The 57,671-nt window shown below is 66.3% G+C and carries 47 protein-coding genes (1 of these 47 running past the window's edge); 28 read left to right on the forward strand and 19 right to left on the reverse strand.

Annotation, left to right across the window (positions count from 1 at the left end; genetic code table 11):
* Positions 1 to 126: 126 nt before the first annotated feature.
* Positions 127 to 618 carry a very short patch repair endonuclease gene (locus tag GM676_RS20485; protein WP_155465744.1) on the reverse strand — a complete coding sequence of 164 codons (492 nt, stop codon included), beginning with the start codon at positions 616 to 618 and terminating at the stop codon, positions 127 to 129.
* Between the two features lie 234 nt (positions 619 to 852).
* On the opposite strand from GM676_RS20485, the gene GM676_RS20490 reads away from it, so the two are divergent.
* A complete protein-coding gene (locus GM676_RS20490; RefSeq protein WP_229262792.1) occupies positions 853 to 2,073 on the forward strand; it encodes a DNA cytosine methyltransferase in 1,221 nt (406 codons plus the stop codon).
* On the opposite strand, the gene GM676_RS32815 is transcribed toward GM676_RS20490, so the two are convergent.
* Entirely contained in the window at positions 1,998 to 2,447 is a 450-nt protein-coding gene (locus GM676_RS32815) for a HigA family addiction module antitoxin (RefSeq protein ID WP_155465745.1), read from the reverse strand. The two genes, GM676_RS20490 and GM676_RS32815, sit on opposite strands and share 76 nt — an antisense overlap.
* A gap of 258 nt (positions 2,448 to 2,705) precedes the next feature.
* On the opposite strand from GM676_RS32815, the gene GM676_RS20500 reads away from it, so the two are divergent.
* Entirely contained in the window at positions 2,706 to 2,936 is a 231-nt protein-coding gene (locus tag GM676_RS20500; RefSeq protein WP_155465746.1) for a hypothetical protein, read from the forward strand.
* 76 nt (positions 2,937 to 3,012) lie between these two features.
* On the opposite strand, the gene GM676_RS20505 is transcribed toward GM676_RS20500, so the two are convergent.
* Both GM676_RS20505 and GM676_RS20510 read right to left on the reverse strand, forming a co-directional pair.
* Positions 3,013 to 3,513, reverse strand: coding sequence for a hypothetical protein (locus GM676_RS20505; protein WP_155465747.1), 501 nt, complete (start codon positions 3,511 to 3,513; stop codon positions 3,013 to 3,015).
* 369 nt (positions 3,514 to 3,882) lie between these two features.
* Positions 3,883 to 4,791, reverse strand: coding sequence for a hypothetical protein (locus GM676_RS20510; protein WP_155465748.1), 909 nt, complete (start codon positions 4,789 to 4,791; stop codon positions 3,883 to 3,885).
* 123 nt (positions 4,792 to 4,914) lie between these two features.
* Between GM676_RS20510 and GM676_RS20515 the strand changes: the two genes are divergently transcribed.
* Positions 4,915 to 5,640: a substrate-binding periplasmic protein gene (locus tag GM676_RS20515; protein WP_155465749.1), complete on the forward strand. Its 726-nt coding sequence runs from the start codon at positions 4,915 to 4,917 to the stop codon at positions 5,638 to 5,640.
* Here GM676_RS20515 and GM676_RS20520 read toward each other — a convergent pair.
* Genes GM676_RS20520 through GM676_RS20555 form a run of 8 tightly spaced genes read right to left on the reverse strand, consistent with a single transcriptional unit; the run spans position 5,637 to position 11,900 of the window.
* Positions 5,637 to 6,902, reverse strand: a complete 1,266-nt coding sequence (locus tag GM676_RS20520) for an NAD(P)/FAD-dependent oxidoreductase (protein ID WP_155465750.1) — start codon at positions 6,900 to 6,902, stop codon at positions 5,637 to 5,639. The two genes, GM676_RS20515 and GM676_RS20520, sit on opposite strands and share 4 nt — an antisense overlap.
* A gap of 10 nt (positions 6,903 to 6,912) precedes the next feature.
* On the reverse strand, positions 6,913 to 7,281 hold the full coding sequence (locus tag GM676_RS20525; RefSeq protein ID WP_155465751.1) for a c-type cytochrome: 369 nt from the start codon (positions 7,279 to 7,281) through the stop codon (positions 6,913 to 6,915).
* Positions 7,282 to 7,291: 10 nt separating this feature from the next.
* Positions 7,292 to 8,038, reverse strand: coding sequence for a sulfur oxidation c-type cytochrome SoxA (soxA, locus tag GM676_RS20530; RefSeq protein ID WP_170304331.1), 747 nt, complete (start codon positions 8,036 to 8,038; stop codon positions 7,292 to 7,294).
* A complete protein-coding gene (gene soxZ / locus GM676_RS20535) occupies positions 8,035 to 8,361 on the reverse strand; it encodes a thiosulfate oxidation carrier complex protein SoxZ (RefSeq protein ID WP_155465753.1) in 327 nt (108 codons plus the stop codon). The genes soxA and soxZ overlap by 4 nt, the downstream gene beginning before the upstream one ends.
* Positions 8,361 to 8,792 (reverse strand): SoxY-related AACIE arm protein, encoded by a 432-nt coding sequence (locus tag GM676_RS20540; protein ID WP_155465754.1) that lies wholly within the window; start codon positions 8,790 to 8,792, stop codon positions 8,361 to 8,363. The genes soxZ and GM676_RS20540 overlap by 1 nt, the downstream gene beginning before the upstream one ends.
* On the reverse strand, positions 8,789 to 9,226 hold the full coding sequence (soxX, locus tag GM676_RS20545; RefSeq protein ID WP_155465755.1) for a sulfur oxidation c-type cytochrome SoxX: 438 nt from the start codon (positions 9,224 to 9,226) through the stop codon (positions 8,789 to 8,791). The genes GM676_RS20540 and soxX overlap by 4 nt, the downstream gene beginning before the upstream one ends.
* A gap of 26 nt (positions 9,227 to 9,252) precedes the next feature.
* Positions 9,253 to 11,400: a xanthine dehydrogenase family protein molybdopterin-binding subunit gene (locus GM676_RS20550; protein WP_155465756.1), complete on the reverse strand. Its 2,148-nt coding sequence runs from the start codon at positions 11,398 to 11,400 to the stop codon at positions 9,253 to 9,255.
* Complete coding sequence (locus GM676_RS20555) at positions 11,397 to 11,900, reverse strand: (2Fe-2S)-binding protein (RefSeq protein WP_155465757.1); 504 nt, start codon at positions 11,898 to 11,900, stop codon at positions 11,397 to 11,399. The genes GM676_RS20550 and GM676_RS20555 overlap by 4 nt, the downstream gene beginning before the upstream one ends.
* Positions 11,901 to 12,048: 148 nt before the next feature.
* On the opposite strand from GM676_RS20555, the gene GM676_RS20560 reads away from it, so the two are divergent.
* The 3 genes from GM676_RS20560 (at position 12,049) to GM676_RS20570 (ending at position 14,777) form a co-directional block, all read left to right on the forward strand.
* Complete coding sequence (locus tag GM676_RS20560; protein WP_155465758.1) at positions 12,049 to 12,657, forward strand: OmpW/AlkL family protein; 609 nt, start codon at positions 12,049 to 12,051, stop codon at positions 12,655 to 12,657.
* 95 nt (positions 12,658 to 12,752) lie between these two features.
* Positions 12,753 to 14,333 (forward strand): methyl-accepting chemotaxis protein, encoded by a 1,581-nt coding sequence (locus GM676_RS20565; RefSeq protein ID WP_155465759.1) that lies wholly within the window; start codon positions 12,753 to 12,755, stop codon positions 14,331 to 14,333.
* Between the two features lie 18 nt (positions 14,334 to 14,351).
* Positions 14,352 to 14,777: a hypothetical protein gene (locus GM676_RS20570; RefSeq protein ID WP_155465760.1), complete on the forward strand. Its 426-nt coding sequence runs from the start codon at positions 14,352 to 14,354 to the stop codon at positions 14,775 to 14,777.
* A 95-nt stretch (positions 14,778 to 14,872) separates the two neighbouring features.
* Here GM676_RS20570 and GM676_RS20575 read toward each other — a convergent pair whose 3' ends face one another.
* Positions 14,873 to 16,480 (reverse strand): methyl-accepting chemotaxis protein, encoded by a 1,608-nt coding sequence (locus GM676_RS20575; RefSeq protein ID WP_155465761.1) that lies wholly within the window; start codon positions 16,478 to 16,480, stop codon positions 14,873 to 14,875.
* Positions 16,481 to 16,585: 105 nt separating this feature from the next.
* Positions 16,586 to 16,873, reverse strand: a complete 288-nt coding sequence (locus GM676_RS20580; protein WP_170304332.1) for a DUF4148 domain-containing protein — start codon at positions 16,871 to 16,873, stop codon at positions 16,586 to 16,588.
* Positions 16,874 to 17,116: 243 nt separating this feature from the next.
* Here GM676_RS20580 and GM676_RS20585 point away from each other — a divergent pair, with 243 nt between their 5' ends.
* Entirely contained in the window at positions 17,117 to 18,613 is a 1,497-nt protein-coding gene (locus tag GM676_RS20585; RefSeq protein WP_229262793.1) for a M20/M25/M40 family metallo-hydrolase, read from the forward strand.
* A gap of 64 nt (positions 18,614 to 18,677) precedes the next feature.
* Here GM676_RS20585 and GM676_RS20590 read toward each other — a convergent pair whose 3' ends face one another.
* Genes GM676_RS20590 through nudC form a run of 3 tightly spaced genes read right to left on the reverse strand, consistent with a single transcriptional unit; the run spans position 18,678 to position 21,421 of the window.
* Positions 18,678 to 19,985 carry a thioredoxin family protein gene (locus GM676_RS20590; RefSeq protein ID WP_155465764.1) on the reverse strand — a complete coding sequence of 436 codons (1,308 nt, stop codon included), beginning with the start codon at positions 19,983 to 19,985 and terminating at the stop codon, positions 18,678 to 18,680.
* A 6-nt stretch (positions 19,986 to 19,991) separates the two neighbouring features.
* Complete coding sequence (gene folE / locus GM676_RS20595; RefSeq protein WP_155465765.1) at positions 19,992 to 20,552, reverse strand: GTP cyclohydrolase I FolE; 561 nt, start codon at positions 20,550 to 20,552, stop codon at positions 19,992 to 19,994.
* A gap of 50 nt (positions 20,553 to 20,602) precedes the next feature.
* The gene (nudC, locus tag GM676_RS20600; RefSeq protein ID WP_155465766.1) at positions 20,603 to 21,421 is read right to left on the reverse strand and encodes an NAD(+) diphosphatase; all 819 of its coding nucleotides are present in this window, start codon (positions 21,419 to 21,421) and stop codon (positions 20,603 to 20,605) included.
* 210 nt (positions 21,422 to 21,631) lie between these two features.
* Between nudC and GM676_RS20605 the strand changes: the two genes are divergently transcribed.
* From GM676_RS20605 to GM676_RS20665, 13 genes are all read left to right on the forward strand, one after another.
* Positions 21,632 to 33,619, forward strand: a complete 11,988-nt coding sequence (locus GM676_RS20605; protein WP_229262794.1) for a beta strand repeat-containing protein — start codon at positions 21,632 to 21,634, stop codon at positions 33,617 to 33,619.
* A 210-nt stretch (positions 33,620 to 33,829) separates the two neighbouring features.
* Positions 33,830 to 37,027 (forward strand): O-linked N-acetylglucosamine transferase family protein, encoded by a 3,198-nt coding sequence (locus GM676_RS20610; protein ID WP_155465767.1) that lies wholly within the window; start codon positions 33,830 to 33,832, stop codon positions 37,025 to 37,027.
* 17 nt (positions 37,028 to 37,044) lie between these two features.
* On the forward strand, positions 37,045 to 37,461 hold the full coding sequence (locus GM676_RS20615; protein WP_155465768.1) for a sugar 3,4-ketoisomerase: 417 nt from the start codon (positions 37,045 to 37,047) through the stop codon (positions 37,459 to 37,461).
* Between the two features lie 21 nt (positions 37,462 to 37,482).
* Positions 37,483 to 38,589, forward strand: coding sequence for a DegT/DnrJ/EryC1/StrS family aminotransferase (locus GM676_RS20620; RefSeq protein ID WP_155465769.1), 1,107 nt, complete (start codon positions 37,483 to 37,485; stop codon positions 38,587 to 38,589).
* Between the two features lie 10 nt (positions 38,590 to 38,599).
* Entirely contained in the window at positions 38,600 to 39,334 is a 735-nt protein-coding gene (locus GM676_RS20625; RefSeq protein ID WP_155465770.1) for an N-acetyltransferase, read from the forward strand.
* Positions 39,335 to 39,354: 20 nt separating this feature from the next.
* Complete coding sequence (locus GM676_RS20630; protein WP_155465771.1) at positions 39,355 to 40,317, forward strand: glycosyltransferase; 963 nt, start codon at positions 39,355 to 39,357, stop codon at positions 40,315 to 40,317.
* 143 nt (positions 40,318 to 40,460) lie between these two features.
* Entirely contained in the window at positions 40,461 to 43,658 is a 3,198-nt protein-coding gene (locus tag GM676_RS20635) for an O-linked N-acetylglucosamine transferase family protein (protein ID WP_155465772.1), read from the forward strand.
* A gap of 60 nt (positions 43,659 to 43,718) precedes the next feature.
* The gene (locus GM676_RS20640) at positions 43,719 to 44,354 is read left to right on the forward strand and encodes a PI-PLC domain-containing protein (RefSeq protein WP_155465773.1); all 636 of its coding nucleotides are present in this window, start codon (positions 43,719 to 43,721) and stop codon (positions 44,352 to 44,354) included.
* The gene (locus tag GM676_RS20645) at positions 44,341 to 44,976 is read left to right on the forward strand and encodes an HAD family hydrolase (RefSeq protein ID WP_371866317.1); all 636 of its coding nucleotides are present in this window, start codon (positions 44,341 to 44,343) and stop codon (positions 44,974 to 44,976) included. Before GM676_RS20640 ends, GM676_RS20645 begins: the two co-directional genes overlap by 14 nt.
* Positions 44,969 to 45,712, forward strand: coding sequence for a glycosyltransferase family 2 protein (locus GM676_RS20650; RefSeq protein ID WP_155465774.1), 744 nt, complete (start codon positions 44,969 to 44,971; stop codon positions 45,710 to 45,712). The genes GM676_RS20645 and GM676_RS20650 overlap by 8 nt, the downstream gene beginning before the upstream one ends.
* Positions 45,713 to 45,720: 8 nt before the next feature.
* Entirely contained in the window at positions 45,721 to 46,056 is a 336-nt protein-coding gene (locus GM676_RS20655; protein WP_155465775.1) for a nuclear transport factor 2 family protein, read from the forward strand.
* A 2-nt stretch (positions 46,057 to 46,058) separates the two neighbouring features.
* The gene (locus GM676_RS20660; RefSeq protein WP_155465776.1) at positions 46,059 to 46,388 is read left to right on the forward strand and encodes a hypothetical protein; all 330 of its coding nucleotides are present in this window, start codon (positions 46,059 to 46,061) and stop codon (positions 46,386 to 46,388) included.
* Entirely contained in the window at positions 46,385 to 47,134 is a 750-nt protein-coding gene (locus GM676_RS20665; protein WP_155465777.1) for a glycosyltransferase family 2 protein, read from the forward strand. Before GM676_RS20660 ends, GM676_RS20665 begins: the two co-directional genes overlap by 4 nt.
* Position 47,135: 1 nt before the next feature.
* Here GM676_RS20665 and GM676_RS20670 read toward each other — a convergent pair whose 3' ends face one another.
* Positions 47,136 to 47,990 (reverse strand): hypothetical protein, encoded by an 855-nt coding sequence (locus tag GM676_RS20670; protein WP_155465778.1) that lies wholly within the window; start codon positions 47,988 to 47,990, stop codon positions 47,136 to 47,138.
* 107 nt (positions 47,991 to 48,097) lie between these two features.
* Between GM676_RS20670 and rfbF the strand changes: the two genes are divergently transcribed.
* From rfbF to GM676_RS32820, 8 genes are read left to right on the forward strand one after another with little or no spacing between them, the layout of a single operon-like run.
* Positions 48,098 to 48,871 (forward strand): glucose-1-phosphate cytidylyltransferase, encoded by a 774-nt coding sequence (gene rfbF, locus GM676_RS20675; protein WP_155465779.1) that lies wholly within the window; start codon positions 48,098 to 48,100, stop codon positions 48,869 to 48,871.
* Entirely contained in the window at positions 48,868 to 49,944 is a 1,077-nt protein-coding gene (gene rfbG, locus GM676_RS20680) for a CDP-glucose 4,6-dehydratase (RefSeq protein ID WP_155465796.1), read from the forward strand. Before rfbF ends, rfbG begins: the two co-directional genes overlap by 4 nt.
* A gap of 10 nt (positions 49,945 to 49,954) precedes the next feature.
* Positions 49,955 to 51,280 (forward strand): lipopolysaccharide biosynthesis protein RfbH, encoded by a 1,326-nt coding sequence (rfbH, locus tag GM676_RS20685; protein WP_155465780.1) that lies wholly within the window; start codon positions 49,955 to 49,957, stop codon positions 51,278 to 51,280.
* Positions 51,281 to 51,282: 2 nt separating this feature from the next.
* Positions 51,283 to 52,335, forward strand: coding sequence for an NAD-dependent epimerase/dehydratase family protein (locus tag GM676_RS20690; RefSeq protein WP_155465781.1), 1,053 nt, complete (start codon positions 51,283 to 51,285; stop codon positions 52,333 to 52,335).
* On the forward strand, positions 52,332 to 53,150 hold the full coding sequence (locus GM676_RS20695; protein ID WP_155465782.1) for a transketolase: 819 nt from the start codon (positions 52,332 to 52,334) through the stop codon (positions 53,148 to 53,150). The genes GM676_RS20690 and GM676_RS20695 overlap by 4 nt, the downstream gene beginning before the upstream one ends.
* Positions 53,147 to 54,067, forward strand: coding sequence for a transketolase family protein (locus tag GM676_RS20700; RefSeq protein WP_155465783.1), 921 nt, complete (start codon positions 53,147 to 53,149; stop codon positions 54,065 to 54,067). The genes GM676_RS20695 and GM676_RS20700 overlap by 4 nt, the downstream gene beginning before the upstream one ends.
* Before the next feature lie 21 nt (positions 54,068 to 54,088).
* The gene (locus tag GM676_RS20705; RefSeq protein WP_155465784.1) at positions 54,089 to 55,021 is read left to right on the forward strand and encodes an FkbM family methyltransferase; all 933 of its coding nucleotides are present in this window, start codon (positions 54,089 to 54,091) and stop codon (positions 55,019 to 55,021) included.
* 10 nt (positions 55,022 to 55,031) lie between these two features.
* Positions 55,032 to 56,633, forward strand: coding sequence for a glycosyltransferase (locus tag GM676_RS32820; protein WP_155465785.1), 1,602 nt, complete (start codon positions 55,032 to 55,034; stop codon positions 56,631 to 56,633).
* A 6-nt stretch (positions 56,634 to 56,639) separates the two neighbouring features.
* Here GM676_RS32820 and GM676_RS20715 read toward each other — a convergent pair whose 3' ends face one another.
* Positions 56,640 to 57,671 carry the 3' portion of an HlyD family type I secretion periplasmic adaptor subunit gene (locus tag GM676_RS20715; protein WP_155465786.1) on the reverse strand. Its footprint extends 330 nt past the window's final position, so the window shows 1,032 of its 1,362 coding nt (coding positions 331-1,362); its start codon lies beyond the right edge, outside the window; it ends in the stop codon at positions 56,640 to 56,642.

Genomic DNA, 57,671 nt, shown 5'->3' on the forward strand with positions numbered 1-57,671 from the left:
GTCCCATTCAACCCTCGAAAATTTGCAAGGAATTGCCACCATTTTACCGATACCTTGCAAATCTCAGCAGTGTTTTTCGCGTGTTTCGCCTTTAGAATCAGGCCGTATGGGATTGTTCAGGGGCGACTACTTAGCGATGGTCTTGGTCGCCAGCGTTTCTGCATCAGGTACTCCGTTTTTGTTGAGAATTGATAGGCGAGCCACACCGACAGGGCCGAGGAACGATTGCAGCTTTTGCGCCAACTGTTGGCGTTCACGAAGTTCGCACTCCCAGAGCACAAGCACTTCCCAACCTGCTTGCGCTAACGCCTGGAAGGCACGCTCGTCCCGCGCCCTATTCCCGTTGAGCTTTTCGGTCCAGAACTCGACGCGGGACTTGGGTATGCGCGCCAAGCTGCAATTCTCATGGCGGTGCCAGAAACAGCCATGAACGAAGATGACTTTCCGGCGCGACGGAAAAACCAGATCCGGCGATCCTGGCAGAGTCCGAACATGCAGACGATAGCGGTAGCCGGCGGCGAACACCAGCTTGCGCACGATCATTTCGGGACGGGTGTCTTTCCCCCTCACGCGCGACATCACGGCGCTGCGCGCCGCTGGGTCCAGGGAGTCAACCATTAGCGTATCCTCCAATCCGTCTATCCACCTAGAATCGGAGCGACCACAAATTATTCAAGAGCATTTTGGCAACAGAAAACCAAACTTCATTGGAAGCTGTATAAACCGCAGAAGAATCACATACGATCTGGCGCTTGAGTTGGTTAGAGTGAGGCATTGCTTTATACTGCCGCAAGCCCGCTCAGCGCCTCGCCTGGTTGGTGCCGCATTGATTAAGTCCGATCGTTAAAAACCATGTACAAGTCCCCTCTCACCTCCGCGCTGCACGAAGAACCCGTCGCGGCGGCTTCACGCAGCCTGACGTCCATCGAGCTGTTCGCCGGGGCGGGTGGACTGGCGCTGGGATTTTCGGGCAACGACGTGCAGCACCGTGCCGTGGTCGAGTGGAACTCGCATGCGTGCAACACCATCCGCCACAACAAGCTGAACTTGGTCGATCCGGTCAGCCATTGGCCGGACGTGACGGAGGGCGACGTCAAGCATTTCAAGTACGACGCCTTCGAGGGTGTGGACCTGATCACCGGCGGGCCTCCCTGCCAGCCGTTCTCCATGGGCGGCAAGCACGGCGGCTTCCTGGACGAGCGCGACATGTTCCCGCAGGCGATACGCGCCGTCCGCGAGACCCGTCCGCGCGCCTTCGTCTTCGAGAACGTGCAGGGTTTGACGCGGGCCGCCTTCGCCGACTATTTCGACTATATTTTGTTGCAGCTGGAGTTTCCGTCGCTGGTCGCCAAGCCGAAGGAGCAATGGGGCAATCATCTTGCGCGCTTGCGCAAGTGGAAGCAAAAGCTTGGCACCGTCAGCGAGTACAACGTCACCTTCAAGCTGGTGAACGCGGCGAACTACGGCGTGCCGCAGAAGCGCATGCGCGTGTTCTTTGTGGGCTTCCGCGCGGACCAAGGCAAGGTGTGGGAGGCGCCCGCCGAGACGCATAGCAGCGATGCGCTGCTGCTCTCGCAATGGGGCTCGAACGAGTATTGGGACCGGCACAAGGTGGCGACCCGGCACCGGCCCGCCAAGCCGGCCGGCATCGAGAAGAAGATCGGTGCCTTGATCGACATGGATTACGGTGGCAATCTGCTCGCGTGGCGCACTGTTCGCGATGCGATTTGCGATCTGCCGGACCCGGAGCGCTTCCCCGGCAAGGTGCAGGCGCATCGCTTCCAGCCCGGCGCACGCACCTATCCCGGCCACACCGGCAGTCCCCTGGACGAGCCGGCGAAGGCGTTGAAGGCGGGCGACCACGGTGTGCCTGGCGGCGAGAACATGCTGCGGCGGGTGGATGGATCGGTTCGCTACTTCACGGTGCGCGAGTCGGCCCGCATTCAAACCTTCCCGGACACCTTCCTGTTCGACGGGACGTGGTCGGAAATCATGCGTCAGCTGGGCAACGCGGTGCCGGTGCGCCTGGCGTCGGTGATCGCCAAGAGCGTGTGCGACTTGCTCAGGGAGTAGTGTCTGGCGCTGGAGAGGCGTCGGCCGCCTCCAGCTCGACGACGCCGTGCGTTGATGCCGCTCTCTGCGTTATTGGCTTCTCCCGTAATTTGCACTTTCATCGCTTTTGTCTTACCCACCAAAGTCTCCGCCATGCGAAGGTCATACGCAGTTTGGAGATTTAGCCAGCATTGAGCTTCGTTACCGAAATATCGTTCAAGACGCAGGGCTGTATCTGCGGTCATGCCACGGCGACCTTTAACGATCTCGCTCAGGTGCGAATAAGGAATGTGCAGTACTAGTGCCACGGCGCGTACGCTGGTCCCCGTAGGTTCGATGTAGTCCTCCCAGAGGATCTCTCCGGGATGTATAGGGCGCATGCCGTTCTTGAACATGGTACTCGCGTTATTTTAAAGATTGAGACACCGAACTGCCCGAACTTGATAATGCTTTCATAGCTAACTCTCATCAGTTGGCATCACAACAGCAAGGAGCAAGTAGAGCCAGTTAGAGCACCCGCCCTAGCCAACATCCTCTTCCTCGCGTTCGCAAACACGTCTAAAAATAGTGAACTCAACGGCAGATGAGATGTCCAAAATAGGCGATCAAAATATCGGTTGCGTCAGTTTTCTGTCTTACGATTGGAGGAAATCATGCGCAAAAACCAGCGACGGTATGACACTAAGTCAGAAGCAAAAGTTCAAGAGGTCAGGAATATGATGAAGGCATTCGGCAGTACAGCCGCCAAGTGTTTCGGGGAGCAGGATTTTTTAGATCCAGATCTGGTGAAGATAGCTTTATCCTCACGGCATGAACGACGCCAGCGCTTGCGACGTGCAACGGATCGCTCTACAGGAGCAGAACTGATTCCCCTATACAGATAAAAAAAGCCTCCGTTTGAGCTATAAGAAATCTCGAATAGGAATCAAACCGCCCTGTTGATCAGCCTTCTTATGGATGTCATATTTCTTCGCGCCGGCCACGTGTCGGTGCGAATCTGCTTAATCTCGTCAAGACCGCCAACACTTTTTTCTTACGATCTCTTCCAGTAAGATTTAGCCAACCAGAGAAGGTTGCTGGAATAAGGTCCTTTTCGACGAACTCAATCGGATCGGTGATCTGCCAAGATATCGACACCGTTTCCCCGCAATCGGTACAACAAGGTAAGAGCCCTAATTCAAACGGTTCACCATCAACATCCGGGTCACAGGCAGCAGAACCAAAAATTATTTGAAGCACGTCTGCTCGGGTGATATCGTCTAAAGCTCTGGTGTATTCATTTACCCGCAACTCATCAGCGACCTCCGCATAAGCAGGAGTATTAAGCGCATCCAAATAGCGAAGCGTAGGCGAGTTCCGCTTGCGCAGCAAGAACTCACCATATGCATAGGGATTAATTTGCGGCGCTTTATAAAAATTGCCGCAGCATTTGCATGTGTACTCGAATAGAACAAGCTTCATGTTGAGGCGATCCCTAAAGCTTCACTGGTCTAACCCTCAGGTTCAATATCCGTATGACACCTTGATCCATCGATTATCGAACAACCATAGGTTGGACCGCGCCGTGATACCTAAGTTCACATGAGCCCTGTGATTCCCCAGAAAGCAAAGAGCCCTACCGAAGTAGGGCTCAAAATGTCGTTGCAAGGGATTGCAATCTCCAGATGCAAAGGCCTCTTTCAAGGACTTAAGCCTGATGCCTAGGCAGCGCAGGAGTATTGATGATACTTGAAGAATTTTCTGGTGTCGATACCGTCATGGCCAACACTCCGGCATCAACGACAAATTATCTTTCATCAAAACCGGAAAGCTGTGTGCGACAAAACACAGTTACTTCGTGATGCGCTCCCACCCATGCCGTACCGCTTCCTTGAACTTGTCCCAGCTCGATTGCGGGTGTCGATCCTCCCAGGTCACGCGCAGTTCGGACTCCACTTCGCCGAACGGCTTGTCCTTGTAGCCGGGGTTGCCCGCCATCGATTCGCCGTAGCGGTAGGCCGGGTCGTATTCCTGGTAGGTGCCGCCGGTGTAGGACAGGGTTTTCTCCCAGTGCGTGCGGAAGTATTCGTCGTCGGCGTCGTCGTCGTTCCCGCGCAGGATGTTGAGGGTGTCCTGGTTCGGCTCGTTGCGCGGGTAGATGCGCATGCCGCTGCGCTGGATGGTGCTCTGGATGTCGGCCACCGCGTCCGCCGCCGCCGGCGCCACGGCCTTCAGGTCGCCGCGCTGCTGCGATCCCGGCGTGGCCACCTGTTCGGCGCGCGCGAACACCACCGCGTCCTCGCGCGGACGGATGCCGTGCTGCTCGGGCGCGGTCTGCTGGGCGCCGCTGCTGGTCTGCTGCATGCGCGCCCCGCCCTGTAAGGCTTCCGCGCCCCAGCCGCTGGCGCGCCACATGGTTTCGTGGTCGTCGATGTCGATCGGGTTGAAGTCGTCGATGATGTCCGCCGCGCGCTCGGCCGCTTCCAGCGTGGTGGTGTGCACCGCCAGCACGGTGTGGCCGCGGTTGAGCGCTTCGGCGTAGACGTGGCGGTCGGCGTGGTCCTTGCCGATCAATTGGCTGAACATTTGCTTGACGTTGCCGAGGATGGAGGCATCGTCGTTGATGCGGGCGGTGCCGGCCACGCTGCCGGAATCGTGGATCTCGATGCTATCAGCATCGTAGCCATTGTGGATCAGTTCATCCCTGGCGATGGTGGCCTCGGCGCGGGTTTCAAATACGGCTGCCAGTGTGTGTTTCATGATGGGCTCCTGGATAGAGGTATTTGGGCGCAGTCTAGAATGTTTGCCAAGATGCCAGCGCCCGTTTGCCGAAAAGCAAGCTCACCCGGGCAAGGGCCGTCATGCCACGGGCTATAATGGGGCATGCCGACCCGATTCCGCCCTTTCCCGCTCGCCGCCTGGATGACGTCCGCCTGCGCTTTCGCCGGGACGGGAGAGCTGGTCATGCTGGCGCCGGTCGATCAGGCCATGCCGATCGTGCGCTTCCAGAATGGCGCCATCAGCGGCGGCATCGTCAAGGATATGGGCGATGTGCTGGCCCAGCGCCTGGGCCGGCGCGCGGTGTATCTGAATGCCGATACGCCGGACGTCACGCCGGCGCTGAGCAGCGGCCGCGCCGACGCCATGTGCTATCTGCTGCCGTTCTGGATCGATGGCGATTACAACTGGAGCCCGCCCATGCTGCCGGACGCCGAGATGATCGCCGCCCGCAGCGATATGCCGCATCTGCGCTCGCTCAAGGATTTGAAGGACAAGCCGGTGGGCACGGTGGCCGGCTACCGCTATCCGCGCGTGCAGCAGGTGCTGGGCCATCGCTTCAAGCGCGTGGATGCCGCCAATATGGATCAGAATATCCAGCAGATGGTGGCCGGCAAGGTGCCGTACACGATGATCAGCGAGGCCACGCTGAATTATCAGCACCGCCTTAATCCGGAGTTGAAGGTGCGCGCGGATCTGGTGTTTTCGTCGTACAAGGCGCAATGCGCGTTCTCGCAGAAGTCGGCGATTCCGTTCGATGAGGTGAGCCGCGCGATCGATGCGCTGATCAAGGATGGCGTCATCGATCAGATCATGGCGCGCTACCGCTAGCCCAACGTGTCGGCCCAGATGTTGCGGGCCCAGTTCATCGCATATTCCCCTTCCAGCGCGCTGGCGTTGGCCGACAAGCCGCCGGAGCCTGGCACCACCAGCAGGGTTTTCTTGTCCGCGTCGTAGGCGTGGACGGAGGCGACGTGGATGACGTCGTGGTCGGAGACGAAGCTGTAGCAGGTATTGGTCAGCATGGGGTGCGCGTAGGGCGCGCGGCCGGCCAGCAGGTCTACCACGGCCGCCGCGCACACTTTGGCGTGCTGGTTGGCCATGTGGGCGGACTTGGGCATCAGCGGCGCCACGGCGATGGCGTCGCCAAGGACGTGGATGTTTTTCATCTGCGTCGATTCAAAGCTGAGGAAGTCGACGCCGCACCAGCGGCCGTTGGCGTTGGCCAGGCCCGTTTGCACGGCGATGGCGCCGGCGCGCTGGGGCGGGATGATGTTGAGGACATCGGCTTGCACCTGGTCGCCCAGTTCGGAGATGGCGGTGCGGTTGGCCGCGTCCACGTCGGCGGTGCGGAACGATGGGCGGTATTCGATGATGCCGCTGTAGCGCTCTTTCCAGATTTTCTTGAACAGCGGGCCTTTGGAGACCACGTCGTCGTTGGCGTCCAGGATCAGGACTTTGGATTTCGGTTTGTGGCGGCTGAAGTAGAAGGCGATTTGCGAGGCGCGTTCGTACGGGCCGGGCGGGCAGCGGTATGGCGCCGGCGGGATGGTCATGGCGTAAGTGCCGCCGTCCGGCATGGCTTGCAGTTGCGCGCGCAGGGCGGTGGTTTGCGGGCCGGCTTTCCAGGCGTGCAGGATGTTGTCCTGGGCACCGGGTTTGAGCATGCCGGGCAGCTGGTCCCACATGAAGTCGATGCCGGGGGAGACGATCAGGCGGTCGTAGTTCAGGGTCTGGCCGCCGGCCAGCGCCAGCGTGCGTTTGTTGGCGTCGATGCTGGTGACGGTGTCGCGCAGGATGCGGATGCCGTGTTTTTCGGCCAGCGCGGTGCGCGGCATGGTCAGGTCGGCGATCTGGCGCGAGCCGCCCAGTACGAGGTTGGACAGCGGGCAGGAGATGAAGCTGGCGCTGGGTTCGATCAGGGTGACGTCGATGGCGTTGTCGCTCCACAGGCGCACGTAGCGCGCGGCGGTGGCGCCGCCGTAGCCGCCGCCGATGACGACGACGTGGGTTTTGGCCTGGCCGGTGATGGTGGCGCATCCGGCCAGCAGTGCGCTGGCACCGGCGGCTTGCAGGAATTGACGGCGTTGCATGCTGGCCTCCTTACTTCTGCGCGGCGAAGTACGCCGCCAGTTGTGCGATCTGTTCGTCGGTGTAGCCTTTGGCAATCTGGCTCATGATGGTCGATTCGCGCTTGCCGGTTTTGAAGGCTTGCAGGCTGGCCGTCAGGGCTTGCTGCGATTGGCCGGCAAGGCGGGGCAGCGTGCCGCCGCGCGTGTCGCCTGCCGTGCCGTGGCAGGCGGCGCAGGTGGCGGCGAGGCGCGCGGCGGGGGCGATGACGGGTGTGATAGCGATGGCGGGGGCGATGGCTGACGCGGCGGCGGACGGGATGGCCTGCGCGGCGGCGGCGGTGGGCGCATTGACTGCGGCTAGCAAGGCAAGGGCGATCAACGCGGTGGTATTCGGCGGCATGGCGGCCTCCTCAGGGTCGTACTCCGGGCGTTTCGATTTTCATGCCTTGGTCGCGCACGGCGAGCCAGGCTTCCAGTTCTATCAGTTCCTGTGCGCCGTAGGGCGGCACTTCGGCGCGCACGCCGCTCATGCAGTTGCGCAGGCGGCGTTGCAGTGATCCCATCGCTTGCCATTCGAGCCGGTAGATCGGGTAGGCGCTGGCATGCGCTTGCGGGATGGTGCTGCCGCCAAGGCGCTTGCCCGCTTGCTGGTCATGGCATTGGGCGCAGGAGAGGTTGAGTTGTCCTATGCGCTGGAAGTAGAGTTGCTGGCCGCGTGCGGCGCTGGCGCGGGTGTCTTGGTCTTGCGGCGGTGTTACCGGCATGCCGCGCGATTGCATGGCGACGTAGGCTTCCATGCCGAGCAGTTCTTCGCTTTCGGCGCGCCATGGCGTGGCTTGCTGTTTGCGTTCGCGGCAGATGTTGATGCGTTGGCTGAGGTTGATGGTCCGGTCTCGGTGGAAGGCCGGGAAGCGGGCGGCTACGCCGCGCATGCTGTTCTTGGCGTCGCCGTGGCAGCTGGCGCAGGATTTGCCGCTGCCGCCGGCGGCGGTGTTCCATTGCGCTTCGCCGTTGCTGATCCACAGCATGGCCGGGTTTTGGGTGTCGTCGCGCTGCATCGCTTGCGTGGCGGGGCTCATGAAGTCGGCGCCGGAACGGCGTTCGTCGGCGGCCAGCGCCGATGCGGCGATCATCATGAGGGCCAGCATGGCTTTCATGATGCGCTCACCGTGATGGTCATTTTTTCGGTGTGGGTGAAGCCGTTGTCGCCGTCCCATTTGCATTCCAGTGTGCCGCTTTCGGTCGCCACGGTGAAGAAGGCAATGTAGGGGTTGGCGGAGATGGCTTGGTGCAGTTCGGCGCCGAAGACGGTTTCGCCGTTGTAGCGGCATTCGAATGTGCGGATGATGTCGCGCGCCAGCAGTTTGCCGTCCGCGCCGACACGGTAGCCGGTTTCCATCGGGTGGCCGATCAGGGCGCGGATTTCGATGATGTCGCCGCGCCTGGCGCTGGCGGGCATGTGGATCAGGGCGCGTGCCATCAGGGGGCCTCGCCTTCGATGCACGCGGCCAGTGCGACGATGACGTCGACGCCGTGCGCCCAGTAGCTGCCGTCGCTCATGCGCGCCACGGCCATCAGGCGCTGCGAGGTAGCGAGGCGGATGCGGGTGGAGACTTCGGCTTTGCCGCTGCGTGGGCTGAGTGTGAATACGGCCACTTCGGTTTGCGGGTTGCGCTCGGTGAAGATGGCGATGGCGCGCACCTGCTCGGCCGGGCTGTCGACCGCGATGGTGACGGGGACGGCGTTGCCGTTGTCGATCAGTTGGGCGATGTCGAATTGGACTTTGCCGGTGTGCGGTTTGGCGCCGCCGGTGAAGGTGTTGATGGCGGCCGCCATGTCCGCCGGTGTGGCGGAGGTGGGACGGACCAGCGCCAGCAAGGTGCCCGCTGCGATCAGGTCGCGGCGCTTCATGGTGTGGGCTCCCTGAGGGTTTGCAGCCAGGCCACCACGTCTTCGATTTGCTGGGTGGTGAGGATGGTTTTGTCTTTGTACGTGGCGGCCACGCGGTTCAGGCCTGCGGTTTTGTGGTACGCGGGCATGATGGTGGAGGGGTTGAACTGGCTGGCGTCCATGATGCGCTGGCGTAGTTGGTCGGCGGTCCAGCGTTGGCCGACGCCGCGCAGGTCGGGGGCAAGGTTGCCTTGGAAGCGATCCTCAGGAATGGGGCCGGTGTGGCACAGCAGGCAGAGGCTCAGTTGGCGGTTGGCGACGATGGCGCGGCCGCGCGCGGGGTCGCCCGGGGCTGCGCCGGGCGGGGGTGATGCGGCGCCGTCGGTCGCCAGTACGGGCGTGGCGAGAGCGGTGGCGGCGGGCAGCAGCGCAGCGAGGGCGAGGACCCTTGCCATGCCACTGCGCCGCCGCGGCTTCATTGCTAGGCCTTCTTCACCAAGCTGGTGTTTTTCAACGGCAGATCGCGCACGCGTTTCCCGGTGGCGGCGAAGATGGCGTTCAGCACGGCCGGTGCGGCCACCGCAATCGTCGGCTCGCCCACTCCGCCCCAGAAGCCGCCGGACGGCATGATGATGGACTCCACTTTCGGCATCTCTTCCAGCTTGAGCACCTGGTAGGTGTCGAAGTTCTGCTGCTCCATCTGCCCATCCTTGAGCGTGCATTCGCCGTACAGCGCGGCGGACAGGCCGTACACAAACGATCCCTCCACCTGCGCCTCGATCTGCTGCGGGTTCACGGCGTAACCCGGATCGGTGGCGGCGACGATGCGGTGGATTTTCACCTTGCCGGTCTTGCGGTCCACCGACACTTCGGCACACGCGGCCACGTAGCTGCCGAAGCCCATGGTCTGCGCCAGCCCGCGATACACGCCCTTCGGCGCCGGCTTGCCCCAGCCGGCCTTCTCCGCCACCGCGTTCAGCACCGCCAAGTGTTTCGGATGGTCGGCCATCAGCTTGCGGCGGAAGGCCAGCGGGTCCTGTTTGGTCGCGTGGGCCAGTTCGTCCATGAAGCATTCGAGGTAGATCGTGTTCTGGTTCAGGTTCACGCCGCGCCAGAAGCCCGCAGGCACCGGCGGATTGCGCATCGCATGGTCCACCAGCAGGTTGGGGAAGCTGTAGCCGATGGACGCTTCCGGTCCCGGCGCGTTCAGGCCCTGGAACACCACCGGGTCCTTGCCATCCTTGAGGGTGGAGCCCAGCGACGCCAGGATCGACTGCCCGGCAATGCGCATGTGCAGGCCGGTGACGTTGCCCTTGGCGTCCAGCCCCGCCGTCAGCTTGCACTGGGTGATGGGATGGTAGCGGCCGTGCAGCATGTCTTCTTCGCGCGACCAGATCAGCTTCACCGGCGTGCCGGGCATCTCCCTGGCGATCTTCACCACCTGCGTCACCCAGTCGTGCGTGGCGCCGCGACGGCCAAAGCCGCCGCCCAGATGCAGTTTGTAGACTTCGCACTTGGCCGGCGGCAGGCCCGCCGCTTCGGCGGTGGCGGCCAGCGCGGCCTCGCCGTTCTGCGTCGGCGTCCAGACTTCGCAACGCTCCGGCGTCCAGACTGCGGTGGCATTCATGGTCTCCATGGTGGCGTGGTTCTGCCACGGGAAGGAGTACACCGCCTCGATCTTGCGCGCGGCCGACTGGATGGCGGCCTTGGCGTCGCCGTTGGCGTTGCCCACCACCGCATCCGGCGCGTCCAGCGCGGCCTTCAGGGTGGCGTTGACGTCCTTCTGCGACAGTTTGGCGTTGGCGCCCTTGTCCCATTCGATCGGTAAGGCTTCCAGCGCGGACTTGGCGCGCCACCAGGTATCGGCCACCACCACCACGGCGCTGTCGCCCAGCTTGAAGACTTTCCTGATGCCGGGGCGCTTCTCGATCATCGATGCGTCGAAGCTCTTCACGGTGCCGCCAAATACCGGGCAGTCCTTGATGGCGGCGTTCAGCATGCCGGGCATCTTGAGGTCCATGCCGTAGATTTGCGCGCCGGTGGTTTTGTCGACCGTGTCCAGACGCGCGAGGCGCTTGCCGGCCAGTTTCCAGTCTTTCGGATCTTTCAGCGCCACGTCGGTGGGCGGGGTCAGTTTGGCGGCGGCGGCGGCCACCTTGCCGTAGCTGATGGTGCGGCCGCTCGGCTTGTGTGTGATGACGCTGGCCGATGCCGCGCATTCGGACGCCGGCACCTGCCACGCATCGGCCGCCGCCTGGACCAGCACGGTGCGGGCGATGGCGCCGCCCTTGCGCACGTAGTCGTGCGATTCGCGCACACCGCGGCTACCGCCGGTGGAGAATGAACCCCACACGCGCTTGCGCGCCAGGTTCTGGCCGGGCGTTGGATATTCGGTGGTGACCTTGCTCCAGTCGGCGTCCAGTTCTTCCGCCACCAGCTGCGCCAGGCCGGTCAGCGTGCCCTGCCCCATCTCGGAACGGGCGATGCGGATCACGATGGTGTCGTCCGGCTTCACCACCACCCAGGCGTTGACTTCCGGCGTGGCCTCGGCGGCGGTGGCGTCGAATGGAATGTGGAAGGCGACCACCAGGCCGCCAACGGCTTTAAGGAAGCTGCGGCGCGCGGTCATGCTTTGCTCCCTTCGATGCGTTCAATCGCCAGGCCCGCCGTGGCGGGATCGCCGCCGCGTACCGCCACGTGGATGGCCTTGCGCACGCGGTTGTAGGTGCCGCATCGGCAGATGTTGGTCATGGCCGCGTCGATATCGGCGTCGGTGCATTTGGGCTTTTCGCGGATCAGCGCGGCGGCGGCCATGATCATGCCGGACTGGCAGAAGCCGCACTGCGGCACGTCCAACGCGGCCCAGGCTTTCTGGATGGGATGCGAGCCGTCTTTCGACAAGCCCTCGATGGTGGTGATCTTTTGCGTGGCGGTGACGGCGGACGCGGGATAGACGCAGCTGCGGATCGGCTGGCCATCGATGTGCACGGTGCAGGCGCCGCATTGCGCCACGCCGCAGCCGTACTTGGTGCCGGTGAGTCCCAGCTGCTCGCGGATCACCCACAGCAGCGGCGTATCGTCCTCCGCCTCATATTCCCTCACGACGCCGTTGACGGTCAGCTTGCCCATGCGATCTCCTGTTTGTAGTTTGCCCAAATCGACCGCTGGTCATACTACCACTTTTTAGGTTTTGGAAATTTTTGACTTGGATCAAGGTTTTTGCCGCACCGCATCAATAGACTTTCTCACGTTATTTAACGACGACAAGAGGAAGCAAATGAAGAAGCCTGTAGCAGCAGTATTGGCCGTGCTGGCCCTGATCAGCGGCGCCGCGCAAGCGGAAGACAACCCATGGCTGGTGCGCGTGCGCGCCGTGCATCTCGATCCGGCCGACAAATCCGATCCGGTGGGCGGCGCCGGCGCCTCGGACCGCCTCAGCGTCAGCAGCAAGACCATCCCGGAGCTGGACGTCTCCTATTTCTTCACAAAGCACATCGCGGCGGAGCTGGTGCTGACCTATCCGCAGAAGCATGACGTGTCGCTGGATGGTGCCAAGATCGGCACCGTCAGGCATCTGCCGCCGACGCTGCTGGCGCAGTACCACTTCCTGCCGGACGCGCGGTTCCGTCCGTACGTGGGCGCGGGCCTGAACTACACCACCTTCTCGCAGAACCGGCTGCTGAACGGCGCGGGCAGCCTGGAACACGACAGCTTCGGCCTGGCGCTGCAAACGGGCGCCGACGTGGCGATCGATCAGCACTGGTCGCTCAACTTCGACCTCAAGAAGGTCCAGATCCGCAGCGACGTGCTGATCGGCGGCGCCAAGGCCAGCCGCGTGAAAATCGATCCCCTGATGCTGGCCGTGGGCGTGGGCTACCGCTTCTGACGTTGCTCCACCGCTACAATGGCGGTGTCGCACTGGCACGGATGAGCGGATTCGGGAACAATCGAGGTCCGCTCCACGTGTACAGAAAGGCTGCCATGTCCCTCGCTCATCTTAAAATCGGAACCCGTCTTGGCGTTGGCTTCGGCATCGTGCTGGTGTTGCTGGTCGCAACCGTGATACTGGGCCTCAGCGCCATGCGCCACATCGGCAACCGCACCCACGACATCATCGCCGACAAGAACGTCAAGATGCAGGCGGCGAACAAGATGGTGGACAACGTCCGCAACATCACGCTGTCGCTGACCAACATCGTGGTGGTGCCCGGCACGCCGCAAATGAACGCGGAGCTGGACCGCATCGCCGAGGCGCGCAAGCGTTATGCCGATGCCCGCAAGGTCCTGGCCGACATGGCCACCGCCGACAAGGAAAAAGCCATGCTGGCCAAGCTGGACGACTTGCTCAAGAAAGGCGCGGCCGAAAACAACAAGGTCATCGAACTGCGCAAGGATGGCGAGATCCAGGACGCCACCACCCAGCTGACGCAAGTGGCGGCGCCCAGCCTGAACGGCGTGCTGGCGGTGCTGGACGAGATCCTGGCCTACGAAACCGAACAGGCGCGCCAGGCCGGCGCCGACGCCGAGGCCACGCTGGGCAACGCGCAACTGACCATGACCGTGCTGGGCCTGCTGGCGCTGGCGCTGGGCGGCGGCGTGGCCTGGTACATCACGCGCTCGATCACGGTGCCGCTGAACGAGGCGGTGGCGGTGGCCGAGACGGTGGCGGCCGGCGACCTGTCGTCGCACATCGAGGTGCACTCCGGCGATGAAACCGGGCGCCTGCTGAACGCGCTCAAGGCCATGAACGACAGCCTGCTCAAGGTGGTGGGCCGGGTGCTGCAAGGCACGGACACCATTTCCACCGCGTCGAGCGAGATCGCGGCCGGCAATATGGACCTGTCATCGCGCACCGAGCACCAGGCCAGTTCGCTGGAGCAGACCGCCTCGTCGATGGAGGAGCTGACCTCCACCGTCAAGCAGAACGCCGACAACGCGCGCCAGGCCGACACGCTGGCGCGCACCGCCTCCGAGGTGGCCAGCAAGGGCGGCGTCATCGTCTCGCAGGCGGTGCGGACCATGGGCAGCATCAACGAATCGTCGCGCCGGATCGTCGACATCATCGGCGTGATCGACGGCATCGCGTTCCAGACCAATATCCTGGCGCTGAACGCGGCGGTGGAAGCGGCGCGCGCCGGCGAGCAGGGCCGCGGCTTCGCGGTGGTGGCGTCCGAGGTGCGCAACCTGGCCCAGCGCAGCTCGTCCGCCGCGCGCGAGATCAAGGAGCTGATCGACGCTTCGGTGGCCAATGTGGAGGACGGCTCGCGCCTGGTCAACGAGGCCGGCAGGACCATGGGCGACATCGTCGCCAGCATCCAGCGCGTGACCGACATCATGGGCGAGATCACCTCCGCCAGCAGCGAGCAGACCAGCGGCATCGAGCAGATCAACCAGGCCATCACCCAGATGGACGAGGTGACGCAGCAGAACGCGGCGCTGGTGGAACAGGCGGCGGCGGCCTCGCAAAGCATGCAGGATCAGGCGGCGGCGCTGGCCGAGGTGGTGGGGTTCTTCAAGACGGGCGAGGCGCGCGGGACGGCTATAATGTTACCAAATCGATAGCCCATCCTGGAAAGCCCAATGCGCAACACCCTGATCCTTCTGACGCCCTTGCTGCTGGCCGCGTGCGTGGACGATTCCGCGTCCTACTACGCCGACGGCCCGGTCGGCAACCACGCGCTGACCATCCACCGGGCGCAGAAGCATTTCTGGAGTAGCGAGAGCCGGGTCGAGTTGATCATGCAGCGCCTGCCCGACTGCATCCGCCGCGTCGAGCTGACCGAGATGCCGGCCGAGGACGTGGAGATCGAACTGCTGTCCGGCGGCGACAATGTGTGGACCCTGCGCGCCGGCGCCGAGATGTGGCAGGTCGAAACGCAGACCTGCACCCAATATCCCGATGTGAAAGGCGACGGCGGCGAACTGATGGGCGTGTTCCGCCCGGACGGCAACAAGTTCGTCTACGAGGCCGCCGTGGTCGAAACCGTGCCGGCCGACACCAAATAACACTCCGGGGTCAGGTCCTCCATTTCAACACGACCTCTGCCGTAAGCGCAGCTACGGCAGAGGTCGTGTTGAAATGGAGGACCTGACCCCGGATTTCAGCGCGCCAGCGCCACCTGGCGGCCGCTGGCGCGGGCGCGCGGCGCGGCTGGCGGTTCACTGCCCAGCTTGAAGCGCGCCACCAGCGCCGCCAGCGTGGCCGCCTGTTCCTGCATGCTGCCGGCCGCGGCGGCGGCCTGCTCCACCAGCGCGGCGTTTTGCTGCGTCACCGAATCCATCTCCGTGATCGCCATGTTGACGTGGCCGATGCCCGTGCTCTGCTCGCTCGACGCGTCCGTGATCGACAGCATGATCTGGGTCACGCGCGAGACGCTGGCCACCACTTGGTCCATGGTGGTGCCGGCCTCCGCCACCAGCACGCTGCCGGCGCCGATGCTGTCCACCGAGGCGTTGATCAGTTCCTTGATTTCCTTGGCCGCCGCCGCCGAGCGCTGCGCCAGGTTGCGCACCTCGCTCGCCACTACCGCGAAGCCACGGCCCTGCTCGCCCGCGCGCGCCGCTTCCACCGCCGCGTTCAGCGCCAGGATGTTGGTCTGGAAGGCGATGCCGTCGATCACGCTGATGATGTCGACGATCCGCGTGGCGGAGGCGTTGATGGTCTCCATCGTCTGCACCACCTGCGACACCACCTTGCCGCCGCGCTCGGCCACTTCCGAGGCCGACTGCACCAGCTGGTTGGCCTGCACGGCGTTGTCGGCGTTCTGGGTCACGGTCGAGGTCAGCTGCTCCATCGAGGCGGCCGTCTCTTCCAGCGAGCTGGCCTGCGATTCGGTGCGGGCCGACAAGTCCAGGTTGCCGGTGGCGATTTCGGTCGAGGCGGTGGCGATGGTCTCGGCGCTGTGACGGATTTCGCCGATGGTTTCGGCCAGGCGCTGCTGCATGGTCTTCACCGAGCGCAGGATGCTGCCGGTGTCCGAGGCGTGGGTGCGGATATCGACGCTGAGATCGCCGTCGGCGATCTGCCGCGTGATCTCGCTCACGTATTCCGGATCGCCGCCGATGGTGTGGCGCAGGCTCTTGTTGACGTAGCTGACGATCACCCACAGCAGCGCGCACACGGCCGCCAACCAGCCGGCCGACTTCAGCAGCGCGGCACGGAAGGCGTCGTCGATGTCATCGATGTAGACGCCGGTGGTCAGGGCCCAGTTCCACGGTTCGTAGCGCACCACCCGGCTCAGCTTGGGCACCGGCTCGTTCGAGCCCGGCCGCGACCAGTAATAGCTGACGAAGCCGCCGCCCTCGGGCAAGGCGGCGGTGGCGGCGATCGCGCGGTAGACGTAGGTGCCCTTGGGATCTTTCAGGTCCACCAGATCCTTGCCGTTGTTCTCCGGCTTGATCGGGTGCATCACCGACAGGGTGCCGCTGCTGATGGTGAAGTAGCCGTCCTTGGCGTAGCGCAGGGCGCGGATGGCGTCCATGGCCTGCTTTTGCGCGTCTTCCTTGCTCAGCGTGCCGGCCGCGGCCTTGTCGCCAAATTGCTTGACGATGTTGAGCGCCAGGTCGTCGACGTCGCGCAAATCGTTCTTGCGCTCTTCCAGCCGCACGTTGCGGGTCTGGATGGTCTCGAACACAAAAATCGCGGTGATGCACAGCAGGCTGCAAATCAGGGGTACCCACAGCTTCTGCTGAAAGGACAATTTATTCATGATGCTGGTCTCCGTATTGTCTTTTAGAAACCAGCATACAACCAAAGCGGGCCGCATGGGCGCCGCTGTGGTTTATTTGAAACTAGTAGTAGTACTAGTTGCGGCTCAGCGCGTGGCGCTGTCCTTGTTCTGCCTGGCGGCCAGCTGGGCTTTCACCTCGGCGGTTTTGGCGCGCGGCGCGTTGAAGAACGGGTCCGGATAGGCGTCGTTGATGTCCAGCAGGCCGGCCTTGCGGGCGGCGATGACTTCGGCCTTGACTTGTTCGCGGGTCAGGGTGCTGGTGCTTTTGTTGCTGAGGATGGCCTGGTCGTAGGCGGCTTCATAGCTGTCGGCGGCGAAGCTGCCGCCGGCGGCGGCCAACAGGGCGGCGGCGAGGATGGCTTTGGTGTTCATTTTGATGCTCCTTGAAGAGGAATGCGATGGAGTCATCTTAGTATTAAAAATTCAGATTAAAAAGCGCAATTATCCACTTAAACCCATCCATAAATCCGATCTATTCAGTGAACTCAGCAGTGTCCATAGGAAACAAAATGTGTCAGAATGGTGGCTTATTATTAACAATTCTGTGTCCATATGAAATCGCTCCTGTTGACAGCGCTATTGGCGTCTTGCGCGTGCCCGGCGCAGGCCGCGGCATTGCCGCGGATCGACGGCGCGACGCTGCTGGAGCAGATCGGCACGCTGGCCTCGGACGAGTTCGAGGGCCGCGCGCCGGGCACCCAGGGCGAGGCGCTGACCATCGATTACCTGCAACAGCAGTTCAAAAAGCTGGGGCTGGAGCCGGGCAACCCCGACGGCAGCTATTTACAGGCGGTGCCGCTGGTGGGCATCTCCAGCCATCCCACCCTCAGCTATGGCGGCAAGCAGCTGAAATTCGGCGACGATTACGTGGCCTGGACCGCGCGCGCGCAGCCGACGGTGGAGGTCAACGATTCCGAGCTGGTGTTTGTCGGCTACGGCGTGCAGGCGCCCGAATTCAAGTGGGACGATTACAAGGGCGCCGACCTCAAGGGCAAGACCCTGGTGATGCTGATCAACGATCCGCCGCTGCCCGATCCCAAGGCCTTCGCCGGCCCGGCGGTGAGCTGGTACGGGCGCTGGAACTACAAATTTGAAATCGCCGCCAGGCTGGGCGCGGCGGCGGCGCTGATCGTGCACGAGACCAAGGCGGCCGGCTATCCCTACGAGACCGTGCTCAATGGCTGGGGCCGCGAAAACTTCGCCCTGAAGAGCAAGACGCCCGAGCCCTACCTGCCGGCCATCGCCGGCTGGCTGCAACACGAGCGCGCCTGCGAGCTGTTGCAGGCGGCCGGGCTGGATTTCAAGACCCTGAAACAGCGCGCCGCCTCACGCGACTTCAAGCCCATCCCGCTGGGCATCAAACTCAGCCTGAGCACCGTGAACGCCACGCGCGAGCTGGTGTCGCACAACGTGGTGGGACGCATTCCCGGTTCCGATCCGCAGCTGAAGAACGAGGTGGTGGTGTACAGCGCGCACTGGGACCATTTCGGCATCGACGAAACCCTGCCGGGGCCGCGCACGCAGCAAATCTTCCACGGCGCGGTGGACAACGCCAGCGGTGTGGCGGCCTTGCTGCAAATCGCCAGGGCTTACAAGGAATTGCCGGTGGCGCCCAAGCGCACCATTTTGTTCGTGGCCACCACGGCGGAGGAGCGCGGCCTGCTGGGCGCGCAATATTATGTGCGCCATCCGCTGTATCCGATCGCCAGGACGGTCCTCAACATCAACATCAATGGCTTGAACCTGTGGGGCCGCACGCGCGAGGTCGACCTGAGCGGCATGGGCAAGTCCAGCGCGGACGAGATTGTGACGGCGCTGGCGGCCAGGCAGGGACGCGTGGTCAAGGCCGATAACAACGGCAGCTATTATCGCGGCGACCAGCTGGAGTTCGCGCGCGCCGGCGTGCCGACGATTTATTTGCGCAGCAGCGCCGCCAAGACCATGCATTACATCGCCAACCAGTACCACACCGTGAACGATGTGGTGCAAGCCAACTGGAACACCGGCGGCGCGGTGGAGGACCTCAATCTGCTATTCCAGGCCGGTTATCAGGCCGCGCAGGCCAAGGACACGCCGAAGTGGAAGGATGGCGCCGAGTTCCAGCGCCGCTAATCATGCCGGCGCAGGCCGGTATCCAATCTGAGTTGACGCTGGCGCCGGGACATTGGGTACCGGCCTACGCCGGTACGACAGCGCTCAGCGGCTCAGGCAGGCTGGCGCGTTTCGGCGCGAGTTTTTGCAGCTGGCCGAGGTTGCGCTGCTGGTGCGCATCGTCGCCGGCGGCGCCGATGTCGGCCAGCAGGCCCGCCGCCGCTTGCCCGATGGCGGCGGCGTCTTGCGGCGCCAGGTCGATCAGGCTGTTCAGGTAGGTCACGCCCCACTGGATGCGCGTCGCCGGGCCTGTCGAGGCCTGCCATGCCTTGCCATACCATGCCAGCACACCGGCCACATCGTTGCGGCGCTTGGCCGCCGCGGCCAGGCTCAGCATGAAGTAGTACGGCGAATGCGAACGCGGCAACTCGGCCAGCAGCACCTGCTCGGCCTGCGCCGGCAAGCCAGCATCGTTCAGGGCGCTCACCGCCGTGTTGACCAGCGTGTGGCGTTCATACGGATCGCTGGATGCGGCCAGCGCCTCGTCCACCCGCGCCCGCACCTGTTCCTGCAAGCCCTGCGACGGCGCCAGCAGGCGCGCCATGCGCATTTGCAGGCGCAGGGCCATCAGGCGGTCCGGCGCGCCGAGCCAGAAATCCTCGGCCCACTGCGCCGCCACACCGCCCAGCGCGGCGGCCAGTTCCTCGCGGCGGCTGGCGAGCTTCACCAGTTGCAGGCCGCTGTTGTTGAAGATGTCGAGGTTGGCGCGCGCTGCGCGGGCGTCGGCCAGCACGGCCAGCACGGCGGCGGCATCGCCGGCGCCGCAGGCCAGTTGCGCCAACAGGCCCAGCCGCGCAGCGGCGTCGGCCGGCGCGGCGGCCGCCAGCGCGGACAAGGTCGGCGCCAGCGCGCGCGTGCCCAGCAACTGGCCTTCGTCGGTGTCCCATGAATAGTGGCTCAGCAGCGACCATTCCGCGTCGCTCAGCACGCGCGCGCCGGACAGGGCCGCGTCCAGGGCGGCCGCAGCCGATGAGCCCGCCTGGTGCGCGGCCAGCGCGGTATCGAAGGCGGCAACGAACAGCTCGCCATCGAGCTCGCACGGCAGGCGCGTGATTTCGCCGCCGTCCGGCGCGAACAGCACCAGCGTCGGATAGCTGCGCAGCCGGTACTGTGCCGCCAACGCCTGCGCGCCGGCGCTGTCGCCGTCAAGGTGATAGCACAGCACCGAGGCCGAGCGCGCCACGAACTCGTCGCGCGCGAAGATGTCCGACTTCACGCGATTGCACGGCGGGCACCACGCCGCGCCCCAGTACAGGAACAGCGGACGCTGCCGCGCCCGCGCCAGTGCCTGCGCCTCGGCCAGCGTGCCGTTCAGCCATGCGATCGCCGCCATGGTGGATCAGTCCCGGGCCAGCGCCAGGAACTCGGTGCGCATCGCCAGGTTGGGCTGCAACTCGCCCAGCATGGCCGAGGTCACGGTCTCTTCGCCCGGCGTGCGGATGCCGCGGCTTTCCATGCACAGGTGGCGGCATTTCACCACCACGCCCACCGCTTTCGGCTCCAGCACTTCCATCAGCGCGTTGGCGATCTGCATGGTCATGCGTTCCTGCACTTGCAGGCGCTTGGCGAAGCAGTCCACCAGACGGGTCAGCTTGGACAGGCCGACGATCTTGCCGTTCGGGATGTAGCCGATGGTGGCCTTGCCGAAGAACGGCGCCAGATGGTGTTCGCAATGGCTGTACACCGGAATATTGCGCACGATGATGAATTCGTTGTACTGCTCGGCGCCGTCTTCAAACGCCTTGAGCAGCGCGGCAGGGTCCTGGTCGTAGCCCGAGGTCCAGTGCTTCCACGCCTTGGCCACGCGGGCCGGCGTTTCCAGCAGGCCGGGACGGTCCGGGTCTTCGCCGATGCTGGCGATCAGTCGGCGCCAGTCGTTTTCCGTAAATTCTTGAGACATGATGAAACACCTTTTTTAAATTTGCCCGACAGTATATCGGACTGGCGGTCCTACCGCTTGGGCCGGTGGGCGTCGACCAGGCGCGCGGCGATCGAGACCTTGACCGGCAGATCGGGCCAGTCATCGTCGGCGCCGAACCAGCGGGCATCGGCGATCTCGGCCGGATCGACGCGGATCTCGCCGTCCAGGTAGTCGGCGGTGTAGGCGATCATCAGCGAATGCGGGAACGGCCACGACTGGCTGCCGAAGTACTGCAAGTTGTGCACGCGCAGGCCGACCTCCTCGAACACCTCGCGGTGAATGGCTTCCTCCACCGACTCGCCCGCCTCCAGGAAACCGGCCAGCGCCGTGTAGCGCTTGTAGGGCGAATTGGTGTGCATGGCCAGCAGCACTTGCTCGCCCTTGCGCACCAACACCATCATGGCCGGCGAGATGCGCGGATAGGCGCTGTGGCCGCAGGCCAGGCACTTGTAGCAGCGCTCGCCTTCCAGCAGTTGCAGCGGCGTCGCGCACGCGCCGCAAAAGCGATGGGTGCGCGCCCATTCGCACAGCTGATAGGCGCGGCCGGCCAGGCCGAGGAAGCCGTCGTCCAGCACGCCGAACAGGGCGCGCAGGCCGTGGTAGCCGAAATCCGGCCCCGGCGTCAACGGCGTATCGACCCAGGCGGCCTGGTAGTAACGTCCCTCCCACAAGCCCAGCGGATGGATGCGTTCCGGCGCGAGAGGCAGTCCGGCCAGCGCGCTGGTATCCGGCAAGCCCAACACGGTGTTGCGCAACAGCAACTCCCCGCGATGGAACACGAATGTGAGCGGATCGTCATGTTTTTGCGGACGGATGGTCGGGGTAAACGTGGCGGGAGTTTGCAGCATGGCCGGAAAAATAAAGGATAAATGCGAAACCGCATCTTACAGTGTTTCCTGATTACTTATTTTCCGCTCAAAAATAGTCACCAAAACTCACTTCCGGATCAACGCTAAGTCATTGTTTTCAGGCCAAGATTTGAGGGATTTTTAGGCCTTTCCTCTCTGGATAAGCCCGTTTGGCGGTACTATATATTTCCGTCAGGAGATTATTACACTATGTCACTCATCATATCCGGTTTAAACACCGACCAAATCGCCAGCTTGCAAACCAATCAGGTCGCTCTTTTGACGACCGCCGATATCGGCCAGCTGTCGACTTTGCAGATGACGGCATTCAATACCGACCAGCTGGCCGCGCTGACCAGCAGTCAACTGCGCGCGCTGTCGGTGCAGAACCTGCAAGCGCTCAACACCGACCAGCTCGGCCACGGCTTCACCACGCGCCAGATCCAGGCCCTGACCACCGCCCAGTTCACCAGCCTGACCACGCTCCAGCTCACCGCCGGCCTGATCAGCGACCAGTTTGCCGCCCTGACCACCGCACAACTGAACGCCCTGAACGCCAGCCAGTTCGCCCTGATCGCCAGCGACGACATCGCCGCCCTGCGCAGCGCGCAGGTGGCCGCCATCGGCACCACCCTGCTGCGCACCCTGACCAGCAACCAGATCGTGGCCCTGACGTCCGATCAACTGGTGGCGCTGCAAACCGGCCAGGTGGCGTCGCTGACCACGGCGCAAGTGGCGGCGATTGAAACCGCCGACTTCGGCGCGCTCAGCACGCGCCAGCTGAACGCCCTCGGCGCCAGCCAGCTCAACGCCCTGAGCGCCGGCCAGCTGGCCGCGCTGGGCACCCGCCAGACCGCCAGCCTGGGCACCGCCCAGATCAGCCTGCTCAGCACGGCGCAGCTGGCCGCCATCGGCACCACCGGCCTGTCGACCCTGCAAACGCGCCAGATCGCCGCGCTCAGCACGGCGCAATTCGCCGCCCTCGACAGCGACCAGATCGTGGCGCTGGGCACGGCGCAAGCGCTGGCCCTGAACACCCTGCAACTGGGCCAGATGTCGGCCGCCCAGCTGGCCGCGATGGAAACCCGGGACCTGGCCGTGCTCAAGAGCCAGCAACTGCGCGTGCTGGCCACCAGCGCCATCGCCGCCCTGACCACCGACCAGGTCGCGTCCATGACGACCGCCCAGATCGCCAGCCTGACCAGCGCGCAAGTGCGCAGCCTGGACAGCGACCAGATCATCGCCCTGACCACCGCCCAGGCCGCCGCGCTGAGCACGGCGCAAATGCAAGCCCTGAGCAACAGCCAGCTGGCCGCCCTCGAGACGGCCGACATCGCCGCCCTGAAGAGCACGCAGTTGAACGCGCTCGGCAGCGCCCAGCTGAACGCCCTCGGCAGCGACCAGATCGCCAGCCTGAGCACGCAGCAGGCGGCCAACCTGGCCACCGCCCAGATCGCCGTGCTGAGCACCGCGCAAGTGGCGGCGCTGGCAACCCAGGACCTGGCCGCGCTGCGCACCCAGCAGATCGCCGCCCTCACCACGGCTGGCGTGGCCGCGCTGAGCACCGACCAGGTGGCGGCGCTGAAAACCGCCCAGGCCGCCGCGCTCAGTTCGCAACAACTGGCGGCGCTGGACAGCAATCAGGTGGGCGCGCTGGAAAGCGCCGACTTGGCCGCCATCCGCACCAGCCAGATCAATGGCCTCGGCAGCGCCGGCGTCGCCGTGCTGAGCACCGACCAGGTGGCGGCGCTGGCCACCGCGCAACTCGCCGCGCTGGGCAGCAACCAGCTGTCGGCCCTGAACAGCGACCAGATCGCGGCCCTGCGCACGGCGCAGGCGAGCGCCCTGACCACCCAGCAAATCGCCAGCCTGGGCAGCGCGCAAATCGCCGCGCTGGAAACGCGCGACCTGCGCGCGCTCAGGACCGTGCAGATCAGTTCGCTGACCACGGCGCAGATCGCCGCGCTCAACACCGACCAGATCGCCAACCTCGGCACGCAGCAGATCGCCGCCCTGACCACGCGCCAGTTCGCCACCCTCAGCACCGACCAGATCGTCGCGCTGACCACCCAGCAAGTGGTGGCGCTGACCACCCAGCAGCTGAGCCAGATGAGCGCCACCCAGCTGGCCGCCATGGAGCCGCAGGACTTCGGCGCCTTCAGGAGCCAGCAGCTGGCGGCGCTGGGCACCGCCGCCACCGCCGTGCTGAGCACCAGCCAGCTGGACGCGCTGGGCACGGCGCCGATCGGCGCCATGTCGACCGTGCAGGTGCGCGGCCTGAGCACCGACCAGATCATCGCCCTCAGCAGCGCGCAACTGGCGGCGCTGACCACGGCGCAAGTGGCGGCCCTGAGCAACAGCCAACTGGCCGCCATCGAAACCGCCGACCTGGCCGCCATGCGCACCGCCCAGCTGGCCGTGCTGGGCACGGCGCAGTTGAACGCCCTCGACACCAACCAGATCATCGCCCTGACCACGGCGCAAAGCGCCAGCCTGGGCACGCAGCAGATCGCCGGCCTGAGCACCACGCAGCTGGCCGCCATGGAGACCGCCGACCTGGCCGCGCTGCGCACCCAGCAGGTGGCGGCCCTGGCCAGCGCCGGCATCGCCGCGCTGGGAACGGCCCAGATCGCCGCGCTGGGTTCGGCGCAAATCCGCGCCCTGCAAACCGCACAGGAAGCGGCGCTGGGCAGCGACCAGATCGCCGTCCTTGGCAGCGCGCAAGCCGCCGGCCTGGGCACGCAGCAGATCGCCGCGCTGTCGTCCATGCAAGTGCAGGCGCTGCGCACCGACACCTTCGCCAACCTGAGCACGCAGCAAATCGCCGCGCTGGCCACGGCCGCCGTGGCCGCCCTGACCACCGACCAGATCGTGGCGCTGGGCACGGCGCAAGCCGGCGCGCTGCTGTCGCAACAGCTGGCGGCGCTGAGCACCGACCAGCTGGCCGCGCTGGAAAACAGCGACCTGGCCGCGCTGCGCACCAATCAGTTGAACGGCCTGGGCACCGCCACCATGGCCGCCCTCGGCACCGCGCAGGTGGCCGCGCTGGGCACAGCGCAGGTGGCCGCCCTCAGCACCCGGCAACTGGGCGCGCTGAGCAGCGACCAGATCGCCGGCCTGACCACGGCCCAAGCGGCCGCGCTGAGCACCCAACAGATCGCCAGCCTGAGCACCAATCAGATCGGCGCCATGGAAACCGCCGATCTGGCGGCGCTGCGCACCGCGCAGATCGCCGCCCTCGGCACCAATCAGCTGATGGCGCTGGGCACCGCCCAGATCGTCGGCCTGAGCTCGCAACAAGTGGCGGCCCTGACCACCCGCCAGGTGGCCGTGCTGACCACCGACCAGATCTTGGCGATGCAGGCCGCGGCGCTGGCCGCGCTGCAATCGCAGCAAGTGGTGGCGCTCAGCACCAACGCCAGCGCCGCCCTCAGCACCGCGCAGGTGGCGGCGCTCAGCACCGCCGTGCTGAGCGCGTTCAGCACCAGCCAGATCGCCCTGCTGAGCACCGACCAGATCGTCGCCCTGACTACCCAGCAAAGCGCCGCGCTGACCACGCGCCAGGTCGGCGCCCTGACCACCGATCAGCTGAGCGCGCTGGAAACGCAGGACCTGGCCGCCTTCAGCACGGCCCAGATCGTCGCCCTGAACAGCAACCAGATCGGCGCCCTCGGCACCGCCCACATCGCCGCCCTGCGCTCGCAGCAGGTGGGCGCGCTGAGCACCGTGCAAGTCGCCAGCCTGAACACCGACCAGCTGCGCGCGTTGGAAAGCGCCGACCTGGCCGCGCTGCGCACGCAGCAAATGCTGGCCCTGGGCAGCAACGCCGTGGCCGCGCTGACCACGGCGCAAGTCGCGGCCCTGAGCACCAACCTGCTGGCGGTGCTGACCACCACGCAAGTCGGCGCCCTGACCACCGACCAGATCGTCGCGCTCGGCACGGCCCAGGCCGGCGCGCTGGCCACGCGCCAGGTCGCCGCCCTGTCCACCGATCAACTGGCCGCGCTGGAAACACAGGACTTGGCCGCGCTGCGCACCGCGCAGATCGCCGCCCTGGGCAGCGACCACATCGCCACCCTCAGCACCGACCAGATCGGCGCGCTGCGCTCGCAACAGGTGGCGGCCCTGAATTCGCAGCAGCTGGCCGCGCTGAGCGGGGCGCAGCTGGTCGCCATGTCCAGCGCCGACCTGGCCGCCCTGCAAACCAAAAACGTCGGCGCGCTCGGCACCGCCGCGGTGGCCGCCCTGACCACCGCCCAAGTGGCGGCGCTGACCACCGGCGTGCTGGCGGCCCTCGGCACCGGCCAGGCCGCCGCCCTCACCACCGACCAGATCGTCGCCCTGTCGACCGCCCACATCGGCGCGCTGACCACGGCCGACCTGGCGGCGCTGTCGACCGACCAGGTGAACGCGCTGGAGACGCGCGACTTCGCCGCCTTGAAAACCGCCCAGCTGGTGGCCCTGACCTCCGACCAGATCGGCGCCCTGAGCACCGCCCTGATCGTGGCCCTCACCACCGCCCAGGCCGCCGCGCTGACGCCGGCGCAGCTGAACGCGCTGTCCACCGACCAGCTGGCCGCGATGGAGGCCCAGGACTTCGCCGCGCTCAAGACCAGCCAGTTGCTGGGCCTGGGCACCAAGGGCATCGCCACCCTGTCGACCGCGCAGATCGCCGGATTGACCACCACCCAGGTCGCCCAGCTGACCTCGGACCAGATCCAGATCCTCAGCAGCGCCCAGCTGGGCGCGCTGACCACCGCGCAAGCGGTGTCGCTGACCACCGCGCAAATCGGCTACCTGCTGACCGAGCAGGTGGCGGTGCTGACCACGGCCGATTGGGCCGCGCTGAAAACCGCCCAGCTCAACGCCCTGAACAGCAACCAGATCGGCGCCGTCACCACCAGCCAGATCGTGGCGCTGAGCTCGCAACAGGCGGCGGCGCTGTCGACGCGCCAGCTGGCCGCCTTCTCGACCAGCCAGCTGAACGCCATGGAAGCGGCCGACCTCGGCGCGCTGGGCTCGCACCAGATCGCCAGCCTGAGCACCGCCGCCATCGCCGCGCTCGACCTGTCGCTGCTGGCCGTGCTGAAGACCCAGCAGACCGCCGCCCTCGGCAGCGACCAGTTGCAGGCGCTGGGCACGGCGCAAATCGCCGCCCTCAGCACGCTGCAAGCCTCGACCCTGACCACCGCCCAGGTTGCCGTGCTGACCAGCGCGCAAGTGCAGGCGCTGGAAACCGACGACCTGAGCGCGTTCAAGACCGCGCAGATCGCCGCCCTGGGCAGCGAGCAGGTGGCCCAGCTGACCACCAGCCAGATCGTCGCGCTGCGGTCGCAGCAGGTGGCCGCCCTGAGCAGCCGCCAGTTGAACGCGCTGACCAGCGACCAGGTCGTGGCCATCGAAACGCGCGACCTGGGCGCGCTGGGCAGCGCGCAAATGAGCGGCCTCGGCACCGAACTGCTGACCACGCTGACCACCGCCCAGCTGCAAGCGCTGAGCACGGCGCAGATCGCCGCTCTCGGCACCAGCCAGCTGCGGGCGCTGGGCACCGCGCAGATCGCCGCGCTGAGCACGCTGCAAGCCGCCGGCCTCGGCACCGCGCACCTGCAAGCCCTGAGCAGCGACCAGTTGCAAGCGCTGGCGACGCAAGACCTGGCCGCGCTGCGCACCGCGCAGATCGCCGCGCTCACCACCAGCCAGATCGCCAGCCTCAGCACCGCACAGGCCGCGGCCCTGAGCACGCTGCAAGTCAGCAATCTCGGCAGCGCGCAATTGCAGGCCCTCGGCAGCGACCAGCTGCAAGCGCTCGACGCCGCCGACATCGCGGCGCTGAAGACCGCGCAAATGGCCGCCCTCGGCACCGACCAGCTGAACGCCCTGCGCAGCGAGCAGTTCATCGCGCTCGGCTCGCTCCAGCTCAACGCCCTGACCACCGCCCAGTTCCAGTCGCTGGACAGCGCCCACATCGCCGCCCTCGGCACGCTGCAAGCCAGCGGCCTGTCGAGCACGCAGGTGCAGGCGCTCAGCGCCAGCCAGTTGGCGGCGCTGGAAACCGAAGACCTGGCGGCGATGAAGACCGCGCAAATCAGCAGCTTGCGCACCAGCCAGATCGTCCTGCTCAACAGCAGCCAGATCGCCAGCCTGACCACGCAGCAAGCCAGCGCCCTGACCAGCCAGCAAGTGGGCGCGCTGGGCACGGCGCAAGTGCAGGCGCTGGAAACCCAGGACCTGGCCGCGCTGCGCAGCGCGCAGCTGCAACTGCTGAACAGCGACCAGCTGCAAGCCATCACCACCAGCCAGTTGCAGGCGATGGGCACGGCCCAGATCGCGACCCTGGCCACGGCGCAAGTGCAGTCGCTGCTGAGCGCGCAGATCGCCGCGCTGACCACGCAACAGATCAGCACCCTGGCCACCAACCAGATCGCCAATCTGCTGAACGGCCAGCTGGGCGCGTTCAGCACCGACGACATGGCGGCGCTGAAAACCGCGCAGGTGCAGTCGCTGCGCACCGCGCAAGTGGCGCTGCTCAGCACCGACCAGGTGTTCGCCCTGACCAGCAACCAGGTCGCCGCCCTGAGCACCGCCCAGCTGTCGGCCCTCAGTTCCGATCAGGTGGCCGCCTTCGGCACCGAGGATTTCGCCGCCCTGAGCGTGACCCAGCTTACCGTGCTGGGCTCGCTGACCAACCTCAGCACCGACCAGATCCAGGCCCTCACCACGGCCCAGATCGCCGGCATGAGCACGGCCCAGATCGCCGCCCTGACCACCAGCCAGGTGGTCGCCCTGACCACGCGCCAGATCGGCGCCGTCAGCAACGCCGGCGTCGGCGCGCTGACCAGCGACCAGCTGCGTGCGCTGGAACTGGAAGACCTGGCCGCGATGAAGACCGCGCAGATCGCCGCGCTGGACGCGTCGCAGGTGGCGCAGCTGAGCACCGACCAGATCGCCGCCCTGACCAGCCAGCAAGTCGGCAGCCTGCTGACCGCGCAGGTGACGGCGCTCGGTACGGCGCAGGTGCAAGCGCTGTCGGCCGACGACATGGTGGCGCTGAAAACCGCGCAGGTGGCCGTGCTCAACAGCGATCAGCTGGCGGCGCTGTCCGCCAGCCAGCTGCAGGTCCTGTCCGGCACCCAGCTGAACGCGCTGGGCAGCCTGCAAGTGCAGGCGCTGAGCACCGACCAGATCGTCGCCCTGACCACCCAGCAATACGCGCTGCTGGGCACGGCGCAGGTGGCGGCCCTGAGCACCGGGCAACTGAGCGCGATCGAACAGGAAGACCTGGCCGCGCTGAAAACCCTGCAACTGTCCCTGCTCGGCACCGACCAGATCCAGGCGCTGGCGCCGGACCGCGTCGGCGTGCTGAGCACGGCGCAGGCGCAGGCGCTGACCAGCGTCCAGCTGCAAGCGCTGACCTCGGCGCAGATCCAGTCGCTCAGCACGGCAGACCTGGCCGCCCTGCGCGGCGCGCAAGTCGCCGCCCTCAACACCAACCAGCTGAACCAGCTGCTCGACTACCAGCTGCAAGCGTTCGGCCTGACCCAGCTGGGCGCGCTCAGCAGCACGCAGCTGCAAGCGCTGAGCAGCGACCAGATCATCGCCCTCGGCACCGCCCAGTACCGCCTGCTGAGCACCAGCCAGCTGACCCTGCTCAGCTCGGACCAGCTGGCGGCGCTGGAACTGGACGACCTGAACGCCCTGACCAGCGCCCAGATCGCCGCCCTGACCACCCAGCAGATCAGCCAGCTCGACCTGGCCCACATCGGCGCGCTGACGACGGCGCAGACGGCCGCGCTGGGCACGGCCCAGCTGGTGGCGCTGTCGACCACCCAGTTCCAGGCGCTCAGCACCGACGACGTGGCCGCGCTCGGCAGCAGCCAGATCGGCACCCTGACCACCGATCAGCTGGTCAACCTGACCCTGGACCAGTTGCAAAACCTGGGCACCGCCCAGATCGACGCGCTGAGCTCGGCGCAAGCGGCCGCGCTGACCACCGACCAGATCGCCGCGCTGACGCTGACCCAGGTGGACAATATCGGCACGCGCCAGTTGAACGCCCTCAGCAGCGACCAGATCGCCGCCATCAGCACCGCCAACTTCAGCACCCTGTCCGGCGTGCAGATCGGCGCGCTGAACGCGGCCCAGTTCGGCGCCATCACCACCGACCAGATGGTGGCCCTGAGCAGCGCCCAGGCGGTCGGCCTGAGCACCGCGCAGATCGCCGCCCTCAGCAGCGACCAGCTGGACGCGCTGGAAACCGCCGACCTGGTGGTGCTGAAGACCGCGCAGATCGCCGCCATCGGCACCGCCAACGTGGCCGCGCTGACCACCGACATGGTCAGCGTGCTGACCACGGCGCAATTCTCGGTCCTCAGCAGCGACCAGGTGGCCGCCCTGCAAACCGACCAGATCGTCGCCCTGAGCACGGCCCAGGTGGTCACGTTGAGCTCGGCGCAAATCAGCGGCCTCGGCGCCGACCAGATCAGCGCGCTCTCGACGGACGACTTCCTGGCCCTGCGCAGCGCCCAGCTGGCCGGCTTCAACAGCGCCCAGTTCGCAGCCCTGACCAGCGACCAGCTCAACGCCCTGTCGACCAGCGCCTTCACCGCCCTCAGCACCGCCGTGCTGGGCGCGTTGACCGCCGCCCAGCTGTCGCAGCTGCGCACCGCGCAAATCAGCGCCATGACCAGCGCCCAGGCGGTGTCGCTCAGCACCGACCAGCTGAGCGCGCTGACCACCGACCAGTTTGGCGTGCTGGGCACCAACGCCCTGCGCGCCCTGCAATCGGACCAGTTCGGCGCCCTGACCACCGACCAGATCGTGGCCCTGAGCACCCAGCAGGTGCGCGCCCTGAACAGCGTGCAGCTGGCCGGCCTGAACACCACCCAAGTGACGGCGCTGGAAACGGCCGACCTGGCGGCCTTCACCACCGCCCAGTTCAACCTGCTCAACACCGACCAGCTCCAGGCCCTGCTGACCGATCAGCTGGCCTCGCTGTCGACCGCGCAGCTCAGCACCCTGACCACCGACCAGATCGCCTCTGGCCTGAACACCGACCAGATCGTGGCGCTGACCACGGCGCAGGCGGCCGCGCTGGCGACCAGACAGGTGGCGGCCCTGACCACCGACCAGATCGTGGCGCTGGAAACGGCCGACCTGTCCTCCTTCGGCACGCGCCAGATGGTGGCGCTGACCAGCGACCAGATCGGCGTGCTCAACAGCGACCAGTTGAACAGCCTGACCACGGCCGAACTGGGCGCCCTGACCACCAGCCAGCTGATCAACGGCCTCACCACCGACCAGCTGACGGCGCTGGCCACCGCGCAGCTGAACCTGCTGAGCACCAACCAGCTGACTTACGGCCTCAGCAGCGACGCCATCGCCAGCCTGACCACCGACCAGGTCGCCTCGCTGCGCACCGCGCAGCTGGCCGGCCTGGCCACGGCGCAGGTGGCGGCGCTGACCACCGACCAGATCGTGGCGCTGGGCACCCAGCAGGCCGCCACCCTGAGCACCCAGCAAGTGACCTCGCTCACCACCGACCAGGTGGTGGCGCTGGAAACGGCCGACCTGTCGTCCTTCACCACGCGCCAGATGGTGGCGCTGAACACCGACCAGGTCACTGCCCTGACCACCGACCAGCTGAACAGCCTGACCACCACCGGGCTGGCCGCGCTGACCACCAGCCAGATCGGCTACGGCTTGACCACCGACCAGCTGGCCGCGCTGGACAGCGGCCACATCAGCGCAATGACCACCCTGCAGCTGGTGTATGGCGTCGGCGCCGGCGCCATCGCGGCCTTGACCACCGACCAGATCGGCGCCCTGCGCACCGCCCAGACCGCCTACCTGAGCACGCTGCAAGTGCAAGCCTTGAGCACCGACCAGATCGTGGCCCTGAGCACGGCGCAGGCGTCCACCCTCAGCACCCAGCAGATCGCCGCCCTCACCGACGACCAGGTGGCGGCGCTGGAAACGGCGGACCTGAACGCCCTCGTCACGCGTCAGATCGCCGCCCTGCAAGCGGCCCAGGTGGCCGCGCTGGGCAGCGACCAGTTGAACGCGCTTGGCACCAGCCAGCTGCAAGCCCTCGGCACCAGCCAGTTGTATAACGGCCTCGGCACCGCGCAGGTGGCGGCGCTGGACACCGCCCACATCGAGGCGTTCAGCACCCAGCAACTGGCCTACGGCTTCAGCGTCGACCAGCTGAACGCCCTGACCAGCGACCAGATCCAGGCGCTGCGCACGGCCCAGATCGCCGGCCTGAGCACGCTGCAAGCCGGCGGCCTCAGCACCGACCAGATCGCCGCCCTTGGCACCGCGCAGATGACCGGCTTCAACACCGCGCAAATGGCGGCGCTGACCGCCGACCAGCTGGCCACCCTGAGCACCGCGCAAGTGGCCGCCATCGACACCCAGGACATCGCGGCCCTGAGCGCCGGCCAGTTCACCGGCCTCAGCACCGATCAAACGGTGGCGCTGACCACGGCCCAGGTGCGCGGCCTGAAAACCGCGCAGATCAACGCCATCGATGGCAGCCAGCTCGGCGTATTCACCAGCGACCAGCTGCAAGCGCTGAGCACGCAGCAGGCGGCCGCGCTCAGCGCCAGCGCCGTGCTGGGCCTGTCGACCACGCAAATCAACGTCCTGACCACGGCCGCGGTGGCCGCGCTGGGCACGCTGCCGCTGTCCAGCATGGACGTCAGCCAGCTGCCAGGCCTGAACACCAGCCAGATCCAGGCCCTGACCAGCGCCCAGCTGGGCGCCATGACGGCCGACCAGCTGTACGCCTTCAGCACCAGCCAGATCGCCGCCCTGCGCACCACCCAGATCGGCTACCTGAACACCACCCAGCTGGCCGGCCTGTCCAACACCCAAGTGCAGGCGCTGACCACCAGCCAGATCGCCTCGATCAAGCTGAGCCAGCTGACCGCGCTCACCATCGACCAGATGGGCGCGCTGGGTTCGGACCAGCTGCAAGCGCTGACCACCGCGCAGGTCCAGACCCTGTCGATCACCCAGCTGACCGCGCTGAGCACGCCGCAAGCGGGCTACCTCAGCACCCGGCAGATGGCGGCGCTGAAAAACGCGCAGATCGGCGCGCTGGACGCGACCCAGATCTACGGCTTCACCACCGACCAGCTGGACGCCCTGAGCACCAGCCAGCTGGGCGCGCTGACCGCCGCCCAGATCGGCTACCTGTCGACCACCCAGATCGCCGGCCTGACCACCAACCAGGTGGCCGGCCTGAAGACCAGCCAGCTGGTGGTGTTCACCGACGCCCAGTTGCAAGCCTTCACCACCGACCAGACGCCAGCACTGGCGGTGACCGGCCTCAGTTCGCTGACGCTGGCCCAGGCCAACGCCTTCAGCACGGCCCAGGTGGCGGTGATGAGCACCAGCCAGACCATGGCCTTCAACGCCTCGTCCAGCAACTACGCCACCCCGCTGATCCTCGACCTGGACGGCAACGGCGTGCAAACGCTGGGCCTCGACGCCGGCGTGCGGTTCGACATCCGTGGCGAAGGGCAGCAAGTCAACACCGGCTGGGTCGACCGCCACGACGGCCTGCTGGCCCTGGACCGCAATGGCGACGGCGTCATCAACGACGGCGGCGAACTGTTCGGCAGCGCCACCGTGCTGGCCGACGGCGGCAAGGCGCCGGACGGCTACGCCGCCCTGCGCGCGCTGGACAGCAACGGCGACGGCGTGATCGACAGCGCCGACCAGGCCTGGGGCGCGCTGCGCGTGTGGGTGGACAGCAACTCGGACGGCGTCAGCCAGGCGGGCGAGCTGAACACGCTGGAACAATTGCACATCGCCGCCATCGGCACTGGCGCCGACGCCACGCTGGTGCGGCAGAACGGCAACCTGATCGGGCTGACCTCGCACTACACCAGCAGCGACGGCAGCACCCACGCCAGCGCCGACGTCTGGTTCCGCGCCCAGCAAGCAACTTTGCAACAGCAAGTGAGTGGCCTGAGCAGCGCAATCGCCAGCTACGCCGCCGGCGGCGGCAGCGCCCCTGCGGCGCAAACGCAACAGCTGGAGCACGTCACTGCGCCGGCCACGACCGCGCTGGCCGAAGCCATCGGTCAGTACCGCGCGGCGCAAGGGCTGCAAGGCCACGCCGACGCCCTCACCGGCAAAGCGCGCAGCGACGAACACAGCACCAGCTGGTTCGCCGTCCCCAACCGCTAAAACCCCCGACCCGGGGTCAGTTCTTGCAATCCAACACGAGCCCAGCCATGTAACGGCTGGGCTCGTGTTGGATTGCAAGAACTGACCCCGGATTGCTAAATGGGGAGCAGTGGGGGTTTTACAGTCTTGCTCCTGAGCCAAAAGTTGCCCCGTAGCTGGCAACAAAAGGTATGATAGGGCCTACCTTTTTGTGCACTCCCAAGCTCAGCTATGACCGTACAAGCACCTGCCGCACCCAACCCCGCCGATAACAGCCCGCTGGGCACCGTGATGGCCATGGCCGTCAAGGGCGCCCTGTCGATCGCCGATCTGTTCAGCGCCGCCGCCGTCCTCCAGGAATCGGGCCAGCTGCCAGCCGCCATCGCCCTGTATCACGCCTGGATCGAGCACACGCCGTCGCCGCTGACCTACGCCGCCTGCTTCAATCTGGCGGTGATGCTGTCGCAATCGGGCGACGACGCGGCCGCCGAGGCGGTCCTGCGCAAGGCCATGGCGCTGAATCCGAATTTCATCGAGGCGCGCCTGAATCTCGGCACGCTGCTGGAGCGCAACAATCGCCCGGACGAGGCGCTGGCCATGTGGGAATCGATTCTGGCGCCCGGCATCGAGCCGGACATCAAGACCAATCCCACCCTGTACGTGCAAACGCTGAACAATCTCGGCCGCCTGCTGGAAATCCGCAAGCGCTATCCGGAGGCCGAAGCCATGCTGGCGCGCAGCCTGCACGTCGATCCGCAACAGTCGCATGTGATGACGCACTGGGTGCACCTGCGCCAGAAGCAGTGCAACTGGCCGGTGTACAGCGGCCTGGAGCACATTTCAGTCGCCACCATGATGGAAGGCACCTCGGCGCTGGCGATGCTGAGCGCCTCCGCCGACCCGGCCCAGCAGCTGGCCGCCGCGCGCCGCTTCGTGCACGAGAAGGTCAACGCCGCCGTGGCGCCGCTGACCGGCGCCCATGGCTATGGCCACAGCCGCCTGCGCATCGGCTATCTGTCGTCCGATTTCTGCTCGCACGCGGTGTCCATCCTCACCGCCGAGTTGTACGAGCTGCACGACCGCAACAAGTTCGAGGTCTACGCCTTCAGCTGGAGCCGCGAGGACGGCTCGCCGATCCGCGCCCGCGTGGTCAAGGCCATGGACCACTACATCCGCATCGACGCCCTGACCGACGAGCAGGCCGCCCGCACCATCCGCGCCCACGAGATCGATATCCTGGTCGACCTGCACGGCCTGACCCTGGGCGCGCGCCCGAACATCCTGGCCTACCGCCCGGCGCCGGTGCAGCTGACCTACCTCGGCTTCCCCGGCAGCACTGCGCTGCCCGGCGTCGATTACGTGCTGGCCGACGAGTTCCTGATCACGCCGGAAATGGCCGAGCACTTCACCGAGAAGCCGCTCTATCTCGATTGCTTCCAGATCAACGACCGCCAGCGCGCCATCGCGCCCAAGCCGACCCGCGCCTCGGTCAATCTGCCGGAGGATGCGTTTGTCTTTTGCTCGTTCAACAACAATTTCAAGTTCACGCCCGATCTGTTCGCGGTGTGGATGAATATCCTGCGCCGCGTGCCGAACAGCGTGCTGTGGCTGGTGGCCGATTATCCGGAAGTGCGCGAGAACCTGTGGCGCCACGCCGAGCAGGCCGGCATCGACCGCAAGCGCATTCTGTTCAACACCCGCGCGGTGCCGGCCGAGTACCTGGCGCGCTACCAGCTGGCCGACCTGTTCCTCGACACCTTCCCGTTCAACGCCGGCACCACCGCCAGCGATGCCCTGTGGGCCGGCCTGCCGCTGCTGACCTGCGCCGGCCAGACCTTCTCGTCGCGCATGGCCGGCAGCCTGCTGCGCGCGGTCGACCTGCCGCAGCTGATCACCTATAACTTCGCCGATTACGAGGAAAAGGCGGTGGCGCTGGCCAACGATCCGCAGCGCATCGCCGCCATGAAGCGCCAGCTGACCGCCAACCGCCTGACCTGCGCCCTGTTCGACAGCCCGCGCTTCGTGCGCAATCTGGAGCAGGTGCTGCAACAGGTGGCCAAGCCGGCCGCGCCGCGCCTGGCCGCGCCGCAGCACGCGGTCCATCCGTCCGAGCAGGCCCAGGCCGAGCCGGTGCGGATCGACCAGATTCCGGTGGTCACGGTGTCGTACAACTCGCCCGATTTGATCGAGGCGCTGCTGCGCACCTTCCGCCAGTTCTACAGCAACCGCGTGTACGTGATCGACGGCTCCAATCCGGACGTGGCCGAGCAGATCCGCGCCATCACCGACCGCCACGACAACGTCGAGTTCATCCCGTTCGGCTACAACATCCACCACGGCCCCGGCCTGGCGTGGGCGATCAACCACCTGGGCCTGTCGGGCGAGGTGCTGTTCCTCGATTCCGACGTCGAGATCATCCAGGGCGGCTTCCTGGAATCGCTGCACAGCGCACTGCGCCCGGGCATGTACGGCGTCGGCAGCATCCAGCCGGTGAACGAGGCCGGCTACGACCGCGCCGACGGCAATGTGCGCTACCTGCACCCGGCCTGCATGCTGACCAATATCGAGGTGGTGCGCCAGTGGCCGATGCCGATCAAGCACGGCGCGCCGATGATCGCCGCCATGCTGGCGATCCACCAGGCCGGCCAGCACCAGCTGATCGACAGCCTGGACTGGGTGAAGGAAGACTTCGCGCCCAAGCCGCCGAAACGCAATTACATCAAGCACGACTGGCAGGGCACGGTGATCCGCACCGGCGGCTACCACTACGACCTGCCGAGCGCCACCAGCACCGTCAACACCGACCTGCTGCAATTCGTGCCGCTGGAGGCGCGCAAGGTGGTCGAGGTGCATTGCCGCGACGGCGCCTTCGCCAAGGCCTACAAGGCGCGCAACGCCATCGTCAACTACACCGGCATCGAGGCCGATCCGGCGCCGGCCCAGGCCGCCCGCCTGCACTGCGATTTCGTCTTCAACGCCGACATCGAGCACGGCGGCTCGGACCTGTGGGACCACGTGCGCGGCGCCGATTGCTGGATCATGGACGAGGCGCTGGAACAGCTCAACGATCCGTGGGAGGTGCTGCGCAAGATCCGCACCAGCATCGCCCCCGGCGGCAAGCTGGTGATCACCATCCGCAACTTCCAGCACTGGAGCATCCAGGCCCGCCTCAACGCCGGCGACCTGCGCTACGGCGGCGCGCTGGAGAAGTCGCGCAAGCGCGTGTTCACCCGCGGCGCCCTGCTGGAGCTGCTGCAACAGTCGGGCTTCCAGATCAGCGGCGGCAGCGCCCGCATCACCGACGAGCCGGCGCGCGAGAAATACCTGCCGGCGATCCGCCTGATGGCCGGCGCCAGCGGCGTCGATCCGGTGGTGGCGGTGGAAGACGCCCTGCCTTGGCAATATATTGTGACGGCCGTGGCCGCCTAACCGGGAGCAAGCACACCATGATGGATCAATGCCGGCTGATCGACCTGCCCAAGCACCACGACCCCCGCGGCAACCTGTCGGTGATCGAGGGCGGCATCCATGTGCCGTTCGACATCGCCCGCGTGTACTACCTGTACGACGTGCCGGGCGGCTCGTCGCGCGCCGGCCATGGCCACATCGAGCTGCAACAGCTGTTCATCGCCATGTCGGGCAGCTTTGACGTCATCGTCGACGATGGCTACCAGCGCAAGAAATTCCAGCTGAACCGGTCCTACTACGGCCTGTACGTGCCGGGCATGATGTGGCGCGAGGTCGAGAACTTCTCGTCCGGCGGCGTGTGCCTGGTGCTGGCCTCGACCAAGTACGATCCGCACGACTACTATCACGACTACGACGAGTTCGTCGCGGCCGCGCACCAGCACAAGCAGAAATAACACCACTTAAGCGAGTACCCCATGAGCGTCCCCTTCCTCGACCTGAAAGCCATCAATCTGTCGCAAGCCGACGAGCTGGAGGCCGCCTTCAAGCGCGTGCTGCACTCGGGCTGGTACATCCTGGGCGCGGAGACGTCGGCCTTCGAGGCCAACTTCGCCGCCTACTGCGACAGCCAGCACGGCATCGGCGTGGCCAATGGCCTGGACGCCATCTTCATGATCCTGAAAGCCTACGGCATCGGCCCCGGCGACGAGGTGATCGTGCCGTCCAACACCTTCATCGCCACCTGGCTGGCGGTCAGCGACTGCGGCGCCACGCCGATTCCGGTGGAACCGGCGCCGGACAGCTTCAACATCGATCCGGCCCGCGTGGAGGCGGCCATCACGGCGCGCACCAAGGCCATCCTGGTGGTCCACCTGTACGGCCAGACCGCCGACATGGACCCGCTCAAGGCGCTGGCGGCCAAGCACGGCCTCAAGCTGATCGAGGATGCGGCCCAGGCCCACGGCGCGCGCTACCGCGGCGGCGTGGCCGGCCAGTTGGGCGATGCGGCCGCGTTCAGCTTCTATCCGGGCAAGAACCTGGGCGCGCTGGGCGACGGCGGCGCCGTCACCACCAACGACGCCGCGCTGGCCGAACGCATCCGCACGCTGCGCAACTACGGTTCCAAGGTCAAGTATTACAACGAGGTGCCGGGCTATAACTCGCGCCTGGACGAGGTGCAGTCGGCGCTGCTGAACGTCAAGCTGCCCAAGCTGGACAGCGACAACGCGCGCCGCCGCGCCATCGCCGCCATCTACGCGCGCGAGCTGGCCGGCGTGCCGGGCCTGGCGCTGCCGCAGGTGCCGGAGTGGGCCGAGCCGGTGTGGCATGTGTACGTGATCCGCCACGCCCGCCGCGACGAGCTGGCCAAGGCGCTGGCCGGGCAGGGCATCGGCACCATCGTGCACTACCCGGTGCCGCCGCACCTGCAACCGGCGTACGCCGACCTGGGCTACAAACAGGGCGACTTCCCGCTGGCCGAAGCCATTCACCGCGAAGTGCTGAGCCTGCCGATGGGCCCGACCATGAGCGACGCCGACGCGCTGGAAGTGGTGGCGGCCGTGCGCAAGTTCTGCGGCGCCTGAGGAAGCCATCATGATCCATCCCAGCGCCATCGTCTCGCCGCACGCGCGGCTGGGCGCCAACGTCAGCGTCGGCCCGTTCACCATCATCCATGACAACGTGGAGATCGGCGACCACTCGGTGATCGACGGCTATTGCGAAATCGGCTACCCGACCCCGCTGGCCGACGGCCTGCCGCTGGTGATCGGCGCCGGCGCGCGCATCCGCTCGCATTCGGTGTTTTATGCGGGCTCGCGCTTCGGCGACAAGCTGGTCACCGGCCACCGCGTGGTGGTGCGCGAGAAAACCGTGGCCGGCGTGGCCTTCCAGATCGGCACCATGAACGATATCCAGGGCGACTGCGAAATCGGCGACTATGTGCGCTGCCAGTCGAACGTGTTCATCGGCAAGATGTCCAAGGTCGGCAACTTCGTCTGGCTGCTGCCCTACGTGGTGCTGACCAACGACCCGCACCCGCCCAGCAACGTGCTGGTTGGCGCCACCATCGGCGACTACGCGGCGATCGCCGCCATGTCGGTGATCCTGCCCGGCGTCAAGGTCGGCGAACGGGCGCTGGTGGCGGCCCACAGCAAGGTGCACCGCGACGTCGAACCGCACACGGTGGTGGCCGGCAATCCGGCGCGCTATCTGTGCGATGCCAGCAAGATCCGCCTCAAGGACGGCAGCGACCAGTCGGCCTATCCGTGGACCCGCCACTTCCACCGCGGCTATCCGGCCGACGTGGTGGCCGGCTGGAACACTCCCTAACCATATCGCCCCGCTCTCCGATGAAAATTACCACGGTCATCCCCGCGTATAAACCCAAGTACCTGATGGAACTGCTGGCCGCGCTGGCGCAGCAGACCGAAGCGCCCGAGCGCATCATTTTTTCCGACGACAGCCCGGACCAGAGCTTCATCGCCATGCTGGAATCGGAGCCGGTGAAGTCGCTGATCGCGCATTTGAACGTCAGCACCATCGTCGGCCCGCGCCGCGGCGCCCACGCCAACTGGGCGCACTGCATCGAGGCCTGGGGCGGCGAGACCGAGCTGTTGCACATCCTGTGCGACGACGACATCATCTACCCGCACTTTTACGCGCGCCACCGCCAGGCCCACATGTCGGGCTATTTCAGCTCGACCATCAGCCGCCGCTGGTACGCCAACGAGATGGGCCAGCCGGTGCGCCACAGCCTGAATCTGCCGGAAGCGGTGGACAACCACCCGCAGCGCCTGATTTCGCTGGACGCCAACGCGCTGTTCGTCAGCACCGTCGGCCGCGCCGCCAACTGGCTGGGCGAGGTGTCCAACACCGTGATGCGGGCCGATGTGGCCGATGTGATCGTCAAGCGCCAGGTGGACGGCATCGCCATCAGCGGGCTGGAGGATCTGGGCGCGTTCATCTGCGGCGCGCATGCGCATCCGATGTGCTTCATCAACGAGCACCTGGGCTTCTTCCGCCAGAGCGCCAACCAGAACTCGGCGGTGAGCACCTCGGCCGCGATGAAGTGCGCCATCATGAGCTATCTCGGCCTGGCGCTGATTGGCTTGCGTCGCGGGCTGATCAACCAGGAGCAGGCGCAGTTCTGCTTCAACGCGGTGGGCAGCAATGTGCTGTGGCACTACCGCAACGAGGCCGATACCGAGGCGATCCGCGCGGTGCTGCCGGCCCTGATGGCCGGCGAACCGGGCGCCGATACGCCGTTCCTGGCCGCATGGCATGATTTCGTCGCCGCCCACGGCCTGTTCTAAGAGGTCGTTTCAAAAAGCCCGCGGCTTCGTTGCGGCTCCTTGCCGTGCAGGCGCACTGTCTTCGTCGCCACGCCTCGCCGCGTGCATTTTGAAACAACCTCTAAGCGGTTGTGTCTGGCGCGAAATGCGCCCACAATAGGTGTATGAGCCACAGCGTCCCCAGCGATCCGTCGCCCTTGCAGGAACTGAACCGGGCCCTGGCCGCCAATGAACTGGCGCGCGCCAGCACGCTGGCGTTCGCGCTGGCGCGGCAGGGCGAGTTGCCGATTGTCGAACTGTTCGGCCTGGCCGGCCTGCTGGGCCAGGCGGGCGACGCCGCCCGCGCCGCCGAGCTGTACCACCTGTGGCTGCGCTGCACCGACACCCCGCTGCTGTACGCCGGCTGGTACAACCTGGCGGTGCTGCAAATGCAGAATGGCGACCAGCGCGAAGCCGAACCGTCGCTGCGCGCGGCGCTGGCCATCAAGCCCGATTTCCTCGATGCCCGCGTGGCGCTGGGCGCCTTGCAGGAGCGCCTGCAACAGCCCGATGCCGCGCTGGCCACCTGGCGCGCGGCCCTGGCGCAAATCGATCCCGAACTGCCGGCCAGCCGGCCGCAGCAGCTGCAAGCGCTCAACCACCTGGGCCGCCTGGCTGCCGCGCGCCATCTGTACGGCGAGGCCGAGGAAGCCTTGTCGCGCAGTCTGCTGCTCGATCCGCGCCAGCCGGCGGTGATGGCGCAGTGGCTGCGCCTGCGCCAGCAGCAATGCGCGTGGCCGGTGGTGGCGCCGCCGCCGGGCGTGCGCGAGAGCGATCTGGCCGAGGCCGCCTCGCCGGCCGCCACCGTGGACGCCAGCGACGATCCCGAACAACACCTGGCCGCCGCGCGCCGCCACAGCGTCAACCAGGCGGCCGCGCCGGCGCCGCTGGCCGGTCCGCACGGCTACGGCCACCAGCGCTTGCGCATCGGCTACCTGTGCGCCGACTTCAACGCCGAAGGCATCGCCCGCCTGCGCGCCGGCCTCTACCGCTTGCACGACCGCGACCGCTTCGAAATTTACGGCTTCAGCTGGCGCCCCCCGGTCCCGCCCGGCTCGCCCACCGCCCCGCCGAACGCGACAACGGCGGCCACGCCGGGCGGCGACACTGCGCCCGCGTCTGATGCGTCCTCGTCTGGTGCGTCCTCACCTAGTGCGTCCTCGCCTGGTGCGTCCTCGCCTGGCGCATCCTCATCTGATGCGTCCTCGTGTGCTGCATCCTCATCGAACGCGCCACCGTTTCGCACGCGTTCATCTCGCGCGGCATCGGCGGCCACGGGCGCCGGGGCCGCGCGGGGCATATCGCCTGCCGCCTTGTCGAACGCGGCAGCGCGCGCCCTGGCTGGCGCCGCCGCCCGCACAGCGACATTGCCGCCAGTCGCCGTAGCCGGCCTCGACCACCACATCGACCTGGCCGGCATGGGCGACGTGCAGGCCGCGCAAACGCTGCGCGCCCACGACATCGACATCCTGATCGACCTGCACGGCCTGGACGAAGACAGCCGCCCCGGCATCGTGGCCCAGCGCCCCGCCCCGGTGCAGATCGCCTGGCCCGGCTTGCCCGCCACCAGCGCCATGGCCGCCATCGATCATGTCCTGGCGGACGCTTTTGTGCTCCCGCCCACGCTGGCGCCGCACTTCACCGAACGCCCGCTCTACCTGCCGCACTGCGCCCACCCGAACGCCCGCCTCGACCACGACGACGCGCCGCCGCTGACCCGCGCCGACTGCGGCCTGCCGGCCGACGCCATGGTGTTCTGCTGCTTCAACCCGCAGCAGCAGATCACGCCGGAACAGTTCGCCAGCTGGATGCGTATTTTGCAAGCCGTGCCGGGCAGCGTGCTGTGGCTGAGCGCCGACAGCGAGCCAGTGCGCGACAACCTGCGCCTGGCCGCGCTGCGCCACGGCGTGCACAGCGCCGCCCTGGTGTTCGCCGCGCCGGCCACGCCAGCCGTCACGCTGGCCCGCTGCCGCCTGGCCGACCTCTACCTCGACACCGCCCCGCACAGCGGCAGCATCGGCGCCAGCGACGCGCTATGGGCCGGCCTGCCGGTGCTGACCCGCGCCGGCCAGAGCTACGCCAGCCGCGGCGCCGGCAGCCTGCTGCACGCGGCCGGCCTGCCGGAACTGGTGGCCGACAGCGAACGCAGCTACGAAGAAACCGCCGCACGCCTGGCCGCCAAGCCCAAAGAACTGGCACGCCTGCGCACCCGCCTGTCTCGCAAACGCAACAGCAACGCCCTGTTCGACGCCGAATCGCAAGTACGCGCGCTGGAACAGCTCTACCTGCAAGTCGCGCGCCCGCTGCCAGCCGCTCTCGCCAGCAGCCACGGCAACGACAACGGTGCCCAGCCCGGCACCCGCCGCGGCAAGCGCGCCACGCCGCCGCGCGGCAAACGCGATCCGGGCGTGGCCATGGTCAGCATCCTGATCGCCGCCAACGCCGCCGCCCCCGACGCACTGGAGGAAACCGTGCGCAGCGCGCTGGAGCAGGACTACGGCCACTTCGAAATCATCGTCAGCGACAGCAGCGCCGACGACACCTGCCAGCGCCGCCTGGCTCCGCTGCTGCGCCGCCATTCACAACTGCGCTACCATCGTGCCCACGACATGGCGCCGGCCGACAACCTCGACCACTGCCTGGCCCTGGCGCTGGGCGAATACGTGGCCGTGGCCGCCCCCGGCGAATGCCTGCAAGCCGACAAGCTCAGCCGCATGGCGGCCTGCTATCAGAACTACCCGGCACTGGGCCTGGTCGCCTGCTGGCGCCCGCCGCGCGCCGACGGCCAGCCCCTGCAACCCGCCGCGCCGCTGCTGACGGCCGACAGCGCGGTCGGCGGCGCCTCGCTGGCCGCCCTGCTGCTGACCGACGAACACAGCGTCGGCGGCGCCTTGTGCGAACCCGCCGCCCTGCTGCTGCGCCGCACCGACCTGGGCGCCGGCTTCGGCCATTATCAGGGCAAGCGCTACACCCGTCTGCCCGGCATTGCCACCCTACTGGCCAGCCTCAACGGCCGCGACTGCGCCTACATCGCCGCGCCGCTGTCGCACTATCCGCGCACCACGGCCGAGGCGGCCGCCACGCCCGCCATCGATGAGCAACTCGACCTGGCGCTGGAACGCCTGTACCTGTTGTACGAGGCCCACACGCGCCAGCATTACCTGCCCGACAACGCCCGCTACAAAGCCCTGCTGGCCCAGCGCCTGCAAGCGCTGTCGGCGCTGGCCACGGCCCACCACGCCACGCTGGCGGCGGCCCCGCTGGCGCGCCGCGAAGCCATCCAGCAGGCGCTGCGGCAGGGCTACCACCTGCTGCTCGAATAGTGCCGCAGGGAAGCAAACCGGGTACAATCACAAGCTCTTCTTCTGCTCCAACACGCAAGCATGAAAATAGTCGCGCACCGGGGATACTGGCTCCAGGATCAGGAAAAAAACTCACTGGCGGCGTTTGAACGCGCGCTGGAAGGCGGCTTCGGCATCGAGACCGATTTGCGCGACAGCGGCCGCGACGTCGTCATCTCGCACGACATGCCGGGAGGCGGCGAAATGACGCTGGACGCCTTCCTGGCCTTGTGCGCGCGCTACCCGGCCAGCCGGCCGCTGGCGCTCAACATCAAGGCCGACGGCCTGCAAGCACCGGTCGCCGCCGCGCTGGCCGCGCACCACACCGCCGACGCCTTCGTGTTCGACATGGCCGTGCCGGACGCCCTGGGCTACCTGCAACGCGGGCTGACGACCTACACCCGCCACAGCGAATACGAAACCGCGCCGTCCTTCATCGAGCGCGCCGCCGGCGTCTGGCTGGACGCCTTCCATGGCGAGTGGTACGAGACCAGCCACATCACGCACTGGCTGGAACAGGGCAAGCAAGTCTGCATCGTCTCGCCCGAGCTGCACCGCCGCCCGCACCTGGCGCTGTGGCAGCGCCTGCGCGACGCCGGCCTGCACCGCCACGCCGCGCTCAGCCTGTGCACCGATTTCCCCCAAGCCGCAAAGGATTTTTTCCGTGACCAAGATTAAAGCCATCATCTTCGATATGGATGGCGTGCTGATCGATGCCAAGGAATGGCACTTCGAGGCGCTCAACCGCGCCCTGACGCTGTTCGGCATGGCCATCAGCCGCTACGACCACCTGGTCACCTACGACGGCCTGCCGACCAAGACCAAGCTGCGCATGCTGTCGATGGAGCGCGGCCTGCCGGAAGCGCTGCACGGCTTCATCAACGAGATGAAGCAGATCTACACCATGGAAGTGATCTACGCCAAGTGCAAGCCGGTGTTCCAGCACCAGTTCGCGCTGTCGCGCCTGAAGGCCGAGGGCTACCGCATGGCGGTGTGCTCCAACTCGATCCGCAACACCATCGCCATGATGATGGAGCGCGCCGAGCTGCTGCCCTTCCTCGACTTTTTCCTGTCCAACGAAGACGTGAGCGCGCCCAAGCCGGCGCCGGACATGTACCTGAAAGCCATCGAACGCATGGGCCTGCAACCGACGGAATGCCTGATCGTCGAAGACAATCCGAACGGCATCAAGGCCGCGCGCGACTCCGGCGCCCACGTGCTGTGCGTGCACGACGTGCGCGAAGTCAACTACGCCAACATCACGCAGACCATCGCCGGACTGGAGGCCAAGCATGCTTAACATCATCGTTCCACTGAGCGTGCCGTCGATGTTCTTCGAGGGCGCCGACTTCCCGTTCCCGAAACCGCTGATCGAGATCGCCGGCAAGCCGATGATCCAGTACCTGATCGAGAACCTCGGCACCATCACCGAGGAAAAGCGCTTCATCTTCATCCTGCGCGACGAGGATTGCAGCCGCTACCACCTGGACAGCACGGTGCGCCTGCTGGCCGGCGGCGACACCGTCATCATCCGCCTGACCCATCCGACCCAGGGCGCCGCCTGTAGCGCGCTGCTGGCGATCGACTACATCGGCGCCGATGAACCGCTGGTGATCGTCAACGCCGACCAGGTGTTCGAGGTCGACCTCAACGATTACCTGGCGCAGTTCCGCGCGCGCGGCAGCGACGCCGGCGCCCTGACCTTCGACTCGGTGCACCCGCGCTGGTCCTACGCCCGCCTGGAGAACGGCGACAACATCGTCGAGACCGCCGAGAAGCACCCGGTCAGCCGCCACGCCATCGCCGGCTTCTACTACTTCGCGCGCGGCGCCGATTTCGTGCTGGCGGCCCAGCATTCGATCCGCAAGAACACCAGCGTCGACGATGTGTTCTACATCGCGCCGGTGCTGAACGAACTGATCCTGCTGAACCGCAAGCTGACCGCGCTGCAAGTGCCGAACGCGTCCTATCACACCTTCTATTCGCCGAAGAAAATCGAGGAATACGAAGCCGCGCTGCACCGCCAACCCAAATGAATTGAACCATGAGCAAAGCACTGACCGAAGCCTATATCCGCGCCTTTGACGCGCGCGACCTGAACGCCGTGGGCGCCCTGCTGACCGATGATTTTTCGCTGGAAGACCCGGTGGTCAAGCGCATCGAGGGCAAGGCCGCCGCGCTGGCCATGATGAAGGGCATGTTTGAAGGCTGCAAGGCGCTGTCCTTCCGCGCCAAAAACATCTACGTCGACGGCGCCACCACCCTGATCGAGTTCACGCTCGACATCGACGCCACCCACCTGGAAGGGGTCGACATCATCGAATGGCAGGGCGACCGGATGCGCGCCCTGCGCGCCTACCTCGACATTCCAAAGGGCTGAGCATGGAACGCTACAAACTGGAAGACATGACGCGCGGCTGGTTCGTCGGCGATTTCACGCCGACCGTGCTGGCCACCCGCGCGGCCGAAGTCGGCATCAAGCATTACCGCGCCGGCGACCGCGAGGCGCGCCACTACCACAAGATCGCGCAGGAAATCACCGTGATCCAGAGCGGCCGCGTGCAGATGAACGGCGTCGAATACGCCAGCGGCGACATCATCGTCATCAACCCGATGGAGTCGACCGACTTCGTGGTGCTGGAAGACACCGTCACCGTGGTGGTCAAGGTGCCGGGCGCGGTGGACGACAAATACCTGGGAGAAGCGCCATGATCCATATCGTCGTGCCGATGGCCGGCCACGGCAGCCGCTTCGCCAAGGCGGGCTACACCGATCCCAAGCCGCTGATTCCGATCGGCGGGCGCCCGATGATCGAGGTGGTGATCGACAATCTGCGGCCGAGCCAGCCGCACCGCTTCATCTTCGTCTGCCAGCAGGCGCACCTGGAGCAGTACGGCCTGGGCGCGCGGCTGGAGGCGATCGCGCCCGGCTGCGCCATCGTGCCGGTGTCGCAGGTGACCGAAGGCGCGGCTTGCACCGTGCTGCTGACGCGCGATCTGATCGACAACGACACGCCGCTGATGATCGCCAACTGCGACCAGTACATCGACATCGATATCGACGACTACCTGGCGGTGATGGAAGCGCAGCGGCTGGACGGCCTGATCATGACCATGAGCGCCGACCACCCGAAATGGTCGTACGTGCGCTTCAATGCCGACGGCGCGATCGTGGAGGTGGTGGAAAAGCAGGTGGTCTCGGACGAGGCCACGGTGGGCATCTACAACTACGCGCGCGGCAGCGATTTCGTCGCCGCCGCCGACGCCATGATCGCCAACGACGAGCGCGTCAACGGCGAGTTCTACGTGGCGCCGGCCTACAACGGCATGATCGCCAAGGGCAGCAGGCTGGGCTTCTACAACATCGGCAGCGACCGCGCCGGCATGTACGGCCTGGGCGTGCCGGAAGACCTCGACTTCTTCCTGGCCCATCCGCTGGGCCAGGCCTTGTCCGCGTGATTTAAAGGGCGGTGGGCGGCTTGATCCGCTCGTTCTTGCCCGAGGCGCCCGGCGCGATCTGCGCCAGCAGCTGCGCCACCGTCAGGCCCGGCCCCATGGTCATCACGGTGCCGAACGAGCGCGTGGCCTGCAACGCCGGGTTGATCTCCTGGAAGTGGCGCGGCAGGCCGCGCCAGATCACCGTGTCGTGCACCATGCGGTTCATGCAAATGATGTTGCCCACCACGCCCTGCTCCTGCAAGGCGAAGAAGGCCATGGTGTGGTCGATATGCGACGACACATGGTAAGCCTCGCCGGCGCGGCTGCGTTCGTACAAGCCGGTGTAGATGGCGTCCAGCACCCCCACCTCGCCCAGCAGCATGAAGTCCGGGGTCGAGAACATATTCTTCACGTCGCAGTACTCGACCATGATGTCGCCCGAGTGGCGGCGGATCTGCGTCACGTGCTGGTCGATCACGCCCTGATGCACGGTGACGTCGGCGCGCACGCGGTACACGATGGCGTCGTCGCCCAGGCCGGCGCGCACGGCGCGGATGCCGGCCAGCGCGGCGTAGTACAGCTTCTCTTTGTTATTGCCGATCACCTTGCCGAAGAAGGTGCTGTCGGTGTTCAGGCGGTGTTGGTCCGACACCACCAGGAAGTCGAACAGCGCGGCGTTTTCGCGCAGCCATTCGCCGTCTTCCTCCCAGCCGCTGTAGGCGATCTTGAAGCCCAGCGCGCGGAAGGCGATGGCCATCAAACGGATGCCGGGACGGGCATCGTAGGCCACGTGTGGATAGAACAGTTCGTCCGGGTAGGCAGGCCGTTCTTCCAATACCGCCGGGCCGTGCATCAACAGGACTTTTTCAATGGCCATCTCCGTTACTCCCAAGATATAGTGAACAGAGTATAGCGGAAACAAGGGCCAAAACGGTCTTGCTTTTCGGTTAGAATGCAACTGCACACATCATATTCGGAGATAGCATGAAGGCAGTCATTTTGGCCGGTGGCTTGGGTACGCGATTGAGCGAGGAAACCACGGTGAAGCCCAAGCCCATGGTCGAGGTGGGCGGCAAGCCCGTGCTGTGGCACATCCTGAAGAGCTACTCGGTCCACGGCATCAACGACTTCGTCATCTGCTGCGGCTACCGCGGCTATGTGATCAAGGAATTCTTCGCCAACTATTTCCTGCACACGTCGGACGTCACCTTCGATCTGCAAAAGAACAGCATGGAGGTGCACGAGCGCTTTGCCGAGCCGTGGAAAGTCACGCTGGTCGACACCGGCGCCGACACCCTGACCGGCGGCCGCCTCAAGCGCGTGCGCCGCTACCTCGAAGACGACGAAGCCTTCTGCTTCACCTACGGCGACGGCCTGTCCGACCTCGACATCGGCGCCACGCTGGCCTTCCATAAACAACACGACAAGCTGGCCACCATGACCGCGGTGCGGCCGCCGGGCCGCTTCGGCGCGGTCGATATCGATGGCCAGGTCATCACCAGCTTCAAGGAAAAACCGCAGGGCGACGGCGCCTGGGTCAACGGCGGCTACTTCGTGCTGTCGCCGAAGGTGATCGACTACATCGCCGACGACAGCACCACCTGGGAAAAGGAACCGATGGAAACCCTGGCCGCCGAAGGCCAGATGGACGCCTTCCTGCACCACGGCTTCTGGCAGCCGATGGACACCCTGCGCGACCGCATCCTGCTGGAAGACCTGTGGCAAAACGGCAAGGCGCCGTGGAAGAAGTGGCCATGACGCCATCGTTCTGGCACGGCAAGCGGGTATTCCTGACCGGCCACACGGGGTTCAAAGGCAGCTGGCTCAGCCTGTGGCTGCAACAGCTGGGCGCGCACGTGACCGGTTACGCGCTGCCGGCGCCAAGCCAGCCCAGCCTGTTCGAGGCGGCGCGGGTCGGCGACGGCATGAGCTCCATCACCGGCGATATCCGCGACGGCGCCGCCCTGCGGCAAGCCATGCAGGAGGCCCGGCCGGAGATCGTCATCCACATGGCGGCGCAGGCGCTGGTGCGCTATTCCTACGCCCATCCGGTCGAGACCTACGCCACCAACGTCATGGGGCTGGTCAACCTGTTTGAAGCGGTGCGCGCCACGCCCGGCATCAAGGCGGTGGTCAACGTCACCAGCGACAAGTGCTACGAGAACAAGGAATGGGCCTGGGGCTACCGCGAGAACGAAGCCTTCGGCGGCTACGACCCGTACAGCAACAGCAAGGCCTGCGCCGAGCTGGTGACGGCCGGCTACCGCTCGTCCTTCTTCAATCCGGAACAGTACGCCGAGCATGGCGTGGCGCTGGCCTCGGGCCGCGCCGGCAATGTGATCGGCGGCGGCGACTGGGCCGGGGACCGCCTGATCCCCGACATGGTGCGCGCCATCGGCGCCGGCAAGCCGGTGCGCATCCGCAGCCCGCACGCGATCCGCCCGTGGCAGCACGTGCTGGAACCGCTGTCGGGCTACCTGACCCTGGCCGAGCACCTGGTCCGGCACGGCGCGCAGTATGCCGAAGGCTTCAACTTCGGCCCGCACGACATCGACGCCCGCCCGGTCGAGTGGATCATCGAACGCCTGTGCCAGAGCTGGGGCGAGGGCGCGGCGTGGGAGCTGGACGCCGCCCCGCAACCGCACGAGGCGCACTACCTCAAGCTGGACTGTTCCAAGGCGCGCGCGCGCCTGCACTGGCAGCCGCGCTGGCATCTGGGACACACCATCGACATGATCGTCGCCTGGCACAAGGCGCACGCGGCGGGCGCCGACATGCGCGCGCTGACGCTGGCACAAATCAACACCTATCAAAACACCGCATACATCTAAGGCAGCAATCATGAGTGAAGTACAAAGCAAGGAACAACTCCGCGAACAGATCATCAAGCTGGTGGGCCAGTACGGTGCGCTGGCCAGCGTGCCGAAGGCCTTCGAGCCGGGCGTGACTGTGATCCCGCCGGCCGGCAAGGTGGTGGGCGCGCCGGAAATGGAACTGATGGTCGAGGCCTCGCTGGACGCCTGGCTGACCACCGGCCGCTTCAACGACCAGTTCGAAGCCAGGCTGGCCAAGCTGATCGGCGTGAACTTCCTGATCACCGTCAACTCGGGCTCCTCGGCCAATCTGGTGGCCTTCAACACCCTGACCTCGCCGAAACTGGGGGCGCGCGCGATCCAGCCGGGCGACGAGGTGATCGGCGTGGCGGCCGGCTTCCCGACCACCGTCAACCCCATCATCCAGTTCGGCGCGGTGCCGGTCTTCGTGGACGTGGAGCTGGGCACCTACAACATCGACGTCACCAAGCTGGAAGCGGCCATCTCGCCCAAGACCAAGGCCATCATGCTGGCCCACACCCTGGGCAACCCGTACAACCTGGACGCCATCACCGCCATCTGCAAGAAATACAATCTGTGGCTGGTGGAGGACTGCTGCGACGCGCTGGGCTCGACCTACAAGGGCAAGATGGTGGGCACCTTCGGCGACATCGGCACCATGTCGTTCTACCCGGCCCACCACATCACCATGGGCGAGGGCGGCGCGGTGTTTACCAACCATCCGGAACTGAAGATGATCGCCGAGTCGTTCCGCGACTGGGGCCGCGACTGCTACTGCCCGCCGGGCAAGGACAACACCTGCGGCAAGCGCTTCTGCTGGAAGCTGGGCACGCTGCCGGAAGGCTACGATCACAAGTACACCTACAGCCACCTCGGCTACAACCTGAAGATCACCGACATGCAGGCGGCCTGCGGCCTGGCCCAGATCGACCGCGCGCACGACTTCATCCAGGCCCGCAAGGACAACTTCGCCTACCTGAAGCAACGCCTGCAATCGTGCGCCGAGTTCCTGATCCTGCCGGAGGCCACCGAAGGCTCGGACCCGTCGTGGTTCGGTTTCCCGATGACCCTCAAGCCGGAGGCCAATGTCTCGCGCGTCGACCTGCTGACCTATCTGGACCAGCACAAGATCGGCACCCGCCTGCTGTTCGCCGGCAACCTGATCCGCCAGCCCTACATGCAGGGCCGCACCTACCGCGTCTCGGGCGAGTTGACCAACACCGACCGCGTGATGAACGACACCTTCTGGATCGGCGTGTTCCCGGGCCTGACGCGCGAGATGCTGGACTTCGCGGTGACCAAGCTGGAAGAATTCTTCGGGGTCGGCTTCTGAACATGGGCAGCCGTCATCCGATCGAAACCGCCGACATGGCGGCCATCGTGGCCACGCCGGGGCTGGACTGGAGCCGCCTGGCCGGCCAGACGGTGTGCATCACCGGCGCCTCCGGCTTCCTGCCATCCTACATGGTCGAGAGCCTGCTGTACCTGAACGAGACGCGCCAGCTCGGCATCCGCGTGCTGGCCATGGTGCGCAACCGCGCCGGCTTCGAGCAGCGCTACGCCCACCACGCCGGCCGCGCCGACCTGGTGTGCATCGAGCAGGACATCAGCCTGCCGTTCACGCTGGCCGAGCGGCCGGACTACATCATCCACGCCGCCAGCCAGGCCAGCCCCAAGTACTACTCGACCGATCCGGTCGGCACCCTGAGCGCCAACACGCTGGGCACCGCGGCCCTGCTGGAACTGGCGCGCGCCAGCGGCAGCAAGGGTTTCCTGTATTTCAGCAGCAGCGAGGTGTATGGCGCGGCCAGCAAGGTGCCGACCGCCGAGCAGGATTACGGCACGGTCGACCCGACCGCCGTGCGCGCCTGCTACGCCGAGAGCAAGCGCATGGGCGAGAATATGTGCGTGTCCTGGCACCACCAGCACGGCGTGCCGGCCAGGATCGTGCGGCCGTTCCACACCTACGGCCCGCGCATGCAGCTGGACGACGGCCGCGTGTACGCCGACTTCGTCGCCTGCATCCTGCGCAACCAGCCGATCGCGCTCAAGAGCGACGGCCTGGCCACGCGCTCGTTCTGCTACTCGGCCGACGCCGTGGCCGGCTTCTGGAAGGTGCTGCTGGACGGCGAGAGCGGCCAGGCCTACAACATCGGCAACCCGGACGGCGAGATCAGCATGCGCGGCCTGGGCCAGCTGCTGGTCGGCCTGTACCCGGAAAAAGGCCTGAGCGTCAGCTTCGTCGAACGCCAGCAGGGCGACCACTACCTGGCCAGCGCCGTGCAGCGCGGCGCCCCCGACATCGCCAAGGCGCAAGCGCTGGGCTGGACCCCCGCCACCTCGGTGGCCGACGGCTTCCGCCGCACCATAGAAAGTTATCTGCCATGACCGCAACCACCATCGAGCTGGCGCGCGCGATCCGCCTGCAATGCCTGCATATGTGCCACACCAAGCGCGCCTCCCACCTGGGCGGCGCGTTCTCGGTGGCCGACGTGCTGGCCGTGCTGTACGGCGGCGTGCTGCGCTACGACCCGGCCCAGCCCAGGGCGCCGCAGCGCGACCGCCTGTTCTACAGCAAGGGCCACGCCTGCACCGCGCTGTACGCCGTGCTGGCCGAAACCGGCTTCTACCCGCAATCCGAGCTCGACACCTTCACCGACAACGGCAGCTACTTCACCTCGCACGTCAACCACAAGGTGCCCGGCGTCGAACTGTCGACCGGCAGCCTGGGCCACGCGCTCTCGGTGGCGGCCGGCGTGGCGCTGGCCGGCAAGCGCCGCCAGGCCGCGTGGCACACCTACGCCATCGTCAGCGACGGCGAGCTCGACGAGGGCTCCAACTGGGAAGCCATCCTGTTCGCCCCGCACCACCGGCTCGACAACCTGACCCTGGTGGTCGACTACAACAAGATCCAGAGCTTCGGCAGCACCGCCGAGGTGCTCAACCTCGACCCGCTGGCCGACAAGTTCCGCGCCTTCAACTGGGACACCGTCGAGGTCGACGGCCACGACCACGCGGCCCTGGCCGCCGCGCTGGCGCCGGATGGCCGCAACGGCAAGCCGCGCGTGGTGATCGCCCACACCGTCAAGGGCAAGGGCGTGAGCTTCATGGAACACCAGCTGGCCTGGCACTACAAGTCGCCGGACGCCGCCCAGTTCGCCGCGGCGAGCGCCGAGCTGCGGGCCGCGAAAGGACAAGCATGAGAAACAGTTTTATCCAGACCCTGATGGCGCAGGCGCAGGCCGACGAGCGCATCTTCCTGCTGTGCGGCGACCTCGGCTACTCGGTGCTGGAGCCGTTCGCCGCCGCCTTCCCGGACCGCTTCCTCAACGTCGGCATCGCCGAGCAAAACATGGTGGGCCTGGCGACCGGCCTGAGCATGGAAGGCTACACGGTGTTCTGCTACTCGATCGGCAACTTCCCAACGCTGCGCGCGATGGAGCAGATCCGCTACGACGTCGCCTACCACGAGGCCAACGTCAAAATCATCGCGGTCGGCGGCGGCTATGCCTACGGCCCGCTGAGCACCTCGCACCACACCACCGAGGAAATCGGCATGCTGCGCACCATCCCCGGCATGGTGGTGACGGCGCCCGGCGACCCGGCCGAGGTGGACGCCATGACCGCCTTCATCGCCCAGCACCGCGGCCCGTGCTATATGCGCCTGAACAAGGCCGGCGAGCCGCGCCTGCACCCGCAACCGCCGGCGCTGACGCTGGGCGGCATCGTGCCGGTGCGCTCCAGCGCGGCCGCCACGGCAGCGGTGTTCGCCACTGGCGACATGGTCGGCGCGGCGGCGCGCTACCTCGAACAGCACGCGCCCCACATCGACCTGTACAGCTTCCCCTTCGTCAACCCCATCGACGCGCCGCAGCTGGCCGCGCTGGCCGCACGCTACCGCCACATCGCCACGCTGGAGGAACACCAGGCCAACGGCGGCTTCGGCTCGGCCGTGCTGGAGCGCCTGCACGACCTGCTGTCGGACGGCGCGCTGGCCGCGCTGCCGGCGGTGAAGCGGCTGGCCATCCCCAACGCCTTCATCAGCGTGGCCGGCTCGCAAGACTACCTGCGCGAAAAAATGGGCTTGCAGCTGAACGGCTGGCATGCCTCCCTGTCCTGAATCCTCACCGCGAGTGCTCACATGATTTCCATCCAAACCACGCAGGACCAGTTCCAGCAAGGCGCGATCGACAAGCCCACCTTCATCAAGACCATGTACGAGGCGCACCACGCGGTGCTGTTCGACTACGCCCGCTATATCGGCCAGACCAATGTGCGCAAGATCGAGGTGGAGGACGGCAAGGTGGTGATGACCTCGCGCGACCGCGGCATCCGCATCGCCTGCACCCCGGGCGACTACCGCGTGGCGCCGATGGAAACGCTGAACTTCTTCGACTATGAAAAAGAAGAAGCCACCATGATGGAAAACCTGGTGGCCGACGGCGACAACTTCTTCGACATCGGCGCCAACATCGGCTGGTACGCGCTCAACATCGCCGCCTCGCGCCGCGCCACCACGGTGTACGCCTTCGAGCCGATCCCGACCACCTACGGCCACCTGAGCACCAATCTGGCGCTCAACGCCAGCGCCAACATCAAGCCGCACAACTTCGGCCTGTCCGAGCGCGCCGGCGAGTTCACCTTCTATTATCCGCCGGAGGGCTCGGGCAACGCCTCGGCCGTCAACCTGACCGGGCGCGACGACGTGCGCACCGCGCAATGCCAGGTGCGCACCCTGGACGACTACACGGCCGAAACCGGCGCGCGGGTGGACTTCATCAAGTGCGACGTCGAGGGCGCCGAGCTGCTGGTGTTCAAGGGCGGCCTGCAAACCATCGCGCGCGACAAGCCCATCGTGCTGTCGGAAATCCTGCGCAAGTGGTCGGCCAAGTTCAACTACAACCCCAACGAGATCTTCACCCTGTTCCGCGGCCTGGGCTATGAGGTCTACACGGCCGAGGATGGCCGGCTGGCGCGCTTCGGCCTGATGGACGAGCACACCATCCCGACCAACTACTTCTTCCTGCACCCGGAAAAGCACGCCGAGCAACTGCGCCGCTGGCTGCGCGCCTGAGAAAGCCCCCATGGATAACCACAGCTTCGTCCTGTCGATCTGCATCCCCAGCTACAACCGCGCGCCCTACCTGCAACAAACGCTGGACAGCATCGTCTCCCAGCCGGCGTTTACCGAGACCAACGACATCGAGGTGGTGATTTCCGACAATGGCTCGGAGGACGAGACCCAGGCGGTGGCGGCACGCTATGTGGCCGCCTTCCCCGACAAGATCCAGTACCACCGCCACGACGTCACCATCTCGCCGGACATGAATTTCAAGTTCGTGCTGGAACAGGGGCGCGGCCTGTACCTGAAGCTGCACAACGACAACCTGCTGGTGCTGCCGGGCAGTCTGGCCGAGCTGGTCAAGGTGTACCGCGCCACCGCCGCCGAAATGCCGGTGGTGTTCTTCACCAACGGCAACCACGCCAAGGGCCAGGCCATCGAGGCGCTCAACAATATGAGCGAGTTCGTGCAGCGCGTGTCCTTCATGTCGACCTGGATCGGCGGCTTCGGCATGTGGCGCGCGGAATTCCACGCCATGCCGGACTTCGCCCGCAACCAGCACCTGCGCCTGGTGCAGACCGACGTCATCCTGCGCCTGATCAGCCTGGGCAAGCGCGCCATCGTGCTGTTCGGCCATTACTTCAGCGGCGTGCCCACCGGCCGCAAGGGCAATTACAAGGTCGGCGGCTACAATATCGCCGAGGTGTTCGGTAAAAACTACCTGAGCCTGCTCAAGCCCTATGTGGCCAGCGGCCAGCTCGACCGGGGCGTCTACGAGCATGAGAAAAAGCTGGCGCTGTTCCAGCAAATCCTGCCGTATTACTTCGACCCCAACAACGATTACCAGAAGAGCGGCTTCTTCGCCCATATGCAGGATTACGTCAACGACGCCTATTTCTACCAGGCGGTCGCCAATCTGCAAACCGACGTGCCGCCGGCCCTGATCGCGCAGCATACCGCCGCCGCCGCGCCACCGCCGGCGCCGGAACCGGCGCCGACGCCCGAGGCGCAGCGGGCCGCCTACAACGCCGCGCTGGCGCAGCAATGGCGCGCGCTCAATCCGCACAATGAAACCATCTTGCAGACGGCGCATGGCCTGTTCAATTTCGACAAGCTGTCGGTGGGGCGCCGCACCTATGGCGGCATCACGCTGTGGACGTTTGGCGATCCGCGGGAAAAACTGACCATCGGCCACTTCTGCTCGATCGCGGACGACGTCAAGTTTCTGCTGGGCGGCAATCACCCGCACGATGGGGTGTCGACCTTCCCCTTCCTGACCAAGTACTTCGGCCAGCTGGAGGCCAAGAGCAAGGGCGCGATCACGGTGGGCGACGATGTGTGGATCGGCTACAACAGCACCATCCTGTCGGGCGTGACCATCGGCCAGGGCGCGGTGATCGCGGCCGGCAGCACGGTCACCAGGGATGTGCCGCCGTACGCCATCGTCGGCGGCAATCCGGCCAGGCTGCTGAAATACCGCTTCGAGCCGGCGGTGGTGGAAAAGATGCTCAAGCTCGACTATTCGCGCGTGAGCGACGAGGCCATCATGGCCAGCCGCGACATCCTGTATCAGCCGATCACGCCGGAGAACGCCGACGCCATCGTCGCCGCACTGATGCGCTGAAAGCGATCAGGGTTCGCGGATCGACTCGTCGACCGCCTTGGTCAGCGGCCACAGCAGATAGGACATCACGGTGCGGTGGCCCACCACGATCTCGGCCGACAGCGTCATGCCCGGCAGCAGGCCGGCGCCCGGCGCCAGCTTTTTCAGCTTGGAATTGCCCAGCGAGACGCGGCTCAGGTAGTAGGCGTCCAGGCCCTCGCCGGGGTTGGCGGTCTCGCGCTTGAAGGCGTCCTGGCTGATGGTGCGCACCTTGCCGTCCAACATGCCGTGCTGCTGGAACGGGAAGGCGTCCACCTTGACGTGGGCGATGTCGCCGGTCTTGATGTAGCCGATGTCGAGCGAGTCGATCTGCACCTCCGCCTCCAGCTCGGCGCCCAGCGGCACCAGCGTGAACAGCGGCTCGGCCTCGCGCACGATGGAACCCACCGATAGCTTGGCGATCTCCAGCACCACGGCGTCGGCCGGCGCGGTCATCTGCACCATGCGGTGGCGCAGGTCGGCCTTGGCCAGCTGCTCGTTGATGCCGTCGCGCTCGCGCGTGGCCGACAGCAGGTCCTCCATCATCTTCTGGCGCCAGCTCTTGCCGAAGGCGGCGCGCTCGGCCTCGGCGGAGGCCAGCTCGCGCCGCATTTCCGCCATCTTGTTCTGCTGCATGGTCATGTCGCGCTCGACCGACAGGCGGCGGTCGCGCGCCTCCAGCAGGTGCATCTTGGCGCCGAACTGCTCGGCCATCAGCTGCTCCTGCATGGCCTCCACCTCGCGCAGCGACTTGACGCGCTGGGCCAGGATCACCTGGTCGCGCTCATTGGTTTCCAGGCCAGCCTTCAGGCGCGCGATGTTCTCGTCCATCTTGGCCTTCTGCGCCTCGAAGTTGCCCTGGCGCTCGCTCGACAGCTGTGATTGCAGCAGGCTGTCGGCGTCGCCGCGGCCGCCGGTGCCGGGCGCGCGCTTGCCTTCCAGCTCGGCGCGCAGGCCGGCGGCCTGGGTGTCCAGGCTTTGCAGGCGGGTGCGCAGCTGGGCCTCGTCGGCCTGGGTGAA

The sequence above is a fragment of the Duganella radicis genome (genome assembly GCF_009720825.1).
Lineage (GTDB): Bacteria > Pseudomonadota > Gammaproteobacteria > Burkholderiales > Burkholderiaceae_D > Rugamonas > Rugamonas radicis.

Coding starts and splice junctions, on each gene's coding strand:
- GM676_RS20620 (WP_155465769.1), top strand. CDS start 37,483: ATGAGCGTCCCCTTCCTCGACCTGAAAGCCATCAATCTGTCGCAAGCC.
- GM676_RS20555 (WP_155465757.1), bottom strand. CDS start 11,900: ATGGGCAAGCTGACCGTCAACGGCGTCGTGAGGGAATATGAGGCGGAG.
- GM676_RS20650 (WP_155465774.1), top strand. CDS start 44,969: ATGCTTAACATCATCGTTCCACTGAGCGTGCCGTCGATGTTCTTCGAG.
- GM676_RS20655 (WP_155465775.1), top strand. CDS start 45,721: ATGAGCAAAGCACTGACCGAAGCCTATATCCGCGCCTTTGACGCGCGC.
- GM676_RS20660 (WP_155465776.1), top strand. CDS start 46,059: ATGGAACGCTACAAACTGGAAGACATGACGCGCGGCTGGTTCGTCGGC.
- GM676_RS20560 (WP_155465758.1), top strand. CDS start 12,049: ATGAAGAAGCCTGTAGCAGCAGTATTGGCCGTGCTGGCCCTGATCAGC.
- GM676_RS20665 (WP_155465777.1), top strand. CDS start 46,385: ATGATCCATATCGTCGTGCCGATGGCCGGCCACGGCAGCCGCTTCGCC.
- GM676_RS20590 (WP_155465764.1), bottom strand. CDS start 19,985: ATGGCGGCGATCGCATGGCTGAACGGCACGCTGGCCGAGGCGCAGGCA.
- GM676_RS20500 (WP_155465746.1), top strand. CDS start 2,706: ATGCGCAAAAACCAGCGACGGTATGACACTAAGTCAGAAGCAAAAGTT.
- GM676_RS20540 (WP_155465754.1), bottom strand. CDS start 8,792: ATGAAGCGCCGCGACCTGATCGCAGCGGGCACCTTGCTGGCGCTGGTC.
- nudC (WP_155465766.1), bottom strand. CDS start 21,421: ATGCTGCAAACTCCCGCCACGTTTACCCCGACCATCCGTCCGCAAAAA.
- rfbG (WP_155465796.1), top strand. CDS start 48,868: ATGACGCCATCGTTCTGGCACGGCAAGCGGGTATTCCTGACCGGCCAC.
- GM676_RS20605 (WP_229262794.1), top strand. CDS start 21,632: ATGTCACTCATCATATCCGGTTTAAACACCGACCAAATCGCCAGCTTG.
- GM676_RS20615 (WP_155465768.1), top strand. CDS start 37,045: ATGATGGATCAATGCCGGCTGATCGACCTGCCCAAGCACCACGACCCC.
- GM676_RS20515 (WP_155465749.1), top strand. CDS start 4,915: ATGCCGACCCGATTCCGCCCTTTCCCGCTCGCCGCCTGGATGACGTCC.
- GM676_RS20700 (WP_155465783.1), top strand. CDS start 53,147: ATGAGAAACAGTTTTATCCAGACCCTGATGGCGCAGGCGCAGGCCGAC.
- GM676_RS20505 (WP_155465747.1), bottom strand. CDS start 3,513: ATGAAGCTTGTTCTATTCGAGTACACATGCAAATGCTGCGGCAATTTT.
- GM676_RS20625 (WP_155465770.1), top strand. CDS start 38,600: ATGATCCATCCCAGCGCCATCGTCTCGCCGCACGCGCGGCTGGGCGCC.
- GM676_RS20670 (WP_155465778.1), bottom strand. CDS start 47,990: ATGGCCATTGAAAAAGTCCTGTTGATGCACGGCCCGGCGGTATTGGAA.
- GM676_RS32820 (WP_155465785.1), top strand. CDS start 55,032: ATGGATAACCACAGCTTCGTCCTGTCGATCTGCATCCCCAGCTACAAC.
- soxA (WP_170304331.1), bottom strand. CDS start 8,038: ATGAAAGCCATGCTGGCCCTCATGATGATCGCCGCATCGGCGCTGGCC.
- GM676_RS20550 (WP_155465756.1), bottom strand. CDS start 11,400: ATGACCGCGCGCCGCAGCTTCCTTAAAGCCGTTGGCGGCCTGGTGGTC.
- GM676_RS20630 (WP_155465771.1), top strand. CDS start 39,355: ATGAAAATTACCACGGTCATCCCCGCGTATAAACCCAAGTACCTGATG.
- GM676_RS20640 (WP_155465773.1), top strand. CDS start 43,719: ATGAAAATAGTCGCGCACCGGGGATACTGGCTCCAGGATCAGGAAAAA.
- GM676_RS20520 (WP_155465750.1), bottom strand. CDS start 6,902: ATGCAACGCCGTCAATTCCTGCAAGCCGCCGGTGCCAGCGCACTGCTG.
- rfbH (WP_155465780.1), top strand. CDS start 49,955: ATGAGTGAAGTACAAAGCAAGGAACAACTCCGCGAACAGATCATCAAG.
- GM676_RS20690 (WP_155465781.1), top strand. CDS start 51,283: ATGGGCAGCCGTCATCCGATCGAAACCGCCGACATGGCGGCCATCGTG.
- GM676_RS20510 (WP_155465748.1), bottom strand. CDS start 4,791: ATGAAACACACACTGGCAGCCGTATTTGAAACCCGCGCCGAGGCCACC.
- soxZ (WP_155465753.1), bottom strand. CDS start 8,361: ATGGCACGCGCCCTGATCCACATGCCCGCCAGCGCCAGGCGCGGCGAC.
- GM676_RS20525 (WP_155465751.1), bottom strand. CDS start 7,281: ATGCCGCCGAATACCACCGCGTTGATCGCCCTTGCCTTGCTAGCCGCA.
- GM676_RS20565 (WP_155465759.1), top strand. CDS start 12,753: ATGTCCCTCGCTCATCTTAAAATCGGAACCCGTCTTGGCGTTGGCTTC.
- rfbF (WP_155465779.1), top strand. CDS start 48,098: ATGAAGGCAGTCATTTTGGCCGGTGGCTTGGGTACGCGATTGAGCGAG.
- soxX (WP_155465755.1), bottom strand. CDS start 9,226: ATGGCAAGGGTCCTCGCCCTCGCTGCGCTGCTGCCCGCCGCCACCGCT.
- GM676_RS20635 (WP_155465772.1), top strand. CDS start 40,461: ATGAGCCACAGCGTCCCCAGCGATCCGTCGCCCTTGCAGGAACTGAAC.
- folE (WP_155465765.1), bottom strand. CDS start 20,552: ATGTCTCAAGAATTTACGGAAAACGACTGGCGCCGACTGATCGCCAGC.
- GM676_RS20705 (WP_155465784.1), top strand. CDS start 54,089: ATGATTTCCATCCAAACCACGCAGGACCAGTTCCAGCAAGGCGCGATC.
- GM676_RS20490 (WP_229262792.1), top strand. CDS start 853: ATGTACAAGTCCCCTCTCACCTCCGCGCTGCACGAAGAACCCGTCGCG.
- GM676_RS20695 (WP_155465782.1), top strand. CDS start 52,332: ATGACCGCAACCACCATCGAGCTGGCGCGCGCGATCCGCCTGCAATGC.
- GM676_RS20570 (WP_155465760.1), top strand. CDS start 14,352: ATGCGCAACACCCTGATCCTTCTGACGCCCTTGCTGCTGGCCGCGTGC.
- GM676_RS32815 (WP_155465745.1), bottom strand. CDS start 2,447: ATGTTCAAGAACGGCATGCGCCCTATACATCCCGGAGAGATCCTCTGG.
- GM676_RS20575 (WP_155465761.1), bottom strand. CDS start 16,480: ATGAATAAATTGTCCTTTCAGCAGAAGCTGTGGGTACCCCTGATTTGC.
- GM676_RS20485 (WP_155465744.1), bottom strand. CDS start 618: ATGGTTGACTCCCTGGACCCAGCGGCGCGCAGCGCCGTGATGTCGCGC.
- GM676_RS20580 (WP_170304332.1), bottom strand. CDS start 16,873: ATGAACACCAAAGCCATCCTCGCCGCCGCCCTGTTGGCCGCCGCCGGC.
- GM676_RS20610 (WP_155465767.1), top strand. CDS start 33,830: ATGACCGTACAAGCACCTGCCGCACCCAACCCCGCCGATAACAGCCCG.